This window comes from Microbacterium sp. TPD7012, assembly GCF_003075395.1.
Lineage (GTDB): Bacteria > Actinomycetota > Actinomycetes > Actinomycetales > Microbacteriaceae > Microbacterium.
In genome coordinates this window covers 1-47,324 of sequence record NZ_QDFV01000012.1, presented here as the reverse complement: position 1 = coordinate 47,324, position 47,324 = coordinate 1, and the positions used below count along the sequence as shown (strand labels likewise).

The following is a 47,324-nucleotide window of genomic DNA, read 5'->3' as shown; positions in this document are numbered from 1 at the left end:
GTCGAGATCGATCACCGYGCTCGGCGGCCGTCTGGGCCAGTCGGGCCGCCAGGCGGTGATCGATCTCGACCGCGGTCACGGATGCCCCGGTCTCGAGGATCGCGAGGGTGAGGGAGCCGAGTCCCGGCCCGACCTCGACCACCCGCTCCCCCGGCTGGACGCGAGCGGCCTGCACGATCTTGCGCACCGTGTTGGCATCGACGACGAAGTTCTGTCCGAGCTTCTTCGTCGGGGTCACGTCGAGCTCGGCGGCGAGGCGGCGGATCTCGGTGGCGCCGAGCAGCGTGATGGTCATCCGTCCATTGTCCCCTACCCTCAGTAGTCTTTCGGGATGCCCTCCCTCGGCGAACTCATCGCGCCCCGCCGCATGGGCCGTGATTTCCGCTGGCTGCTCGCCTCCTCCTGGACGAGCAACGTCGGAGACGGCGTCGCACTCGCGGCCGCGCCCCTGCTGATCGCGTCGATGACCTCGTCGCCGATCCTCGTGGCCGCCGGCGCCATTCTGCAGTTCCTGCCCTGGCTGCTCTTCGGTCTGCACGCGGGCGCCGTCGCCGACCGGTTCGATCGCCGTCGCCTGGTGATGTTCGCCAACGGCGCCCGCGCCGTCGTGCTCGCCGGCCTCTGCGTGTTCCTCGTCACCGGCACCGCGAACATCTGGATCGTGCTCGCGGTCGCGTTCCTCTACGGCACGGCCGAGGTCTTCGTCGACACGGCGGGCAGCACCCTGCTGCCGATGCTCGTGGAGCCGGGCGATCTCGGGCTCGGGAACGCACGACTGCAGGCCGGATACCTGGTCGCGAACCAGTTCGCCGGGCCGCCGCTCGGCGCGTTCCTCTTCGCCGCGGGGACGGCCTCGCCGTTCCTCGTCGAAGTGGTGTGCGTGAGTCTCGCGGTCGTGCTGATCTCGCGCATGGCCAGGACGCCGGTGCCGCCGCGCGACCCTTCGACAGGCTCAGGGACCCAGTCGACAGGCTCAGGGACCCAGGAGCGAACGCACCCTCCCGTACACACCGACATCGCCGAGGGCCTGCGCTGGCTGTGGCACAACCCTCCCGTGCGCATGCTGGTGCTGATCATCCTCGTGTTCAACGTCACGTGGGCGGCGCCCTGGGGCGTGCTGGTGCTCTACGCGACCGAGCACCTGCACATGGGTGCCGTCGGGTTCGGCGCGCTCACGACGGCGTCCGCGGTCGGTGGACTGCTCGCCACCGCATGCTTCGGGTGGCTGGAGCGGCACGTGTCGTTCGCGACGCTGATGCGCGTGGTGCTCTCGCTCGAGGTGCTCATGCATCTCTCCTTCGCGCTCACGACCACCGGATGGGTCGCCCTGGTCATCATGTTCTTCTTCGGCGCCTACGCCTTCGTCTGGGGCACGATCTCGACCACCGTGCGCCAGCGGCTCGTCCCGGCGGAGCTCCAGGGCCGAGTGGCTTCCGTGAACATGGTCGGCGTCTTCGGCGGCATGGTGATCGGGCAGGCCCTCGGCGGCACGATCGCTCAGATCTGGGGCCTCACGGCACCGTGGTGGTTCGCGTTCGCGGGCGCGGCGCTCACCCTGCTGTTCGTCTGGAAGCCGATCTCGCAGATCGTCTCGGCGACTCAGTCGAACGAGCCGTAGACGCGGAGCGTGTTCTCGGCGAGCTGTCGGGAGAGCTCGTCGACGTCGATCCCGAGCTCTGCGGCCATGAAGCGCACGGTGATCGGCACGAGGTACGGGGCGTTCGGGCGACCGCGCAGCGGCACCGGCGTGAGGAAAGGTGCGTCCGTCTCGACGAGGATCCGGTCGAGCGGGGTCACCTTCAGCGCGTCGCGCAGGTTCTGGGCGTTCTTGAACGTGACGTTGCCGGCGAACGACAGGTGGTACCCGGCATCCGCGCAGATCCGCGCCATCGCGTCATCGCCGGAGAAGCAGTGGAAGACCGTCCGCTCGGGGGCGCCGACGCGGCCCAGCGTCTCGAGCACCGCGTCGTGCGCATCGCGGTCGTGGATCTGCATCGCGATGCCGTGCTTCTTCGCCAGCGCGATGTGCGCCTCGAACGACGCGTGCTGCGGCGCGCGGCGCTCCGGCTCCGTGCGGAAGAAGTCGAGACCGGTCTCGCCGATCGCGCGCGTACGCGGGTGCGCGGCGAGCTCGTCGATCACCGCGATCGCCTCATCGAGACGACCTTCCTCGGCGTAGGTCGGCGCGTCGTTCGGATGGATGGCCACGGCTGCCAGCACGCGAAGATCGGATGCCGCCGCCTCGACGGCCCACCGCGACGACTCGATGTCGCCAGAAGCCTGCACGACGCCCGCGATGCCGACGGCCTGGGCGCGGTCGAGCTGCTCGGTGAGCGACAGCCCGTGGTTCTCTGAGCCTGTCGAAGGGTCGCCGTCGAGGATCTCGAGGTGCGCGTGGTTGTCGTACACCGGCACGGCGAGCGGCTCGGGAGCGGCCGGATACTTCAGATCCTTGCGGCCGTCTCCCGAGCGCTCGCGGACGTACGTGTCAGCCATGCGTCAGGCCGTGGACTCCACCCGCGGGAACAGCGGTGCGAGCCCGTTGACGCTCGTGCCGGGGCGCAGGGCGCCCCAGGTGCCGGCCTCGCGGATCGGCTGATCCTGCAGGCGTCCGAGCGTCGCGCCGGCGCCGAGCGCATGCCAGAGCTTCTCGGTGGATTGCGGCATCACCGGCGACAGCAGCACGGCGAGCGCACGCAGCCCCTCGGCGCAGGTGTAGAGCACCGTGCCGAGACGCGCGCGCTGATTCTCATCGCGCGCCAGAGCCCACGGCTCGTTCTCGGTGATGTACCCGTTCAGAGCGTCGACGATGGTCCAGATCGACGAGATCGCCTCGTCGATGCGGAACTGCGTGACGGCGGCATCCGCCTTCGACGCGGCATCCGCGACGATCTTCTGGATCGCGAGGTCCTGCTCGGTGTACTCGGCCGCGGGCGGCACGATCCCCTCGAAGTACTTCTCGATCATCGCCGTGGTGCGCGAGGCGAGGTTGCCGAAACCGTTCGCGAGCTCGGACTGGTAGCGCGCCGACAGGTCCTCCCACGAGAACGACCCGTCCTGCCCGAAGGCGATCGCCGACAGGAAGTAGTAGCGGTACGCGTCGGAGCCGAAGACATCCGTGATCTCGGTCGGCGCGATGCCGGTGAGCTTCGACTTCGACATCTTCTCGCCGCCGACGAGCAGCCAGCCGTGCGCGAAGACACCCTTCGGCACCTCGAGGCCTGCGGCCATCAGCAGCGCCGGCCAGATCACGGCGTGGAAGCGCAGGATGTCCTTGCCGACCACGTGGTACGCGGGCCAGCGACGCTCGAACGTCTCCTCGTCCGAGCCGTAGCCGACCGCGGTGGCGTAGTTCAGGAGCGCGTCGACCCACACGTAGATGACGTGCGACTCGTCCCACGGCAGCGGGATGCCCCAGTCGAAGGTCGAGCGCGAGATCGACAGGTCCTTCAGTCCCTGACTGACGAAGGAGACGACCTCGTTGCGCGCCGAATCGGGGCGCACGAAGTCGGGCTGCGTCCGGTACAGCTCGAGGAGCCTGTCCTGGAACTCGCTGAGCTTGAAGAAGTAGTTCTTCTCCTGCAGCAGCTCGAGCGGCTTCGAGTGGATCGCGCAGACCTTCAGCCCCTCGAAGGGACCGGTGCCGTCGACGATCTCGGATTCGGGCTTGAACTCCTCACAGCCCACGCAGTACAGCGCCTCGTACTCGCCCGCGTAGATGTAGCCGCGGTCGTAGAGACGCTGGAAGAACGTCTGCACGTTCGTCTCGTGGCGCTCCTGCGTGGTGCGGATGAAGTCGTCGTTGGCGACGTCGAGAGTCGTCAGCAGCGGGAACCAGCTCTCGCTGACGAGCTTGTCGACCCACTCCTGCGGCGTGACGTTGTTGGCGGCAGCGGCCCGCAGCATCTTCTGGCCGTGCTCGTCGGTGCCCGTCAGCATCCAGGTGTCATCGCCCGCCTGGCGGTGCCACCGCGCGAGGGTGTCGACGGCCACCGTCGTGTACCCGTGACCGATGTGCGGCACGTCGGAGGGGTAGTAGATGGGCGTGGTGATGTAGAACGATTCGCCTGCGGGCATGGGGTCAATTCTAGGTGGGATCAGGGGTCGAGTTACGCGCTCAGGCCACCGTCACGTCGACCCGGTGCCAACCCTGTGCGCCGTCGGGCGCCGGAGCCGCCGGCTGGTCGGTCTGGGTCTCCCCGTCGTCGCTGATCGCACGGCACTCGATCGCGTGCCGACCGCTCTCAGCGGTCCACGGCAGACGCCACTGCACCCAGGTGTCGGCCGAGATCGCTTCGGCGAGTTCGGCACGCTGCCACTCGCCGTCATCGATGCGGACCTCGACGCCCGCGACGCCGACGTGCTGCTGCCAGGCCATGCCCGCGATGACGGTCTCGCCCGACTCGACGCTGCCTCCGCGGGGCACGTCGATGCGCGACTGCAGCTTGATGGGCCCGCGCTCCGACCAGCCGCGCGTGGTCCAGTACGCGGTGGCCCGATCGAAGCGCGTGACCTCGAGCTGCGTGACCCACTTCGTCGCCGACACGTAGCCGTAGAGGCCGGGGACGACCATGCGGACGGGGAAGCCGTGCTCGATCGGCAGCGGCTCGCCATTCATCCCGATCGCGAGCAGGGCGTCGCGGTCATCCGTGAGCGCCTCCAGCGGCGTCGACGCGGTGAACCCGTCCGACGACGTGGAGAGCACCATGTCGGCATCCGACGAGACTCCCGCGCGGGCGAGCAGTTCACGGACCGGATGGCCGAGCCAGCGCGCATTGCCGATCAGCGATCCGCCGACCTCGTTCGAGACGCACGCGAGCGTGACGTCCGCCTCCTGCATCGGCAGGCTCAGCAGCTCGCCCCAGGAGATCACCACCTCACGGTCGACCATGCCGTGGATGCGCAACGACCAGTCGGCAGGGTCGATCCGCGGCACGATCAGGGCGGTGTCGATGCGGTAGAACTCCGCGTTCGGAGTCACGAGAGGCGCGAGCCCGGGGATGTCGAGCTCGGCACCCGCGGGAACGGAGCCCAGCGGCCGCGCCGCCGAGGGCAGCCGAAGCGCCTCGCGGACCGCTTCGATCGATCGGGTGGCGCCGCGCGCGACGTTGCCGGCGATGAGCGTCACGATACCCACGGCGGCGACCCCCGCGGTCCAGACGAGGAACCGCCGGCGGTCCTCGCCGTCCGGCCCGAGCCCCGCGATCGGCCGCAGCCGGCCGATGAGCGTGCGCACCGCGATCACCGCCACGACGCCGGCGACCAGTCCGGGAGCCCAGGCGAACGGTCCGGCGCCGGGACGGGTCATCGCGACCACGAGCGCAAGCGCGCCGAGTCCGCCCAGGATCACCGCGCCGAGGCCCGATCGTCGCAGCTCCAGCATCCCGGCACCGGCGGCGACGACGGCGAGCACCAGGGCGATGCCCGTGATGAGCGCGATCTTGTCTCCGGTGCCGAACAGCGCGATGGCCGTGTCCTTCGCCCAGGCCGGGGCGAGGTCGATCAACCCGCCTCCGATCACGGCGAACGGGCTGGCGGCGGGTTCGACGATCGCCGCGACCAGTTCCGCGACGCCGACGCCGATGACCGCGGCACTCAGCCCGGCCGCCGCCGACCGCAGGCGGTCGCCGGCGCGCGTCTCGCGCATCGCATGCGTCATGACCCGAGCGTAACCCCGGGCGCGAGCGTCAGAGGCCGTTCCGGCGCGCGACCTCTCCGAGCCAGGCCAGCGACGGCTTCGGCGAGCGCGCGAACGTCTCGTGATCGAAGCCGATCAGCCCGAACGTCGGCGCGAACCCGCTCGCCCACTCGTAGTTGTCGAGGGCGCTCCAGTGCTGGTACGCCCGCACGTCGATGCCGTCGGAGATCGCGCGGTGCAGGCCCTCCAGCGCCCCCTGCGTGTAGGCGATGCGCCGGGAGTCGTCGGCCGTGGCGATGCCGTTCTCCGTGACGAGCACGGGAACTCCGCCGCTGCGCTCCCACGCGCTGCGCACACCCAGCTCGAGCGCCTCGGGGAAGAACTCCCAGCCGGTGAGCGTGGTCTCGACGTCGTCGGCGACCGGTCGCGGGCCCTCCGGACCGATGAAGGTGCGCGTGTAGGCCTGCACCCCGACGAAGTCGTCGCCGGCCGACTGGTCGAGGTACCAGTGGTCGCGCGGGTCTCCGTAGGTGGCGACCATCTCGTCGGCACCCGGCTCACCCGTGGAGTGGAAGGCCTGCGTCGCGATGGTCCATCCTGCCTGTACGCCCGAGACGGAGTGCAGGATCTCGGATGCCCGGTGGTGCGCATCGAGCAGGGTGTCGGCGACCGCGAGGTCGGGGTTCGGGAGCCCGAACGCCACGAGGTTCGCGGCATCCTCTCCCCCGGCGAGCATCGCGGCGATGTTGGGCTCGTTGATCGTGCAGACGTAGGTCACGCCGTCGAGGATCGGCAGCACGGTCTCGACGTAGCGCGAGAACAGGTCGACCGCGTCATCCGCTCGCCAGAAGCCATCCTTCTGGAACCACTGCGGCACCGTGAAGTGCATCAGCGTGACCGTGGGGTCGAGCCCGTTCTCCCGCGCCGTGTCGATCATGCGGCGGTAGTGGTCGAGCATCGCTCGCGACACGAAGCCGCGCTCCGGCTCGATGCGCGCCCACTCCACCGAGAACCGGTAGGAGTTCAGTCCGGCATCCGCCAGCAGGCGCATGTCCTCCGGGTACCGGTGGAAGTGGTCGGCCGCGTCGCCCGAGGGCTCCACCATGGGAGACCCGGGCGCATGCTCCATGGCCCACCAGTTGCTGGTCGTGTTGTTCCCCTCCACCTGATGGGCTGCGGTCGCGGCTCCCCAGAGAAAGCCGTCAGGGAATGTGAGCACGAGTGCTCCTTTCGGTCGTACGTTCGCGATCGCGCGGGGATCAGCGCGCCGCGCGGGCAGGATTGGGCACGGCGTCCAGCAGCTGGACCGTGTACGGATCCTCCGGGTGCTGCAGCACCTCGCTCGTCTCGCCGCGTTCGACGACACGACCGCTGTTCAGCACCAGGATGTTCTCGGTCACGAGGCGGGCGCTGAGCAGATCGTGCGTGATGTAGAGCATGCTGATGCCCCACCGCTCTCGCAGATCCTCGAGGAGCGCCAGCACGCCGGCACGGAGGGAGACGTCGAGCATCGACACGGGCTCGTCGGCGATCAGCACCTGGGGGTCGCTCGCGAGCGCCCGGGCGATCACGACACGCTGACGCTGCCCTCCGGAGAGCTGGTGCGGCAGCTTCGCCGCGAACTGCTCCACCGGCGTGAGGCCCACGGTCTCCAGCAGCTCCAGGACGCGCGCCCTGGCCTCCTGTCCCCGGAGCTTCGTGTAGTTCATGACCGGCCGCGTCAGGGCGTACTCGACCGTGTGCAGCGGGTTGAGCGCGGCGTACGGGTCCTGGAACACCATCTGCACGTCCTTGCGGAGGTCGCGGAGCCCTCGCCGCTTGAGCGAGGCGACATCCGTGTCGCCGAAGCGCACCGAGCCGGAGGTCGGCTTCTCGACGCCGGTGATCAGCTTCGCGATGGTCGACTTGCCCGATCCGGATGCTCCGACGAGCGCCAGCGCCTCGCCGGGTTCGAGCCGGAACGAGACGTCGTCCACGGCGGTGACGGCCTCCTGACCGCGGCGCGGTGCCGGGTAGCGCTTCGACACGCCCTCCACGACGATCGCCGCATCGGCGCGCCGGGAGTCGCGCTCCGACACGGTCGGCACGGTCTCGGTGACATCGGTGCGGGAGCGGCCTTCACGACGCCGGGTCCCGAGGTCGACGAAGCCCGGGATGGAGATGGTCTTCGCACGCGGATCGGCGTAGTGGCTCAGCAGCATCCGGGTGTACTCGTCGCTCGGGTCCTCGAGGATCTTCCGGCTCGGCGCATCCTCGACGATCCTCCCCTCGTGCATGACCATCACGCGATCGGTGGCCTCGAGCACGATGCCGAGATCGTGGCTGATGAGGATCGCGGTGAAGTGCTCGGCGTGCTGCAGCTCCTTGATCGTGTCCATCACGGCGTGCTGCACGAGCACGTCGAGCGCGGTGGTCGGCTCGTCGAACACCATGAGCTGGGGTTCGAGCGACAGCGCAAGCGCGATCGACGCGCGCTGCCGCATGCCGCCGGAGAGCTCGCCCGGGTAGCGCTTCAGCACCTCGGCGTCGAGTCCGACCTTGCCGATCAGCTCCCTGGCACGCGCATCGCGGTCCTCGCGCGGCACGTGTCCGTGGGCGGCGAAGATGTCCTGGAAGTGCGCGCCGACGGAGCGCACCGGGTTGAGCGCGTTCATGCCGGACTGCAGCACCATGGCGAAGCCGCCCTGACGCTGCTGCCGCAGCTCCTCGGTGTCGAGCTCGCGGATGTCGCGGCCTCCGAACAGGATGCGTCCGCCGCTGATGCGGGCGGGCGGCTTCTGCAGGCGGGTCAGTGCGAAGCCGAGCGTCGACTTGCCCGACCCCGACTCGCCGACCAGGCCGACGAACTCGCCGCGCCGCAGCGAGAAGGACACGTCGTGCACGGCCGCGACCGGCGTGGTGCCGGGCGAGGCGTACTCGACCGACAGGTTCTGCACGTCGAGCAGGATCTCGTCCTGCTCGGCGGGCGTCTGTGCGGAGACGGTCATCGTCCCTTCCCCTCTCGCAGGCGCGGGTTGGATATGCCGTCCACGCCGAAGTTGATGAGTGTGAGGCTCAGCGCCAGCAGGGCGATGCAGAGACCGGGGGCGAACAGCAGCAGCCACTGACCGGTGAGCAGCGAGTTGGAGTTCTGCGCCCAGTAGAGCATGGTGCCCCAGCTGACGATGCTGGAGTCGCCGAGACCGAGGAACTCGAGGCCCGCCTCGGCGAGGATCGCGGCCGTCGCCGCTCCGAAGAGCGTGCCGGCGATGATCGACGTCATGTTCGGCAGGATCTCCCGGAAGATGATGCGCGCCCTGCTGTCGCCGGAGAACTGCGCCGAGGTGACGAAGTCGTTTCCGCGGAGGGACTGCGTCTGGCTGCGGAGCACACGCGCGCCCCACGCCCATCCGGTGACCACGATCACGGCGATGATCATCAGGATGCCGCCGTTCTGCAGATACGCGGCGATCACGATCATCAGCGGCAGGCCGGGGATGACGAGGAAGAGGTTGACGATGAAGCCGACCACGTCACCGCCGAAGCCGCGCATGTACCCCCAGGTCAGTCCGATGAGGATGGCGACGATCGTCGAGAGGACGCCGGCGGCGAAGCCGACCAGGATGCTGACCTGCGAGCCGTAGATGAGCTGGCTGAGCACGTCCTCCCCCGCCGCGGTCGTGCCGAGCCAGTGCGCCGCCGAGGCGTCGGCGTTGCGGTCGAAGTCGTTGTCCTTCGGCCCGTAGGGCGCCAGCACCGGGGCGAAGATCGCCACCAGCACGAAGACGGCGAGGATGCAGAGCCCCAGGCGCGCCTTGCCGTTGGACCAGAGGGTGCCGACCATCCGTCCGAAGGCCCGCCAGGGGCTCGGAGCGGCGATGCGGTCGGCCGGGATCTTGACGTTCATCGTGGAGGTCATCGGCGGGTCCTCGGGTCGAGTACCCCGTAGAGGATGTCTACGAGGAAGTTGGCGATGAGCACGCTCACGGTGATCATCAGGAAGAGCGCCTGCATGAGCGGGTAGTCCTGCCCGATCACGGCGTTGAAGAGCAGGTATCCGATGCCGGGGTACCCGAAGACCTGCTCCACGAGGATCGACCCGCCGACCACCCCGCCGAGCGTGAGCCCGAATCCGGTGAGGTTGGGGAGGATCGCGTTGCGGGCCGCATAGCGCAGAGCGATCGTGCGACCGCGCAGACCGTTCGCCTCGGCGAAGGTGATGTAGTCCTCGCCGAGCGTGTTGATCATGGCGTTGCGCATGCCGATGATCCAGCCGCCGAGCGATGTGAGCAGGATCGTGAGAGCCGGCAGGATCGCGTGCAGCAGCAGATCGCCGATGAACTCGGGGGTGAAGCCGGGAGTCGTCGTCGCGGAGTATGCGCCCGTCGTCGGGAACCAGTGCAGCACGTAGCCGAAGAAGAACAGCAGCAGCAGCGCCGTCCAGAAGTAGGGGAACGTGCTGAGGAACGATCCGGTGAGCGTCGGCAGGCTGTCGAGCCAGGTGCCCCGGCGCCAGGCCGCGGCGACACCGATGAGTGTGCCGATCACGAACGCCAGGATCGTGACGATCCCGACCAGCCCGATCGTGTACGGCAGGGCGGTCGACACCATGCTCGACACGGACTGCGGATAGAACGTGTACGAGACGCCGAAGTCGAGACGCGCCACCTGGCCGAGATAGGCCACGTACTGATCCCACATCGAGCCGGTCGGCACGCCGAGCTGCGCCTCGATCGCCGCACGCGTGGCGTCGGAGACCGGCCCGTTCTGCGACAGCTTCGCGATCGCCGCGTCCGCGGGCGACCCGGGCATGAGACGCGGGAGGAAGAAGTTCAGGGTGATCGCGGCCCACAGGGTGAGCACGAACAGGCCGAGCTTCTGGAAGACGTACTTCACTGGCCCTCCTCCTTGACTCGCTCGAGCCGCGTGAAGATCATCAGCGGCGCGTTGTCGTAGTTCTGCGGGATCATGTACGGGTCCTCCGCGGTGGGCCAGCCGGTGAACTTGGCGTCGCTGAACAGCCCCCAGATGCCGCCGTAGTAGAGGCCGATGACCGGCATCTGGTCGTAGACGATGCCCTGCAGCTCGTGCACGATCTCCGCCTGTCGGGCCGTGTCGACGGTGCCGCGGTACTCCGCGAGCAGCGCGTCGGCCTCCTCCGAGCGGAATCGCTCGAAGTTGTTCGCAGTGGCCTCGCCGGACGGCACGTAGAACTCGCTGGAGAGCAGGTTGTTGTAGGCCTGGTAGACGTCTCCGCCGCCCATGCCGCCGATCGCCATCTCGAAGTCGCCGTTGCTGATCGCGCTCTGGTATCCGGCCGGCTGCGGGAGCTTGAGACTGACCTTCACGCCGACCTCGGCGAGCTGGCGCTGCACGGTCTGCGCGGCCCTGGTCCAGTCGGAGTAGCCGTTCGCGGTGGTGATCGCGAACTCGAGCTGCTCGCCGTCCTCGCCGACCAGGCGATCGCCCTCGAGCGTGTACCCCGCCTCGGCGAAGGCTGCGAGCGCGGCATCCGCGTCCTGCGTGAGCATCCCCTGGTCGGGGATCTCGGGATCGAGGTACTCCTCCTGGTTCGGCAGGATGAGTCCGGTCTGCCCCGCGGGTTCCATGTAGCCCTCGGATGCCGTCTCGGCGATCTCCTCACGATCGAGGGAGAGGGCGATGCCGCGACGCACGTTCACGTCGTCGAACGGGGCGACCTCGAGGTTCGGCAGGAGCGCGATCACGCCGCCCGGCGGGAACCACCAGGTGTTGTCCGGACTCGCCGCGCCCCACGTGCCCTCGACGTCGGAGATGAACGAGTACGACCAGTCGTAGCCGCGGCTGACGGTGTCGAGCTGCGAGTTCGTCGCGGGCAGGATGATGTGCTCGATGTCGATCTTGTCGGCCTGCCAGTAGTCGGGGTTCTTGTCCACCGAGTACTGCTGGTCGTTGTAGTTGCCGAGCACGAACGGCCCGGTGCCCACCGGGTCCTCGTTGCGGTACGTGCCGGGATCCTTGACGTCCTCCCAGAGATGCTCCGGGACGATCATGGTCTGGCCGAGGATCGTCAGCGCCGGGGCGTCGTCGCCCTGCAGGTGGAGGGTGACGGTGTCGCCGTCGGTCTCGACGGTGTCGAGGTGCTGCCAGGCCCCCTTGATGTCGAGCGAGGGATTGTCCTTGAGCATCTGGAAGGTGAAGGCGACGTCGTCGGCGGTGAACTTCTCGCCGTCGCTCCAGGTCACGTCATCGCGGAGCGTCATCACGATGGTGCGGGCATCTGGTTGCTCCCACTCGGTCGCGAGCCAGGGGTTCAGCGAGCCGTCGAGGTTGTTCATCAGGATCAGCGGCTCGTAGATCCACCGCGAGGCGGTGCGCGTGTTGGTGAGGTAGGGATTGAAGTTCTGGGTGAAGAACGGATTGCCCTTGTCGGCGTTGATCAGCATCGTGTCCGCACCGATCGAGGGATCGGGCTGCGACGTGATCTGGATGCTGCATCCGCTCAGCACGACCGCTGCGCCGGCGAGCGCGACGACAGCCGCTCTCCGCCAGCGTCGGAACATGTGCGTGCCCGACACTCTGTCCGTCTTCGACAACTTTGTCACCATGGGTCGATTGTAAGCGCATACATTTTGCGACGGCAACCCCTTGACATCGATCGCGGACCGTGTGTCCGACCCTGCGATGCGTGGTCAGGACGCGCGCAGCGAGCTCTCCCGCACGACGATCTCGAGGGGCAGGCGCACCGCGACCGGGTCCGCATCGGGGCGCACCAGTCGTCGGGCGAGCACCTGCACCGCCGCTCGCCCGAGCTCGATCATCGGCTGGCGGACCGTCGTCAGGCGCGGGCGCGACAGCGCTGCCGCCTCGATGCCGTCGAAACCCGTCACGATCAGGTCTTCCGGCACCTCGATGCCGGCCGAGCCGAAGGCGTCCAGCGCGCCGAGCGCCATCTGATCGTTGGCCGCCATCAACGCGGTCGGCAGGCCGTGCGCGATCAGCCGCTCCGCCGCACGACGGCCCGATGCGCGCGTGAAGTCGCCGCGCAGCACGACCACATCGTCGATGCGGAGTCCGGCCTCGGCGATGGCGCGGGAGAACCCCTCCCAGCGCTCGGCGCCGTCCGGGGAATCCTCGGGTCCGGCCAGGAACACCGGCGGCGTGTCGCCGGTCTGCGCGAGCACCTGGCGGGTCAGTTCCGCCATCGCCTCGGCGTTGCTCACGGTCACGTGATCGTAGCTGTCGCCGCGGGACGGTCCCGAGAGCACCACGACCGGGATGCGACGGGCCAGCCGCGCGAGCACGTCATCCGGGACACTGCGCGCCAGCACCACGAGGCCGTCGACGCGGCCGGCCATGTCCCGCACGGTCGACCGGTCGGGGTCGTCGCGTCCGACGCCGACCATCAGCACGAACCCCTGTTTCCACGCCTCCAGCTCGGCGCCGCGGAGCACCTCGTCGAGGAAGAGCATCGAGGGATGCTCGCCCTCGGCCTCCGTCTCGTCCTGGACGATCGTGAACGGCGGCGTCGCCCCCTCGATGCTCGAGAGCACGTCGAGCGCGGGCGCTTCTTCGGCGGCGTCGAACCCCGGGAAGTAGAGGCCGAGCACCCCCGTGCGCCGCTCGGCGAGGCCGCGCGCGCTGCCGCTGGGCACGTATCCCAGCGCAGACACGGCATCGAGCACCCGCTCGCGTGTGACCGGCCGCACCGCATCCGGTGAGCGCAGCACCCGCGAGACCGTGGCGATCGAGACGCCCGCACGGTCCGCGACGTCGTACACCGTCGCCGCCTTGGTCACGATCGCCCCTCCGTCGCCGTCATCCTGCCCAGGGTACCCGGCGGGCGATCAGGGCTCCGTGGGGGCGCACGCTCATCTCTCCGGGTTCGCGCTCACGCTGCTCGGCGAAGGCCACCTCGAACCCGGCATCCGCCAGCACGGCGTCGAGAGCATCCGCCGACCAGAAGTACGCCGTGGTGACGGCATGCGCGAAGGGCCGGCGCGGCTCTCCGGCGAAGAAACCGAGGAGCAGACTGCCGCCCGGCGCGAGCACGCGGGCGAACTCTCCGAGCACGTCCGGCACGTCGGCGGGCGGGAGATGGATCAGCGAGTACCAGGCGAGGATGCCGCCGACGGAGCCGTCGGAGAACGGGAGCGCACGGAACGACGCCCGATCGAAGCAGAGGTCGGGAAAGCGCGAGCGAGCGGACGCGATGAACTCGGCGGAGATGTCGAGGCCCGAGACCTCGCGACGGTCGCTGCCGCCGTCGCCCAGGAAGGCGGTCCAGTGCCCCGGCCCGCAACCGGCGTCGAGCAGACGGCCCGGAGTCGCGTCCCGCCACCGCGCGATCGCGTCACGATCGCGCGGATCCATCTGATCGACGGCGCCACCCAGCCTCAGATACTCCTCGGCTCGCACGTCATAGGCGGCTGCGATCGCCGCATCCGCGGGCGAACTCATCGCGTGCGGGCCGCCAGAGCGGCCTGGTACAGATCGCGGGACGAGAGTCCGGTGAGCGCGGCGACCTCGGAGGCGGCGTCCTTGAGACGGATGCCGTCGGCCACGAGCTTCTGCACCTGGGCGAGGGCGTCCTCCGGCGAGGCGTCTCGGCGCGACGCGCCCTCGACGACCACGACGATCTCGCCCTTCACACCCTCCTGCGCCCACGCGACGAGCTCGGATGCCGTGCCCCGGCGCACCTCCTCGTAGAACTTCGTGAGCTCGCGGCACACGGCGATGCGCCGCTCATCGCCGAATGCTGCGCCCATGTCGGCGAGCGCACTCGCGAGGCGGGCCGGCGACTCGAAGAACACCATGGTGCGCGCCTCTGCGGCGAGCGCGCGCAGCACGGAGCGCCGCTCCCCCGGCTTGCGCGGGAGGAATCCCTCGAAGGTGAAGCGGTCGGTGGGAAGACCAGAGATAGCGAGGGCCATCAGCACGGCGCTCGGCCCGGGGATCGCGGTCACCGTGACCCCCTGCGCGACGGCCTCGGCCACCAGCCCGTAGCCGGGATCGCTGACCGTCGGCATGCCGGCGTCGCTCATCACGACGACATCGGACTCCGCGGCGAGCGCGGCGATCTCCGCCGCCTTCTGCTTCTCGTTGTGGTCGTGCAGCGCGATCAGCCGCGGCCGGTTGTCGATCTGCAGCGCCTTGAGCAGCTTCTGCGTGGTGCGCGTGTCCTCGGCCACGATCGTCTCCGCGTTCTCGAGCACCTCCACCAGGCGACGGGACACGTCGCCGAGGTTTCCGATCGGCGTGGCAGCGAGGATGATCACCCGCTCAGCATAGGCGCGTTGTCTAGGCTGGACCGGTGACCGCGCCCGTGCCTCTGCTGCCTGCTCCCGAGGACCGGCTGACGCGTTACGGACAGCTGCGCGATCGCGTGCTGCAGAGCCCGGACTGGGGACGGGCCGTCCGCTGGCTCGCCCCGCTGCTCGTCACTGCGGTGGCGGCCGTGCTGCGCCTGGTGAACCTCGGCCACCCGCATCAGCTCGCATTCGACGAGACCTACTACGTCAAGGACGCCTGGTCCCTGTGGACCCTCGGCTACGAGGGCGTCTGGGGCGAGAACGCGAACGAGGCCTTCATCACGCTGCAGGAGCTGCCGCTCTCCGACAAGGGCGCCTTCGTCGTGCATCCGCCGCTGGGCAAGTGGCTGATCGCCCTCGGGATGGCGCTGGGCGGACCGGACAACAGCGCGGGCTGGCGACTCGCGACCGCACTGCTCGGCACCGCCTCGGTCCTCCTCGTCTACCTCATCGCCCGTCGGCTCTCGGGCTCCGTGGTGGTCGCCACGGTCGCGGGGACCCTGCTCGCGATCGACGGGCTGAGCATCGTCCTCAGCCGCATCGCGCTCCTCGACGGCATCCTCACGTTCTTCCTCCTGCTCGGGGCGCTGTTCGTGCTCATCGATCGACAGCGGACGATCCCGCTGCTCGAACGACGGGACCCCGACGCGCCGGCCCCGTTCTGGGGACCGGTGCTGTGGCGTCGCCCCTGGCTCGTCGCCGCCGGAGCCGCGCTGGGCGCGGCATCCGCGGTGAAATGGTCGGGACTCTACGCACTGGCGGCCTTCGGTCTGTACGTCGTCGTGACGGATGCGCTGGCGCGCCGACGTTCCGGCGTGGTGCTCTGGCCGACGTCCGCCGCCTTCCGCCAGGGCCCCGTGTCGTTCGTCCTGGTGGTGCTCCCCGCATTCGCGGTGTACCTCGTCAGCTGGACCGGATGGCTCGTGACGGCCGGCGGCTACGACAGGGAGAGCGACGCGAATCCCCTGCTCGCGCTCTGGAACTACCACCAGACGATCCTCGGCTTCCACGTCGGGCTGACCAAGGGGCACCCGTACGCGAGCCCCGCCTGGGAGTGGCCCTTCCTGCTGCGGCCGACGGCGGTGTGGGTCGGGTCGGATCCGGGGCCGTGCGGGGTGGACCACTGCATCGCCGTGATCTCGTCGATCCCCAACCCGCTCATCTGGTACGGCGGGGTCGCGGCGTCCGTCTACCTCGTCTATCGACTGGTGCGCGGCTGGATCACGCGCCGACCGGTCGGCGCCGAGGTCGGGCTGCCTCTCGTCGGCCTCGCGGCGACCTACCTGCCGTGGCTGATGTTCCCCGAGCGCACGATCTTCCAGTTCTACACGGTCGTGATGATGCCGTTCCTCGTGATCGCGCTGGCGCTCACGCTGCGGACCATCGCCGGACGACGGCAGGATCCGCTGCACCGGCGCCAGTCCGGCGAGCGGACGGTCCTGATCTGCCTCGCATTCATCGTGCTGGTCTCGGCGTTCTTCTACCCGGTCTGGACCGGCATGAGCGTGCCGTACGACTTCTGGCTGCTGCACAACTGGCTGCCCGGCTGGGTCTGACCCCGGCGGTTCGGCTATGCCGGGTCATCGGTCGCGACGTGCTCCACCAACGGCAGCACGCGCCCGGACAGGTGCGTGCGCATCGCGATCGACGATGCCGTCCGCGCGACGCCGGGCACCAGGGCGACCCGGTCGAGCACCTCCTGCAGCTGCGTCGCATCCCGCGCGACCAGACGCAGCTGCATGTCGCTCGCCCCGGTGACCGTGTGCATGTCGACGATCTCCGGCACCGCGTCGGCCAGTGCCGCCGCGACGTCGTCGTGCCCGACCTTCTGATCGATCTCGACGAGGCAGAAGGCCACCACCCCGTAGCCGAAGCCGCTCGGGTCGATGCGCGGCACGATCGCCTCGATCACGCCGCCCTCATGCAGCCGCGCGAGGCGACTGGTCGCCGTGCCCCGGGCGATCCCGAGTCGCCGTGCGCACTCGAGGATCGGCAGCTGCGGCGACTCGGTGAGCATCCGGATGAGCGCGGCATCGAGGCGATCGATGCGCATCGGCTAGTCCTTCCTGACGCCGGGGCGCGCGACGCTCCGGGTCGCGCGAGCCACCAGCAGGAGCACGCCGGTGAGCCCGAGGGTGAGCAGCAGCTGCACGCGGGCCCCCGGGTCGAACATCGCGAGCACGATGACAGCGGCCAGCAGCAGCAGGCAGAGCACGGAGAGCCACGGGAAGCCCCACATGCGCATCGGCATCGTCTCCCCCGCGGCGTCGGCACGCCGCCGCAGGATGATCTGCGCGACGGCGGTCGCCGTCCAGATGACGAGGAGGGTCGAGCCGACCACGTTGAGCAGCGCGGGGAGCACCACGTCGGGGAACGCCCAGTTGAGCCCGACCGTCACGAAGCCGAAGGCGACGGATGCCAGGACCGCCACGAAGGGAACGCCCTTGAGGCTGGTGCGGGTCGCGGCCAGCGGTGCGAGCCCGCGCTCTCCCAGCGAATACGCCATGCGGGACGCCCCGTAGATGTTCGCGTTCATGGCGGAGAGGAGCGCGATCACGACGATGAGGTCCATCACGAGGCCGACGCCCGGCACGTTCAGCGTCGCGAGAACGGCCGAGAAGGGCCCCTCGGTCACCGCCGGGTCGTTCCAGGGCAGGACCGCGACGATCACGAAGATCGAGCCGACGTAGAAGACGAGGATGCGCACGAGCACCTCCCGCACGATCCGCCGGATGTTGCGCGAAGGATCGTCCGACTCGGCCGCGGCGATCGCGACGACCTCGGTGCCGCCGAAGGCGAAGACGACGATGAGCAGCGCGGCGGCGATCCCGGTCAGCCCGTTCGGGGCGAAGCCGCCGTTGTCCACGAGGTTGGCGATGCCGGTCGCGGGGACGCCCGGGATGAGGCCGACGATCGCGCACGCCCCGACGACGAGGAAGGCGATGATGGCCACGACCTTGATCGCCGCGAACCAGAACTCGAAGCGTCCGTAGTTGCGGACGCCGAACAGATTGACGGCGGTGAGCGCCACGACGAACACGAGGACCCAGACCCAGGCCGGGATGCCGGGGATCCAGTTCGCGACGATCCCCGCGGCACCGGTCGCCTCGGCCGCGATCACGACCACCAGCTGGATCCAGTACAGCCAGCCCACCGCGCTCCCGGCGCTGCGGCCCATCGCCTTCTGCGCGTAGGAGCTGAAGGCTCCCGAGCTCGGACGCGCGGCCACCATCTCGGCGAGCATGGCCATCACGAGCACGACGATGCCGCCGGCGACGAGGTACGAGATCAGCACCGCGGGCCCCGCGAGACCGATCGCCTGACCCGATCCGACGAACAGGCCGGCGCCGATCGCTCCGCCGAGTCCCATCATCGAGATCTGGCGTCGCGTGAGCCCCGGATGCAGGCCCTTGGTGGTCGTCGTCGTGACCGGCGGCTCGGTCAGGGGGTCACGGGTCTCACGGTCAACGGTCATACGGTCGCCTCCTTGCGATCGGTCAGGTCTGATCCCGCGTCGGCCGCGGAGAGCGCGGCCTCCACGCGGTCGATGTCCACGGCGCTGCCGGACGAGATGCGGATGCCCTCCCCGGGGAACGCCCGGGCGATCACCCCGCCGTCGTGGAGCTGCGCCTCGAGCTGCGCGGTGCGCTCCCCCGCGGGCACCCACACGAAGTTGGCCTGCGAGGCGACGGCCGGCCAGCCGGCCTCGGTGAGGATCGCGAGCATCCGATCGCGCTGCGCGACGACCTCGTCGATGCGTCCCGCGAGCTCGTCCTCGGCCGCCAGCGAGGCGCGTGCGGCGGTCTGGGCGAGGTCGGTGACCCCGAACGGCACGGCGACCTTGCGCTGGCTCTCGGCGATCTCGGCCGGGGCGATGGCGTAGCCGATGCGGAGCCCCGCGAGGCCGTACGCCTTCGAGAACGTGTGCAGCACCGCCACGTGCGGGTGGCGGCGGAACAGCCGGATGCCGGCGCCGTAGCTCGCTGTTCTGTCGAAGTGGACGTACGCCTCGTCGATGACGACGAGCACGTCGTGCGGCACGGCTGCGACGAAGCGCTCCAGGGCGTCGACGCCGACGACGGTGCCGGTCGGGTTGTTGGGGTTGCAGACGAAGATGAGACGGGTGCGCGGGGTGATCGCCGCGAGCATCGCGTCGAGGTCATGCGCGTGCTCGGCGTTCAGCGGCACGGCGATCGGAGTGGCGCCCGCGATCCGCACCAGCGAGGGGTACGCCTCGAACGACCGCCATGCGAACATGACCTCGTCTCCTTCGCCGGCGACCGCATGGATGAGCTGCGCGGCGATCTCGACGGAGCCGGCTCCGACGGTGACCAGGGCCGGATCCACCTCGTACCGGGCGGCCAGGTCGTCGCGCAGGACGGCGGCGCTCATGTCGGGGTAGCGATTGATCGCATCGAGGCGCTCGCGCACGGCATCGACGACCGATGGCAGCGGCGAGTGCGGCGACTCGTTCGACGAGAGCTTCGACGCCCCGGCCGGAGCCGAGCGCCCCTGACGGTACGCGGGCACGACATCGAGGGCGGCGCGGGTGGGGAGGGGCATCGTCAGAGCGTCCTTGCTGATCGGGGATGCGGCGTTCCGGCGGCGGACCGAGTGGTCCTGCCCGCCGTCGCGCAACCCTAGACCGGATCCGATCGGCTGAGCAATCGGTGCACCGGATGCTGGGCATCACGCGCAATCATTCCCCGAACTCCCGCGGGAGCCTATGCAGATTGCGCAACCACTGCAGAGCACCCGCTACGCTCGCGGCATGGGCAGCCCTTCCGGTTTCGAGTTCGCCGTGCGCGGCGACGAGGTCGTCATCCGCCACAACGGGACGACGGCCGCGGTCCTGCGCGGCGCCCGCGCCGAGGAGTTCCTCGTGGACGTCGAGCACGGTGATGCCCAGCTGCTGATGGCTCGCCTGACCGGGAACTACCGCCGGGGCAACGAGCGCACCGCGAGACAGCACCCGCGCAACGCCCGCTGACGCTCAGCGACCCGACGAGATCGCGGCCGGATCCGACACCGGCAACCGGCACACGAACGCGCGGCAGTCGTAGGCGCGCTCCACCGTCGCCGCCTTGCCCTCGAAGAGCTCGAACCCGGCATCCGCGAACGCCGCCGCCTGGGCGGGGGCGACCACGGCGATCACGTCGGCATCGGCCCGCTGCGCGGCCCGGGCCAGCGCGCCGCCGGGCTCGTTCGTCACGACCACGATCTGACGAGGGGGTGCGGCGAGCCCCGCCGCCACCCGCAGGAGGCTGCCGTGCGCGAACGGCTGCTCGAGCGCCCGGACCGCGAGGTCCCGCACGGTCCGAGCGGCCGCGTCGCGGTACCGATCCCCCGCGCCCAGTCGCCAGGCGGTCAGTGCCGCGGCCGCGACCGCCGCAGCGTCGGAGGGGAGATCGCCGTCCGTGTGATCCGGCGCCGTCGCGATGCCGTTGCCCGTCAGCAGCGGATCTCGCCCCACGCCCTCCAGCGCGTCGTCGAGGATGCCGCGCGCCGTGACCGCCCAGGACGCCTCCCCGGTCGCCGCGGCGAGGGCGAACAGCCCCTCGGCGAGGAGCCCGAGATCGGCAGCCGTCGCGACCGCGCCCGAGGCTCCCCCGTCGAGCGAGGCGCGCACGAGAGCGCCTCCGGCGCCGCGGTTGACCCGGAGGACGTGAGCGGCGGCGGCCTCGGACGCGCCGATCCACGACGGCTCGCCGAGACGCGCGCCGGCGCGGGCGAGTGCTCCGATCGCGAGACCGTTCCAGCCCGTGATGACCTTGCCGTCGACGGCGGGAGGCGACAGCTCCGCGCGCTCGGGAACCGGACGCAGGTAGTACCCGCCCTCGCTGCGCACGCCGTCGATCCAGGACTCCGAGTCCTGCGCCGCGCCGAAGCCGCCGCCCTCGCGGCGGAGCACTCCGAGCAGGAAGGCCGCGATGCCCCGGACCGCCTCGTCATCGCCCGCGGCGAGCGCGACATCGAGCAGCTGCGCGTTGTCGGTCAGCATCCGCTCGTAATGCGGCACCGACCAGTCGCGCCGGGTGGCATAGCGGAAGAAGCCGCCGTCGGCGTCGCGCAGCGGGGAGCCGGCCATCGCGGCGAGGGCCCTTCCCACGGCGGCGGCGGCCTCGGGCGCCTGCCGACGCACGAGCGGATCCTGCAGGAACCGGAGCGTCGTGGCGACCGGGAACTTCGGCTCCCCGCCGAACCCGCCGTGCCGGCGATCCTCGCGGGCGGCGACGGATTCGGCCGCGCGGGCGATCGCGGCGTCGTCGGGCAGATCGGCGGGCGAGGATTCGGCGGCGCGCGCCAGCGCCTCGGTCACCGCATCCGCAGACTCCTCAGCCTGCGCACGCCGCAGGGTCCACGCCTCCCGAACGGCCGCGAGCACGTCGCGGAACGCCGGCATCGGCGGGCGGGCATCCGGCGGCCAGTAGGTGCCGGCGTAGAACGCCCGCCCACCCGGGGTGGCGAACACGGTGAGCGGCCATCCCAGGTTCTGGGTGAAGGCGGATGCCGCGGCCATGTAGGCGCTGTCGACCTCCGGGTGCTCCTCGCGGTCGATCTTCACCGACACGAAGCCGTCGTTCATGAGGGCGGCGATCGCGGGATCGGAGAAGGACTCCCTGGCCATCACGTGGCACCAATGGCAGGTCGAGTAGCCGATCGAGATCAGCAGCGGCACATCGCGGCGCCGGGCCTCGGCGAAGGCCTCCGCGCCCCAGGGGTACCAGTCGACGGGATTGTCGGCGTGCGCGCGCAGGTACGGGCTGAGGGTGTCGGCGAGCCGGTTGGTCATGGACTCACGCTACGCCGCCCCGGCCGCGAGATCAGGAGACGAGAAGCTCCACGGGTCGGGAGGCCGCGTAGCCCACGAGGGGCAGCGCGCGCTCGGCCGCGAGTGAGATGCGCGACTGCAGGATCTCGGACGTGATCTCGTAGCCGTCGAAGTCGGTGTCGCTCGCGTAGACGCCGAGCGGGAGCGTGAGGGCCTGGAAGAAGCCGAACAGCGGTCGCAGCTGGTGCTCGATGATCAGGGCGTGCCGCTCACCGCCGCCGGTGGCAGCCAGCAGCACCGGCTTGCCGACCAGGTCGTACTGCCCCACGAAGTCGAAGAGGTGCTTGAAGAGCCCGGTGAACGACGCCCGGTAGACGGGGCTCCCGACGATCAGCAGGTCGGCGGTCTCGATCGCGCGCAGCTGCTCCTCGACCTCGGCAGGGAGCTGGTCGCGGCGGAGAGCCCCGGCGAGGCCCGGCCCGATCTGCGTCAGCTCGATGAGCTGCGACTCGATGGGGGCGCGCTCTGCGATGGCGGCCGTGATCGCGCGGACGAGGGCGGTCGTCTTGCTCGGCTCGTGCAGGGAACCCGACACGGCGACGACGCGGAACGGAGCTGTCATGACCTCGACGGTACCCACGACGACGCCCCGTGTCGCGGAGAGCGACACGGGGCGTCATGTGAGCCGTGCGGGTCAGTTCACCTCGTCGGGATGCGAACCGACGCGACCCGAGCCGTCGAGGGGGTCGAGTGCGTCGATGGCTGCGATCTCCGCGTCGGTCAGCGTGAAGCCGAAGACGTCGAGGTTCTCCCGCAGGCGCTCGGCGCGCACCGACTTCGGGAACACGATGATGCCCTTCTGCAGGTGCCAGCGGAGCACCGCCTGCGCGGGCGTGACGCCATGCGCCGCGGCGGCGTCGGCCACGGCGGGCGTGCCGAACAGGTCGTACTTGCCCTGGCCGAGCGGACCCCACGCCTCGGTGCGGATGCCGTGCTCGTCGGACCACGCGACGACGTCGCGCTGCTGGTAGGCCGGGTGCAGCTCGATCTGGTTGACGGCCGGCACGACGCCGGTCTCGTTCACCACGCGCTCGAGGTGCGGCACCAGGAAGTTCGAGACGCCGATGCTGCGGGTGAGGCCCGCCTCGCGCAGCTCGACGAGCTTCGCGAACGCGTGCACGTAGTCGTCCTTCGCGGGGGTCGGCCAGTGCACGAGGTACAGGTCGACGCTCTCGAGCCGGAGCTTGTCCAGGCTCTCGGCGATCGCCGCGCGCGGCTCCTCGTCGTGGTGGCGGTCGTTCCACAGCTTCGTCGTGACGAACAGCTCGTCACGGGCGATGCCGGATGACGCGATCGCCGCGCCGACGCCTTCTTCGTTGCCGTAGATCGCCGCGGTGTCGATGTGGCGGTAGCCGATCTCCAGCGCCTCGCTCACCGCGCGCTCTGTCTCTGCCGGCGGCACCTTGAAGACGCCGTAGCCGAGCTGCGGGATGGAGTTGCCGTCGTTCAGTTCGAGTGCAGGAATGGTCATGATTCCAGCCTATGACCTGTGATGACAGGCGAGGTCGGAATCGCGGCCATCGCCGCCGCTCCGCGCCCCAGGAGTCGCTCGAGGGGGCCGCGTCCCAGGAACATCGACCAGAGCGTCGTCACGAGCAGAAGGCCGATCGCCGTCAGACCCCAGAACGAGTTGCTCGTGGAGAAGCCGCCGGGACCCGCGACCATCATGATCGAGACCACGTGCAGGCTGTATGCCGACAGCGGCATGGAGCCGAGCGCTCCGAGCGGCAGCAGGGGCCAGCGCAGCGGCCGGCTGAGCAGGAGACACAGAGCGATGACGGCGAGCGCGAAGCCACCGGAGCCGATCACCTCGGCCGTCCCGCCGCTGTGCGGGTCGACCGCGAGCAGCGCGCCGATGACGGCCCGGAGCGGATCGTCCTGCGCGAGCGCCTGCGCGTAGCCCTCCCAGCCGCTCTTCATGACGCCCGAGCCGCGCTCGAGGGCGACCGAGGCGCCGAGTGCCTGACCGACGGCCCCCAGACCGTAGCCCGCGACGGCGAGCCCGATGCCGACGCCGAGCGCGATCACGGCGGTGCGGATGCGCTCGGGGTGCAGGCGACCGAGCGCCATGCCGCCCAGCACCAGCGCCATCCAGACCGTGAGGGGATACGACCCGTAGAGCACGAAGCCGATGCCGGCGCCGTACGGATGCAGCGTGACGGCGGCCAGGAACGCCAGCAGGGGCGGCCCCGCGAGCGCGAGCACCCCGGCGCCGAGCAGCAACTGCCACGGCCGCCAGCGCAGGAACGGGATGACCGCGACGTAGATCAGTCCGTAGAGCGTCAGGATCACCGCGATGGGGGTGTTCAGCATCTCGAGGGCGAGGCCGATCGCGAAGATCACCGCACCGCGTCCGACCAGCCGCAGACGGATGTCGGGGAGGCGCTCTCGTTCCGGCACCGTCGAGCGGCCCGTCATCAGCGCGATCGAGACTCCCGCGAGGACGGCGAAGAGGATCGAGGAGCGCCCGTGCACGAGGTCCGTCCAGGTGGTCGGGTCCGTCCAGTCGAACGCCTCGGTCTCGCCGATGTGCGCCCCGGCCATGCCGAGGATCGCGAGCCCTCGTGCGACGTCGAGTCCGAGGATGCGGGGCGGGCGCCCGAACCCGCGGAGCCAGCGCAGCGGGCGCAGGGCGATCGGGGTTCGCGCGCGCTCCGGGGCGGGCGGCAGCTCTGTCGTCGTCACCCGATGATCGTAGGGCCCTGCACTGTGGATGGGGTGCGGAGGTCACCCGCCCAGCACGGCGCGCAGCGCCTCGGTGTAGGCCTCGAATGCCCGCCTCCCCCGCGGAGTGAGCGCGAGGTAGGTGACCGGCGTCCGTCCCCGATGCGTCTTCTCGACCGTGACGTAGCCGGCATCCTCCAGCTTGCGCAGATGCGTGGAGAGGTTGCCCGCCGTCATGTCGAGCAGCTCCTGCAGGCGGGGGAACGCGATGCTGTCGGCGGGTTCCAGCGTCGCGAGCGCCGCGGTGATCCGCAGCCGCGCGGCGGCATGGATCACCGGGTCGAGGTCAACCACGGCGTGCTCCTGCCAGGGGACGGCGCAGTCGGGCGAGGTGGCGGAACGACAGCACCGCCAGAACGAGGAAGCCGAATCCGCCGCCGACGGCCAGCACCAGGAGGACGGCGGGGTACCCGAAGAACGGCGCCGCCGCGGCGACCACGACGATCCACCCGCCGAGGATCAGCATCGGCACCGCTCGCCAGACGGCGGCCCCCACGACGAACATGAGCCCGGCGAAAAGCACGAGCGCCGTGGGGAAGAAGATGCGCGCGAGCGCGGCGTCCATGCCGTTCGCGAGCAGGCCGAGCCCGAGGAGGACGATCGCGACGGTGCCGACGCTCCAGGTGCAGCCGTAGACGATCGCCGGGAACGCCGTCGCCGCGTCACGGCGCATGCCTCGCCCCGAACGAGCGCCCAGCACCGCCGAGAGAACGATCGCGCCGACGATCAGCGCCACAGCGATCGTGAGGGCCACGACCGGCGGCACGGTGAGACCAGGACGCATCCCGTCGATCGACCACAGCGATCCGAGACCGACGAGCCACGCGACGCCCCACGCGGTGAGCAGTACGGGCACGAAGGCCGCGATCCGACCCTCCATACTGCGCTGTTGGGCCTGCATCAGCGCGAGCATCTCCGCCGGCGCGAGCGCCTCTTCCTCAGGGTTCGACGACTCGACCATCAGACGGCTCCGTTCACGGGCAGGCCCATCATGACGAAGACGAGCACGGGAAGGGTGAAGAACAGGTTGACCAGCCCGTGCGCGAGGACCAGGGGCATCAGCCGGTGCTGACGCCGATAGATGAGCCCGGATCCCGCGCCCCACACGAAGAAGGCGCAGACGAACGCGAGCACTGCTGCGGGTGTGGGCGCGTACCAGATGTGCTGCGTGGCGAAGAGCGCCGCGGGCACGAGGATCGCGAGGGTCGTCGGCCAGCGCCTGTCGAGCTCGCCCTGGGCGTAGCCGCGATACACGAGTTCCTCGACCGGGGCGTTCAGCGGCGCGAAGGTGAGCACCCCGACGACCGCGATGACGCTCCAGGTGACGGGATCGAGAGCCGGGATGCTCGCCGGGTCGAAGAAGATCGTCTCCATCCGGGCGAAGATCTCGCTGCCGTACTGCAGCCAGACGACGAGCATAATCGTCGCGACGAAGGGCAGATACATCACCACGACCCACAGCAGTCCCCAGAGGAGGTCGCGTCCGAGGCGCCGCGGCTCATAGCCGAGGAGCTCCCGGACGGTACGCCCCTCGCGACGCAGCAGCCGCGCGACGAGCAGGAGGCAGACCACGTTGACGGGGAGCATCGCGACGACCGCGAGCATCGGCGGCGGCGGGAAGGCGAGGTCGACCTCATCGATCCGGGCGACGAGCCAGACCGAGACGGATGCCGCCGCGACGAGAGCGACGCGCAGCACCGGCAGTCCGATCGCCCATCTCCGTGTCGTCATACTTACTTTGTATCTCAAAGTGCTTTGCAAGGCAATGGCATCCATGATCCGTCATACGATGGAGGGCTATGTCTGCGTCCCTCCCCCTCATCTCCTATCCCCCGGAGCTGCCCGTCAGCGCGGCCAGGGAGGAGATCGCCGACGCCATCCGCGACAACCAGGTCGTCATCGTCGCCGGCGCGACCGGATCGGGCAAGACGACGCAGCTGCCGAAGATCGCGCTCGAGCTCGGCCGCAGCCGTATCGCGCACACCCAGCCGCGACGTCTGGCCGCCCGCACGATCGCCGAGCGCGTGGCGGAGGAGCTCCAGGTCGAGCTGGGCACGCTCGTCGGCTACAAGGTGCGCTTCACCGACAAGGTGTCCGACGAGACCCGCGTCGCGCTGATGACCGACGGCATCCTCCTCAACGAGATCCATCGCGATCGGCTGCTCACCCGCTACGACACGATCATCATCGACGAGGCGCACGAGCGCTCGCTCAACGTCGACTTCCTGATCGGATACCTGGTGCGCATCCTGCCCGAGCGTCCCGATCTCAAGGTGATCATCACCTCCGCGACGATCGATCCGGAGAGCTTCGCGAAGCACTTCGCCCCGGAGGGCGGCGCCCCCGCCCCGATCATCGAGGTCTCCGGCCGCACGTATCCCGTCGAGATCCGCTACCGCGCGCAGACCGACGAGACCGAGGAGGAGGACGAGGTATCGGCGATCGTCGCGGCCCTCCGCGAACTCGACCGCGAGGAGCCCGGCGACGTGCTCGTCTTCCTCCCCGGAGAGGCGGAGATCCGGGACGCCGCGGATGCCGTGCGCGGCGCCTACGCGAAGGATCGCTCTCCCACCGAGGTCCTCCCCCTCTACGGACGCCTGTCGGCGGCCGAACAGCACCGGGTCTTCGAGCGCAGCCGCGTGGCGGGCGTGCGCCGCCGGGTGATCCTCGCCACGAACGTCGCCGAGACGAGCCTCACGGTTCCCGGCATCCGGTACGTGATCGACACCGGCACGGCCCGGATCTCGCGCTACAGCAACCGCTCCAAGGTGCAGCAGCTCCCGATCGAGGCGATCTCGCAGGCCTCGGCGAATCAGCGCTCGGGTCGCGCCGGACGGACGAGCGACGGCATCGCCATCCGCCTGTACGCGGAGGAGGACTTCGAGAAGCGTCCGGAGTTCACCGAACCCGAGATCCTGCGCACCTCGCTGGCCTCGGTCATCCTGCAGATGCTGTCGCTCGGATTCGGCGACATCACCGCCTTCCCGTTCCTCACCCCGCCGGACTCGCGGGGCGTGAAGGCCGCCTTCGACCTGCTCACCGAGCTCGGCGCGGTGGCGCCGTCGCGGCGCGACGATTCCCCTCACCTCACGCGCGTCGGCCGCGAGATCTCCCGCATGCCGATCGACCCGCGATTCGCGCGGATGCTGATCGAGGCGGGGCGCCCTTCGACAGGCTCAGGGACCCAGGTCGTGCACGACGTCCTGCCGATCGTGTCGGGTCTGACGATCCAGGACGTCAGGGAGCGCCCGGAGGAGCGACGCGAGGAGGCCGACCGCCTGCACGCGCGCTTCGTCGACCCGACGAGCGACTTCCTCACGCTCCTCAACCTCTGGAACCACCTGCGGGAGCAGCAGCGCGAGCTCGGATCGAGCGCTTTCCGCCGCCTCTGCCGCTCCGAGCACCTCAACTACGTGCGCGTGCGCGAGTGGTTCGACGTGCACCGCCAGTTGAGCACCCTGGTCAAGGACGCGAGGAAGGGCTCAGGGACCTCGCAGGGCGCTTCCGATCCGGACGCGATCCACCGCGCACTGCTGTCGGGACTGCTCTCGCAGATCGGCATCCTCGACGAGCGCACCGCACCGGCGGGCAAGTCCCATTCCCCCGCCAAAGAGCCGAAGGGGCGGCGCATCGCCGAGTACCGCGGCGCCCGCGGCATCCGCTTCTCGATCTTCCCCGGCTCCGGGCTGCGCAAGAAGAGCCCGCAGGCGGTGATGGCGGCGGAGATCGTCGAGACATCGCGCACGTTCGCGCGCACGGTGGCCGCGATCGATCCGGCGTGGGCCGAGCCCCTCGCCGGCGACCTCGCCAAGCGGCAGGTCACCGAGCCGCACTGGTCGAAGGATGCCGGTGCCGCCGTCGCCTTCGAGAAGGTCACGCTGTTCGGCGTCGAGATCATCCCCCGACGTCGCGTGCAGTTCGCGCGCATCGACCGGGCGGCGTCGCGCGAGCTCTTCGTGCGACACGCGCTCGTCGAGGGCGAATGGGATCCGACGCGCATCGACAAGCGGGTCAGTGCGTTCTGGCGCAGCAACGCCGAACTCCGCAAGCGTCTGGAGAAGCTCGAGGAGCGGGAGCGGCGCCGCGACATCCTCGCCGGCGATGAGGCCGTCTTCCGCTTCTACGACGAGCGGATCCCGCCTGAGGTGTTCGACGTGCGCTCCTTCGAGGCCTGGTGGCGCGAGGCGCTGCAGGCCACACCGAAGCTTCTGGTCATGCGCGAGGCCGATCTGCTCGACGACGAGGCCCGAGCCGATCAGAGCGAGTTCCCGACGCGCTGGAACCAGGGCGATCAGGTGCTCGGTCTCGCGTACCGGTTCGAGCCCGGAGCCGCCGACGACGGCGTGAGCGTGGTCGTGCCCCTTCCCCTGCTCGCGCAGATCGAGGACCGCGGCTTCGACTGGCAGGTGCCGGGCCTCCGCGCCGAGCTGGTCACCGGCCTTCTGCGCGCCCTGCCCAAGGCCATCCGCCGTCACGTCGTCCCCGCCGCGGACTGGGCGGAGAAGTTCGGGGCCGAGCTCGCGGACCAGGGCCCGGAGAACCACGGCGGCCTGCCGCCGCGCACGCTCAAGGAGGCGCTCGCGCGACTGATCCAGCCGCTGGCCAACCAGCTCGTCACGGCGAAGGACTTCGAGGACGAACGCGTCCCCGCACACCTGCGGATGAACTTCCGTGCCGTCGACGAACGGGGCCGGGTCGCCGGATCAGACCGCGACCTGCGCGCCCTGCAGACGCAGCTCTCCGATCGGGCCCGCAGCAGTGTCGCCCGATCGATCGCCGCCCCTCCGCGCACTTCCGGACCGCTGAGGGTATCGAGCGATCCAGCCCCGAAGATCGAGCAGACCGGCCTCACGGCCTGGACCGTCGGAGATCTCCCCGAGGTGCTCGACACGCGCGTGGCGGGCGGCGTGGTGCGCGGCTATCCGGCGATCGTCGACCAGGGCAAGACCGTGTCGGTGCGCGTCGAGTCGACGGCGGATGCCGCGGCGGCGGCGACCCGCGCCGGGGTGCTGCGACTGGTCCTGCTCGGCGTTCCCTCTCCCTCGTCCTACGTGCAGGAGCACCTCACCAGCCAGGAGAAGCTCGCACTGGCGGCGTCGCCGTACCAGACCGCGGCCGCCCTGATCGAGGACTGCCGGGCGTCGGTCGCGCGACGGGTGATCGATGCGGCGACCGACGGCACCGGGATCGTGCGCAGCGAGTCGGAGTTCACCCGCGTGCGCGACGCCGTCTCCGCCTCTCTCGTCGACGACCTGTTCGCCTGCGTCTCGCTGGTCGCCCGCGTCCTGACGAAGGCCAGGGAGGTCGAGCGCGGGATCAAGGCGCAGAACTCCCTCGCGCTCCTCGGGCCGCTGAACGACATCCGCACGCAGTTGTCGGGCCTGCTGCACCCGGGGTTCGTCTCGGCGGCCGGCGTCGAGCGGCTCGCGCACTTCCCGCGCTATCTCGAGGGCATGCTCGACCGCCTGAAGACCCTGACGAACGAGCCGGGCAAGGACCGCGCTCGCATGACGGAGTTCGAGCGGATGGCGAAGGCCTTCGAGGACGCGGGCGGCACGACCCCCCTCGCCGCGGATGCCGCGCCCGCTCTGATCGAGGTGCGCTGGCTCCTGGAGGAGTACCGGATCAGCGTGTTCGCGCAGCGCCTCGGCACCGCGCAGGCGGTCTCGCCGCAGCGCATCATGAAGGCACTCGCCGGCAACGGTCGTTGAGCGAGCGCCAGCGAGACGAAACGCGGCGAGTACCCTGAAGCCATGGCACGCGCGATCGTCTACACCGAGTTCGGATCCCCCGCAGTCCTTCACCAGATCGAGGTCCCCGACCCCGTCGCAGCACGCGGCGAGGTGGTCGTGCGGATCGAGGCCGCCGGTGTGAACCCGATCGACGCGAAGCTGCGCAGCCGCAAGCGCCCGTCGCCGGACATCACCGAGCCGCGGCCGGTCGGCTTCGATGGCGCGGGCGTCGTCGAGGTCCTCGGCGAAGGGGTCGACGACTTCGGGGTCGGCGACCGAGTCGCGATCCGTGATGCGCTCGGCACCTACGCCTCGGCGCTGGCGATCCCGACCGGGAAGCTCGTCGCCCTTCCGGATGCCGTGACCGCGGCCGAGGGAGCGGCGATCGGCATCCCTGCGGGCACCGCCTACCAGGCGCTGCGATCACTCGGCGTGACCGATGGCGACGTGCTGCTCGTCCACGCCGGCTCCGGCGCCGTGGGGCAGGCCGCCGTGCAGTTCGCCGTGGCCTGGGGCGCGACGGTGATCGCCACCGCGAGCCCCGCGCGCCACGATCAGCTGCGCGAGCTCGGAGCCATCCCGATCTCCTACGACGCGGGCCTCCTGGAGCGCGTGCGAGAGGCCGCACCTGCTCCGGTCACGGTCGTCCTGGACTGCGCGGGCACCGACGAGGCGATCGAGACCTCTCTCGCCCTCGTCGCGGACCGGGACCGGATCGCGACGATCGTGCGGGGCCCGGATGCCGCGTCGTTCGGCATCCGCGCGTTCTCCGGGGGCTCCCCCGTGCCCCTGACCGACGAGGAGCTCGCCTGGCGTGCCGAGGCGCTCCCGAAGACCGTCGAGCTGCTCGCGGCCGGCGACTTCACGATCGAGCTCGGCCCGGAGCTTCCGCTCGCCGAAGCGGCGCAGGCCCATGAGCTCATGGAATCCGGCGCCGCCCCGGGCAAGATCATCCTCGTCCCCTAGTCACGGCCACGGGTGCCGTCGGATGCCGGACAGCAACACGTCTGCGCCGTTCCCGTCGACCTCGAGAACGACCTCGTGGTGCGCGGACGGCGGGCCGTCGCGGTAGACCGTTCGGCCGCGATCCGCGCCGTCGAGCAGAGCACCGATACCCGCGCACTCCGATGAGGTGACGCGCAGGGCTCCTGCCGCGATCATCGCCGCGAGAGGGTCATGCAGCGCCCCCTGCCGTGCCCCGTACACGCCATGGTAGAAGTCCAGATAGACGTCGAGCATCCGAACGAGCGCCTGCGGCACCGCGCCCCGTACGCGGGCCAGTTCAACCCGATGCGCGTCGGTCAGCGCATGCCGCATCGTGACGTCCAGCGGCACGATGGTGAGCGGCCAGGACGCCGCGAACACGGTGCCCGCAGCTTCCGGGTCATTGTAGATGTTCGCCTCAGCGGCAGCGCTCACGTTTCCGGCGTGCGAGAACGCTCCCCCCATGACCACGACCCGATCGATCGCGTCCACCAGGTGGGGGCGCGACTCGACGGCCTCGGCGACATTGGTCAGGGGGCCGAGAGCAAGCAGAGTCAGACCAGGATGCTGCAGCGCCAGATCGTCGAGGAGTTCGATCGCCGACCTGCCCTCCGGCGCTCGACGAGCCTTCCCGAGGGCGATGCCGCCGACACCGTTTCGACCATGGACATGCGGAGCACCGCCGCTGAACTCGCCGCGGAGAGGATGTCCACGGCCGACAGCGACAGGGATGTCCGCACGGTCCGCTGCTTCCAGAAGCGCCAGCGTGTTGGCGGCCGCCCGCGATGCCGACACGTTGCCCGATACCGTTCCCACCCCGACGATCTCCACATCCGGGTCGGAGAGAAGATACGCGAGCGCGAGCGCGTCGTCGATGCCCGTGTCGCAGTCGACGAAGATGGGGCGGGTCGGGCGCCCGGATGTCTTACCTCGCATAGGAGTCGAGCAGGTTCAGCGACGGCTGCGATCGTTCATCCGCCACGGCAGCGGCACCGACGGCACACGCGAGCTGCAGTGCCTGGGGATAGGCGTCTCCCCGCGCGATGCTGATCATCAGTGCCGCAGCGAACGCGTCACCGGCTCCGACGGAGTTGCGCACGTCAGTCGTGAGACCGACTGCACGTGCGACCTCCACACCGCGTTCGAGCAGAATCGCGCCTGCGGCACCGAGGGTGACCGCCAGAAGCGGTACGTCGTGGACTTCCGGCAGCTGGCCGTACTCGGTCTCGTTCACGATGATGAGATCCGCCCGGTGGAGGACCTCATGCGGGATCTTGCGAGCAGGGGACGCGTTCACGGCGAACATTCCCGTCGCCTGTCGCGCGGCGGCGACGACCACCTCATCCCGCACCTCGAGCTGCACGAGGAGGGCTTCCCCCGGCTCGACGCGCAACGCACCGGAGTCGATGCTCGCGTTCGCTCCTGGGCAGACCACGATCGAGTTCTCGCCCTCGGAATCCACGACGATCAACGCCGTGCCGGTGGCGTCGGGCACCGTCTGCACGGACGAGACGTCCACTCCGGCCCGTGCGAGCTCCCGCCGCATCTCCCGTCCTTCCGCGTCGTCTCCGACCGCGCCGAGGAGCCGGACGTCCGCGCCCAGACGGGCTGCAGCGGCCGCCTGATTCGCTCCTTTGCCGCCTGCTTGTCGGGTGAGGGAGCCGTCGCCCACCGTCTCGCCTCGGGCCGGAGCCCGGGAGACCCGCGCCGTGAGGTCCACGTTGATCGCACCGACGACAGTCAGTCTCACGTCGCCGGTCATCGCGCCTCGCCGGCGGGAGCTCGGAACGACGCACGGCTGATTCCTTCGACGATCGCCTCGGCGACGGCGTGTGCGTCGAGTCCGGTGACGACTCTCGTGTGTCCTTCGCCGACGTGGAATCTGCTGATGCCCTCGTCGTCACCGTCGCTGACGATCTCCACATGCCCCTCGGGTGAGAAGGTGAACAGCCCCGGTTGCGTCAGGGTCAGGACCGTCACGGGATCGTGGGGCACGTTCCACTCCGTGCCCCAGAACTCCCACCACTGCACGATCTCCGCCTCGATCACGCGCCCTAGCGGGCCGGAGGAACTCATGCGTCCGAGGGCCTCGCGTCCCATCTCGATGAGCCGCGTGACGTCCAGTCCGGCCACTGTGGTGGGAATCCCGGAAGCGAAGACGACCGACGCTGCGTCGGTATCGCTCTGGAAGTTGTGCTCCGCCTTGTCATCGGAAAAGGACCCTCCCATGATCCACAGGTGCCGAACCGCGGGGGCGAATCGCGGGTCGCGTTCGATCGCCGCCGCGATGTTGGTGAGCGGACCGATGGCAAGTACGTCGACGGTCCCGGGGCTGGCGCAGACCGCGTCGATGAGGTATCCGACCGCATCAGCTCCATCGAGCTCGTGCGCTTCGAGCCCGTCGTACAGCCTCGCCTCGTGACCTGCCCACCAGACCTCACGCCCCGAGAGCGTGGCGCTCTCTCCCGCATGAACGGGGATGGTCACGCCCGCGATCTCGGCGATGCGCTTGGTCATCCGTCCGCGCAGGGCGGTGTCGCCGTAGACCGTGGTGACGCCGATGAGTTCGATGCTCGGCGACCCGAGGATCAGCGCCAATGCCATCAGGTCATCGACATCCGTTCCGATGTCGGTGTCGAGGATGACGCGGTGAGGTGCGGACATCTGAGGTGCCTTTCGAGAGTTCGCGGTCATTTCAGACCGGTCGTGCTGACCGACTGGATGAAGTACCGCTGGAAGCTGAGGATGATCGCCAACGGGATGAGGACGAGGATCATCGACGCGGCGAAGAGGACGCCGTAGTCGACCTGGAACTGGCCCTGCATGTTCGACAGCGCGACCGGACCGAGGATGTGCTCCTCGTCGGTTCCCATCAGCAGGGGCCAGACGTACGCCTGCCACTGGAAGAGGAACAGCATGAGACCTGCACCGATGAGAGCAGGGCGGGAGAGCGGCAGGTAGATGCGGGTGAAGATACCCCACCATCCGAGTCCGTCCAGTCGCCCCGCCTCGACCAGCTCCTCCGGGATGGCGAGGAAGAAGGTGCGCAGCAGGAAGATCGCCATGCCGTTGCCGATCCCCGGGAGGATGAGGCCGAGGAAGGTGTTCTGCAGCTGCCAGTCGCGGAACATGGCCGCGAGGGGGATGGCGATCGCATCGAACGGGATGAGGAACGACAGGATGACGACCGAGAAGAGCGCTGCCTGCCCACGGAACCGGAACGCCGAGAGCGCGAACGCGGCCGTCGCGCAGACGACGAGCCCAGCGACCACCGTCACGACGCTCACGAACAGCGAGTTGAGGATGGCGCGGCCGAGGTCGCTCTCGAGCAGTGCGGCGTAGTTGTCGAGGGTCGGCGTAACGGTGAAGAAGGTCTGCCACTGCAGCGGATTGAGGTAGCTGAAGGTCTCCGCTCCGGGTCGGAGCGAGTTGATGAAGGTCCACCACAGCGGGATGAGGAAGGCGATGCCCACCGTGACCGACAGCAGAGTCGACCAGACCAGCAGGACGGTCTTGCGCGAGAACGGTCGTCGCGTCGAGATGATCGTGGTCACGGCTGGTCCTCGGTCTTGAGCAGGCGGAACTGCAGGGCGACGATCACCACGGTGACGAGCACGAGGATGACGACCTCGGCCTGGGCCTTGTTGATGTCGCCGAAGGTGTACGCACGCGTGTAGAGGTCGTGCATCAGGAGGTTCGTGGAGCCGCTCGGCCCACCCTTGGTGAGGATCTGCACGGGCGCGAAGACCAGGAAGTTCGAGACGGTGTCGGCGACGAGGACGAAAGCCAGCGGACGGCGCAGCAGCGGAAGCGTGATCGACCAGGTCTGCCGCCACCACGAGGCTCCGTCGAGCGAGGCCGCTTCGTAGTACGACGTCGGGATGTCGTTGAGCCCCGCGATGAGGAACATCATCCAGTAGCCGACCCCGATCCAGGACAACAGGATCATGATCGACAGCAGCGCCTGGTAGGGCGAGGTGAGGAAGGGCTGCGGCGGGATGCCGATGATCGCGAGGAAGCCGTTGGCGAGTCCGTCCGGGCGGTAGATGACGCTCCAGACGACCGCCGAGACCGCCGGCGGCACGGCGATCGGAAGGATCACCATCGAGCGCCAGAACTTCGACCCGAGAGCCCGTCGGGTGAAGAGCACCGCGAGGAGGAATGCCGCCGCGATCTGCAGCGGGTTGATGACGACCGCGAAGAGCAGGGTGACGGCGAGGGAGTTCTGGAAGTCCGGATTCGAGAAGAGGTCCAGGTAGTTGCCCAGACCGACGAAGGACGTGCCTCCGAGCAGGGTCGTTCGGGACAGGCTGTCGACGAGCGCCACCGCGGCCGGAGCGAGCCGGAGCAGTACCAGGGCGACGAGCGCGGGTAGGAGGAAGAGGAGGGCGATCCCCGCGACGCTTCCGGATCGGCGCTCGCCGTATCTCCCCCGGGCGCGGGAGCGGCCTGCGGCCTCTCCCGCGCCCTTGGTCATGACGGTCATTGCAGCTGACTCCATGCGTCTTCGATCTGCGACTGGGCCTGCTCGAGACGTTCCGCGGGGTCGGCCCCGTTGCGGATGTCACCGAACGCCTTGTTGATGAGCGACTCGAACTGGACGTAGCCCACCGACACCGGTCGCGCGACAGCCGTGTCGTCGATCTCGGACGTGATGAGCTCCGCGACTCCGGCACCGTGTTCGCCGGCGAGCCCTTCGAGAGTGGGGAGATACTCGGCTGCGGCCTCGGTGTTCGCCGGGATGATCGTCGTCGCCTCGGTGGTGGCGAGGTTTCCCGTCGGATCGAGCGCCGCGAACTCGAGGAACTCCTGCGCGGCGGCCTTGTTCGTCGAGGCGGTGTTGATGCCCCACGACCATGACCCCGTCGGCGTCACCTCTGCTCCGCCCTCGAAGTACGGCTGAGGAGCGATGCCCCAGTCGAACGCCGCGTTGGCGGCGAATCCTCCGACGTCCCATGGTCCGCCCACGAAGAACGCGACCTTCTGATCGGTGAAGACGGCGCTCGTCTGGAAGCCACCGACACCGCGCGGCGACAACCCGGATTCGAAGGACTCCGCGTACCAGGACAACGCCTTCTGCCACCCGTCATCGGTGACATCGAGGTCGAGCATCTCCGGGCCGGAGATCCCCGATCCGCCACCGGCGGACTCGATGAGGGGCTGCAGCTGATAGTAGGCCTCGACCTGCTCGAGGAGCAGACCCGATTCGGCACCGGCGGCCTGGGCCGCGCGTCCGGCGTCGGCCGTCTGCTCCCAGGTCCACCGCTCCGCCGGCTCGACGGAGGGAGCGTCGATGCCGGCCGCTGCGAGGAGATCCTTGTTGTAGAACAGCATCTGCGTCGAGTTCCAGATCGACAGTGCGTACATCTTGTCGTCATAGATGTTGATCTCGAACTGCGCTGCCGAAGTCGCGTCCTTCGCCTCCGCCTTCAGAGCGCTCAGGTCCTCGAGGAAGCCCTGCGCCGCGATCTGCGCGAGGTTCGGCTGATCGACCGCGAACACGTCGATCGTGTCGTCCTTCGCCGAGAGCCGCTGCTGGAGCGTGGTGGCGTACTGATCGAAAGGGACCTGCGTGTATTCGACGGTGATGTCGGGGTGGCTCTCCTCGAAGGCGGCGATCACCGGGGCGAACGTCTTCGGGTCTTCCGGCCCCAGGAATCGCACGGTGCCTGCGGCATCCTCGGAGTCCGTCGTGCCGGCATCCGAGCCGGAGCAGCTCGACAGAGCGAGAGCGGCAACGGCCAGCCCCGCGATCAGGGCGACTTGTCGCTTCATCTTCTTCTCCCTTGAATGAGCATCATATCTATGCGGTTAGACGATGCGGTTAGATGGACTATAGCCGTTGATCTGCGCTGAATCAAGGCCCGGTTGGGCGAACTCGGTGCTACGCTGACGTTCGATATCTAACCGCTTAGTGGGGAGAGCCCAATGGCCACCGCCAGAGACGTCGCCGACAGGGCCGGCACCTCGACGGCCGTCGTCAGCTACGTGTTCAACAACGGTCCGCGCAATGTGGCACCGTCCACGCGCGAGAAGGTGCTGCAGGCGGCCACCGAACTCAACTATCGGCCGAATGCGCTGGCGCGGGCGCTGAGTTTCGGCAGGACGCTCTCGATCGGGCTGATCGTGCCCGACATCGCGAACAGGTTCTTCGGAGAACTCGCACGGGCACTGGAAGAGGCTGCGGCAGCACAGGGGAACCTGCTGCTGATCGGCGACTCAGGACTCAACGTCGAGCGCGAGCAGTCGCACGTGGCGGCGTTCGTCGAACGGCGTGTCGATTCCGTCGTGATGGTCTCCTTGTCCGACGCCCCCGATCTCCGCCCGTTCACCGAAGCGGGCATCCCCATCGCCGTGCTGCATCCGGTCGATCCCGGACAGCAGGCGTCTTCGATCTCGATCGACTACCGGGCCGCAGCGCACGCCGCGACAGCTCACCTGCTCGCACACGGATACGGATCCATCGCTCTGCTCAACGGGCCGCATGACTCCGCCGGGTCACGCCAGCACCGCGAGGGTTTCTTCCGTGCGATCGAGGCCCACCACGAAGCAGTCGAGACCGTCGAGATGCAGACCGAGATCTCTCGCGCGCACGCCGCACAGGTCGCCCTCGACGTGCTCGCCCGGCCCTCCCGACCGCGCGCCTTCTACTGCTCGACGGACGAGCAGGCTCACGGGGTGATGTTCGCCTGCCACCGTCTCGGCCTGGCCATCCCCGCCGATGTCGCGGTCACCGGGTTCGACGGCACCGAGCACTCCGCGTACACCTATCCCCCGCTCACGACCGTCCGACAGCCGGTGATGCAGATGGCGGAGCGCGTGATCGCCCTCCTCACCGGGCAGACCGAACTCCCGGTGCACGAGACCGCACAGTTCGAGCTCGTGCTCCGGGAGTCCTGCGGTTCGCACGACGGCGTCGGGCCCTGATCGCCCGCATCCGCGTCACGCCGGGGCGACCGGCCGTCCGATCGACAGCATCAGCCGGTTCGCCCAGTTGAAGAAGGCCGCACCGTGGATGACGTCGGCGATCTCCAGGTCGTCGAGGCCGGCCGCACGGAGCCGCGCGATCTCGGCTTCCCCGAAGGCGCCGGGTGTGTCGGTGAGGGCGACGGATGCCGCGACGACGGCGTTCCACCGCTCGCCGAGGTCCGCCTCCACGCCCTCGTCGAGCAGGCGGTCGACATCGTCGACGCGCTTGCCGTGGTGGGCCGCGAAGCGCGCGTGCACCGACGCGCAGAACACGCACCCGTTGCGGCGCGAGGCCGCCGTCGCCGCGAGCTCGCGCTCGGCCCGAGGAAGACCCTCGGCGACGTTGTAGAAGATGTCCTTGTCGACGAGCGTCCGCGCCTTCAGGATCTCGGGGTCACGGGCGAGCAGACGGAAGTAGTCGTTCTTGGCCCGGGCCGCATCGACGAGTCCGTCGTAGTGGCGCTCGGTGAGCTCGTCCTCGGCCAGCGGCGAGAGGTGCGGCAGCCAGCCGACCTCGCCACGGGTGAAGGCGTGCGGGTGCGGGGCGTCGTGCGTGAGCACGCTCTCGTCGACGGTCATGCTGCCTCCTCATCGGAATCGGTCTGCGCGCTCGACCGGAGACCGGCGGCGGCGAGCACCCGGAGCCCCGTGATGACCCGCTGCTGGAAGGCCAGGAAGGAGACCAGCTGCGACAGCGTGACGATGCCGTCGGCCGACCACCCGGCGGCGAGCAGTCGACCGATGTCGGCCGACGACGCCTCCCGCGGACGGAACACCAGCAGATGCGTGTGCGCCAGAGCCGCGGCGACCCGGCTGCCGAGCGCCTCGGCCGCGGCATCCGACGGCGTGTAGCGCTCGCCCTCTGTGCTCTCGCTCTGCAGGCCGCGTTCGGTGTACGCGCCGAACGGTCCGTCGACCGCGGCGTCCGACGCCTCGGCCAGCACGACGGCCGCGCGATGCGGGTCGGCGGCGAGCGCGCGGTCGGCGTAGAACGTCCCTGTCGCGTCGGAGCTTCCGGCGAGCCGCGTGGCGAACGCGGCGACGAGCTCGCGCTCCGCCTGCGAGACGTGCTCGTCCGAGACGGGGCGGAACAGCGCGTCGAAGCTCGCCTGCAGCTGCTCCCTGGTGACGGGGCGACGACGACGCAGTGCATCGAGCGCCGGCGTCACCCCCGCGATCTGATCGACGATGTCGTGCGTCATGCCTTCTCCTTGATGGTGTCGGTGAGTGCGTAGCCGAGCGCGGGCGCGACCTGCTCGGCGAAGAGCTCGATCGAACGCAGCACGTGGTCGTGCGGGGCGTCGACCGAGTGGACCTGGAACGCGATCTCCGTCGCGCGAGCGAGGGTGGTGTCGGCGGCGAGCGACTCCGCCACCTCCTCCGGCGTGCCGAGGTGCGTGTCGAGCGCGACGATCAGCTCGTCGATGCTGTCGCCGGGGATCGTCTGACCCTGTCGGCGGAACCCCTCGGCCGCCCGCCGCAGCCCGACCTCGGCGAAGCGCACCGCCTCGGCCCGGTCATCGGCGACGAACACGGTGCGAGAGGCGGTGATGCGCGGCGTCGCCCCCTCGGCAAGAGCCTCGAGGTACGCGTCGATGATCGGATCCTGCAGCGCCGACAACGGCGCAGGCAGGGCGTCGTCGCGGCGGGGCTGCGTGCGCGAGAGCAGCAGTCCGTGCCCGTGGATGCCGGCGCGGTGGCCGCCCGGAGCCGAGAACGTCGCCTGCCAGACACGGTCGGAGAGGTCAGCGGCATCCGGGTAGAGCGTGTTGCCGGCGCCGATGTCGCGGCCGTTCAGCGCGTCGAGCAGCACCGCGAGCTTGCGATCATAGGTCGGCGCCTTGTCGCGCACGTCCTCCCCGAAGGGCACGAACGACGATGGCGTGCCGCCGCTGCCGAGCCCCAGGTCGATCCGTCCGTCGGACAGCAGGTCGGCGACCACGGCGTCTTCGGCCACGCGCACCGGATCCTCCAGCGGCAGGGTGATCACTCCCGTCCCCAGCCGGATCCGCGAGGTGCGGGCCGCGATGTTCGCGAGGAACACCAGGGGCGAGGGAAGACCGCCCTCCGCCGCGCGGAAGTGGTGCTGCGCGACCCATGCCCGTCCGATGCCGACGCTCTCGGCCTGCTGGATCTGCGCGGCCGCGAGGGCGTAGCGCTCTGCGGGCGAGGCGTCGTCGAGCAGACGGGTGAAGAACGCGACGGTGGGGGCGGTCATGCGGGGATCTCCGTTCGACCGGGCACCGCAGCCAGCAGCTCCCGGGTGTAGTCGTGCTGCGGGTCGTGGAACAGCTCTTCGGTCGGGCCTTCCTCCACGATCCGGCCGCGGCGCATGACCGAGACCGTGTGGCTGATCCGGCGCACGACGGCGAGGTCGTGCGAGATGAACAGGTAGGTGAGGCCGAGCTCGGCCTGCAGCGAGGTGAGCAGCTCGAGGATGCGCGCCTGCACGGTCACGTCGAGCGCCGACACCGCCTCGTCGAGGACGACGATCTCCGGGTCGATCGCGAGGGCGCGAGCGATCGCCACGCGCTGGCGCTGCCCGCCGGACAGCTCCTGCGGCGTGCGCCGCGCGACGTCGGCGGGCAGCGAGACCCGGTCGATCAGCGCGAGCGCACGCGCACGCTGGTCGGCTCGCGAACCCTGGCGGAAGTTCCGCAGCGGCTCGGCGACGATGTCCGCGATCTGCTGGCGCGGATCGAGCGACGCGAAGGGGTTCTGGTACACGAGCTGGATGCGGCGGCGCAACGCCCGCAGCTGCTCGCGCGACGCCCGCGTCACATCGTCGCCCGCGATCTCGATCGTGCCGGCATCCGGCTGCTGGAAGCGCGTGACGAGCCGGGCGGTCGTGGTCTTCCCCGAGCCGGACTCCCCCACGAGCGCATGCGTCGTTCCCCTGCGCACACGGAACGACACGTCGTCCACGGCACGGAACCGCTCGCGTCCGCCGACCCGGAACTCCTTCACGAGCCTCTCGGCCACGATCGCGTAGGGGTTCTCCGCCGCGACCGCGGCCGCATCGCGGAGGAACGGCGGTGCGTCCGGACGGCGGAAGCCCGTCGTGAACGCGGGAGCATCGGCGAGGAGCTGCTTCGTGTAGGCGTCGGACGGAGCGGCGAGCACGTCCTCGCTCGCGCCCTGTTCGACGATCCGGCCGTCCTTCAGCACGACCAGCCGTCCTGCGCGGTCGGCGGCGACGCCGAGGTCGTGCGTCACGAGCAGGATGCTGGTGCCCTCCTCGCGGCGCAGCTCGTCGAGCAGGTCGAGGACCTTGCGCTGCACCGTGGCGTCGAGGGCGCTCGTCGGCTCGTCGGCGATCAGCAGCCGGGGTCCCAGCGCGATCGCGGTGGCGATCAGCACGCGCTGCCGCATTCCGCCGGAGAGCTCATGCGGATGCTGACGGGCGCGGAGGTCGGGATCGTCGATGCCGACGCGGTCGAGCAGCTCGATGACCCTGGCGCGGCGGGCCCTGCCATCCCGATGCCCGTGCAGGCGCAGGATCTCCTCGACCTGCGCGCCGATGGGACGCACCGGGTTGAGCGAGGTCGTCGGATCCTGCGGCACGAGACCGATCTCCGGCCCTCGGATGCCGCGCAGAGCACGGTCCGACCAGCCGGAGATGTCGAGATCGCCGAGCCGCACGCTGCCGCCGTCCACGCGCCCGCCTTGCGGCAGGAGCCCCAGGAGAGCGTGCGCGGTGGTGGACTTGCCGGATCCGGATTCGCCGACGAGCGCGAGCGTCTCGCCCTCCTGGATCTCGAACGAGACGCCGTGCACGACCTCGCGTCCGGCGTACGAGATCCGCAGATCGGTCGCTGCGAGGACGCTCATCGGGTGCTCCTTCCGAGTCGGTGGCTGATGCGGTTGGCGCTGAGCACCACGGCGACCACGACGAGACCCGGGAGGGCTGTGAGCCACCACGCCGTCCCGATGTAGTTGCGCCCCTCGGCGATCAGGAGTCCCCATTCGGGAGTGGGCGGCGGCGCGCCGTAGCCGAGGAACCCGAGCGTCGAGATCGCGAGGATCGCCGTGCCGAACTGCAGGGCGGCGAGCGCCACGATGGGCGTGAGCGAGTTCGGGAGCACATGCCGGCGGAGCACCGCGAAGAAGGTGGCCCCGCTGCCGTACGCCGCCTCGACGTACTCGGTGCGACGCACCCTGGCGACCTCGGCGCGCATGAGGCGCGCGAAGGCCGCGACGCTGCCCAGACCGACCGCGAGCGCGGCGTTCACCGTTCCGAAGCCGAGCAGGATGATCACCGAGAGCGACAGCAGCAGGCCGGGGATCGCGAGCAGCACGTCGACGACCCGCATCAGCACGTCGTCGAGGATGCCGCCGACGGCGCCGGCGACCGCGCCGATCAGGGTGCCGAGGCCGAGGCCGACCGTCACGGCGATGAGCGCGCCGGAGAGCGAGTGCACCGCGCCGTGGACGACGCGGCCGAACAGATCGCGACCGAGGGTGTCCGTGCCGAACCAGTGGGCGGCGCTCGGAGGCAGCAGCTTGTCGGCGGGGGCTCCGGTGAGCGGGTCGCCCGCCGCGAAGACCCCGGGGATCACGGCCCAGAGCACGGCCAGCACGACGACCGAGATCGCCAGGTACAGACCCCACGGCAGCGCCCGCAGCGGCCTCGCGGGGCGGACGGATGCCGGGGCGACGGCATCCGCCTCGGGTTCCGGGGCGACCGGGACGGGAAGAGTCGTGAGAACGGGGACGGTCATGCCGGGACCTCCTGCAGGGCGCGCGGTGCCGTCGCCCTCGCGACGCTCCGCTGGCGCGGGTCGATGAGCGGCGTCACGAGGTCGACCGCGAAGCTGATGAGCACGAAGCCCAGCGCCGACAGCAGGACCACGCCCTGCAGCACCGGGATGTCCTGGTTCGCCACGGCCTGCTCGGTGAGCCGGCCGACCCCGGTGCGACCGAACACGGTCTCCGTCACCACCGCGCCGCCGACGAGCTCGCCGAACAGGACGCCCGCGATCGTGAGCGTCGGCACGGCCGCGTTCCGGGCGACCGAGCGGGTGAGGACCCAGATCGGGGGCGCGCCCTTGGCCCGCACCACCGTGATGAACGGCTGGGCCTGCACCTGATCGATGCTGCGCACGAGCACCTGCGCCAGCGGTGCCGAGATCGGCACCGCGAGCGTGAGGACCGGGAGGACGAGCCCCGAGACCGGATCGGCGCCGACGATCGGCACCCACCCGAGGCCGAAGGAGAACACCTGGATGAGCAGGATGCCGAGCCAGAAGACCGGCACCGCGACGAACAGCCCGGGGATCTGCCGCAGACCGTCACGCAGCCAGGCGAAGCGCGCGAGCGATGAGAGCCCGGCGACGAGCACCGCGATCACGAGCGCCACGACCAGGCCGAGGAAGGCGAGGAGCAGCGTGGACGGCAGCGCCTCGCCGAGCATCGTGAGCACGGGGGTGCCGAACTGCGTGGAGTACCCGAAATCCCCGGCCAGGAAGCCCAGGCCCGCGTGCAGATACTGCTGCCACCACGGCAGGTCCGCGCCGTAGGTCGCACGGATGCTGTCGAGCTGATCGGGTGAGAGCCCGAGGCTCGGGTCCGAGAACTTGATCAGGATCGCATCGCCCGGAAGCAGCTGCAGCAGGAAGAAGGTGGCCGTGAAGGCCGCGATCAGAACGATCGCGGCCTGCCCGGCTCGTCGCAGGACGAAGCTCATCGGTGCACCGTGCTCATCAGTCCGTGCTCATCAGTGCTCGGCGAGCCACACGCCGGAGAAGGTCGGACGACCCACCGACTCGAAGGCCACGCCCTGCACGTAGGTCGCCGCGCCGTACACCTGCGGCTCCTCGAACAGCGGGATCACATACGCCTGTTCGGCGATGTAGTCCTGCACGGCCTGAGAGGCGGCGATGCGCTTCTCGGGATCGGGCTCGGATGCCACGGCGAGCAGCAGAGCGTCGAGCTCGGCGTCGTTGGAGATGAGAGTGTCGCGGTTCTTCGTGAAGTACTGGCTCTTGATCACGTCGAGGTCCGCACGGCCGACCATCGAGTGGTAGAAGCCGGTCTTGAGCGGGTCGCGGTTGTCCTCGGCCGCGCTTCCGGCATCGCCGGGCTTGACCGTCAGCTCGACGCCGACCTTCGCCAGCTGCTGGGCGACGAGCTCGAGCGTCTGCTTCGAGAGGGGCTGCGGCTTGGCCTCGTACACCGTGAAGGCGAGGCGCTCGCCGTCCTTCTCGCGGATCCCGTCGGCTCCCGGCTTCCATCCCGCCTCGTCGAGCAGCTCTTCGGCCTTGTCGGGGTCGAAGGCGTAGTGCTCGGACTCGTCCTTGAAGCCGAGGGCCTCGGACGACAGGACCGACTTCGCGACCGGGTAGTTCTCGGTGAAGAGGGTGTCGACGACCTCCTGCGCGTCGACCGCGGCCACCAGCGCCTGGCGGACGCGGATGTCGGTGAGCAGCGGGTTGCTGGGACGCAGGCTGATCGCGTTGTTCACGCCGCGGGTCTGCGGCGCGTAGAGGGTGAAGCCCGCGCTCTCGACCCGGTCCTCGTCGAAGGCCTGCACGTAGCGGACGTAGTCGGCCTGGCCGGCGAGCAGCGAGCCGATGCGCACGGAGTCCTCCGGCGTGACGAGCACGTGCACGGCGTCCACGTAGGGGCGCCCCTGGTTCTCCGCGCTCTCCGGCGCCCAGGCGTAGTCGTCGCGTGCCGTGAGCGTGTACTCGGTGCCGAGCTTCTCGTCGGTCACCGTGAAGGGGCCGGAGCCGATGATCTCCTCCGCGTTGCCCGCGCCGAAGTCCTCGATCGTGCCGTCGAGCGTCGCGGGCGAGAGGAGGCCCGAGTTGATGGTCGAGGTGGCCTGCAGGAAGCCGGGCGCCGGAGCCGAGAACCGGAACGTGACGGTGTCCTCGTCGACGACCTCGCTGCTGGCGTAGTTGTTGATCGCCTCGGAGATCGTGAGCCCGCGATCGGCGACGCCGAGCCCGTAGGTGTCGAAGTTCTTCGCGACGGCCGCGGCGTCGAGCGGGGTGCCGTCCGAGAAGGTGACGTCGGGCTTCAGGTTGAACGTGTACTCGGTCGCGTCGTCGTTCACGGTCCAGTCGGTGGCGATCCACGGCTCGATCTCGAGCGACTCCGGGTTCTGCCAGGTGAGCCGGGCGGCGATGTTGTTGACGACGCCGCCGTTCGGGTAGAAGCCGGCCTGCGGCGGGTACAGGTTCGTGTACGTCTGGTGCTCGAGATAGGTGAGCGTGCCGCCGGTGACGGGGTCGCTTCCCGCGGCGGGCGCGTTGGCCGGGGCCGGCGAGGAGGCGCAGGCGGCGAGGCTCGTCGCGAGGACGAGCGGGAGCGCCACGGCGGCTGCGCGGATGAGACGGCGGTTCATGGGAGATGCCTCCTGGGCTTCGGGTGCACGAGTGCGGCGGGTGATTCAGGGGTGCGAGGTGAGGATCACGCTAGGGAAGACGGATGCCGCGCGGCGAAGCGCCGGACACCGACCGTCGCGAGACGAAACGTCCGGTCACGCGTCGACACGGGAGGTCACACGCAGGCGATCGCGAAGCGTCGCGCCGGCGCGGTCGTCGTCGTCGGAGAGCAGTCCGCGACGGCGCAGTTCGGGGGCGGCGAGGCGCGTGAACGCCTCGAACTGCGCCGGCTGGAATGCCGACAGCACGTTGAAGCCGTCGGCCGCGCCCTCGTCGCGCCAGGTCTCGAAGTGATCGGCGATCGCGTGCGCGTCGCCCACCACGAAGGCGGCGGGCACGGCGTGCGCGGCGACGAGGTGCCGCCAGGTGAGCGGGTCTCCGGTCGAGACGCCGACGCCGGCGATGCGCGACACCCTCTCGACGAGAGCGGCGCCGCGCTCCCCCAGCCGAGCGGCGTCATCGACGCTCACCGGCTGGTCGAAGTCGGCGGCGCGGAGCGGATCGTCCGCGGCGACGCCGAGCGCATCGGCGAGCGCATCGACGGTCCGGTTCGTCGGGAAAGCCGTGCGAGCGGCCTGATGCCCCTCTGCCAGCGGCACGAGCGCCAGCAGGCGCTCCACGATGCGGTGCGCCGCGGCATCCGTGTCGGCGACGACCGGGAGCACGGGGGCGATCACCTTCAGCGTCTGGGGTGAGCGTCCCGCCTCCGCGGCGATGGCTCGCAATCCCTCCCTGGTGGCGATCGCGTCGGCCAGGCTCGGCGCGGCGATGAGCGCGAGGTCGGCCTCCGTGGCCGCGAGAGCGCGCGATCGCGGCGAGGTGCCGGCGTGCACGATGGGGATCTGTCCCTGCGGCGGGCGGGCGACGTTCAACGGACCGGTGACCCGCACCCGCTCGCCCTCCAGATCGGCGGCCCGAAGACCCTCGGGGTCGATGAGCACGCCGCGCGCGGCATCCGCGATCCAGGCGTCGTCGCTCCACGAGTCCCACAGCCGCCGCAGCGCCGTGACGAACTCCTCGGCGCGGTCGTAGCGCGTCTCGTTGTCGGCGTGCGCGTCGCGGCCGTGGTTGCCCGCGGCGCGCGGCTCGGCGCCGGTCACGAGATTGATCCCGGCACGGCCCCCGGAGAGCACGTCGAGCGATGCGAGCGACCGGGCGGTCGTGTACGGGTCGGCGTAGGTCGTGTTGACCGTGGCGATGAGCCCGATCCGCGAGGTGATGCCGGCGAGGAACAGCACCGCGCTGACCGGATCGATGCGGGCGAGCAGGTACGCTCTCGTCGGCCTCGGCGATCACGGTTCCTGCGAGTACAGCCTTCATGGTCCTGCCTCCTCAGATGTGGGTTCGAGCGTATAAGACGTGTGCGACATCCGGGTCGGGGTTGCGCGCAGAGCCGTCAATGTGAGAAACAATCCTGGATCTGTTCGGTGCCGAGACGACAGCGGATTGCGCGATCGCGCCGCATCCCGCCTGTCAGGCGGACTGGCGCCCGTAGCCCTCCAGCAGGCGGAGCCAGATCTCGCTGATCGTCGGGTACGCCGGCACCGCGTGCCAGAGCCTCTTGATCGGTCGATCCCGATCGAGCTCGAGGAGAGCGCGCGGATCGACGGCGCCACGACCTGGCAGACGTTCTGGCGGCTGATCTTCCCGCTGCTGGCTCCGATGAGCGCGACGGTCGGCATCTTCGCGTTCCTCTACGCCTGGAACGACTTCATGATGCCGTCGCTGATCATCTCGGATCCCGCGATGCAGACGCTCCCGGTGCGGCAGAACCTGTTCCAGAAC

42 protein-coding genes and 1 pseudogene are annotated in these 47,324 nt (G+C 69.9%); 7 read left to right on the top strand and 36 right to left on the bottom strand.

Annotated elements, in window-relative coordinates:
- A partial coding sequence (locus DC434_RS19785) for an rRNA adenine N-6-methyltransferase family protein (protein ID WP_279303220.1) occupies positions 1–295 on the bottom strand: 295 nt, incomplete at its 3' end.
- Positions 296–331: 36 nt separating this feature from the next.
- Here DC434_RS19785 and DC434_RS19780 point away from each other — a divergent pair.
- A complete protein-coding gene (locus DC434_RS19780) occupies positions 332–1,618 on the top strand; it encodes an MFS transporter (protein ID WP_116637034.1) in 1,287 nt (428 codons plus the stop codon).
- Here the strand turns inward: DC434_RS19780 and DC434_RS19775 are convergent.
- The 11 genes from DC434_RS19775 to rsmI all read right to left on the bottom strand — a co-directional run bounded on the left by DC434_RS19775 (position 1,600) and on the right by rsmI (position 14,874).
- Positions 1,600–2,496 (bottom strand): TatD family hydrolase, encoded by an 897-nt coding sequence (locus DC434_RS19775; RefSeq protein ID WP_116637033.1) that lies wholly within the window; start codon positions 2,494–2,496, stop codon positions 1,600–1,602. The genes DC434_RS19780 and DC434_RS19775 overlap by 19 nt on opposite strands.
- Before the next feature lie 3 nt (positions 2,497–2,499).
- Positions 2,500–4,077, bottom strand: coding sequence for a methionine--tRNA ligase (gene metG, locus DC434_RS19770; RefSeq protein WP_116637032.1), 1,578 nt, complete (start codon positions 4,075–4,077; stop codon positions 2,500–2,502).
- A gap of 40 nt (positions 4,078–4,117) precedes the next feature.
- Positions 4,118–5,659, bottom strand: coding sequence for a molybdopterin-dependent oxidoreductase (locus DC434_RS19765; RefSeq protein WP_243409031.1), 1,542 nt, complete (start codon positions 5,657–5,659; stop codon positions 4,118–4,120).
- Between the two features lie 28 nt (positions 5,660–5,687).
- Complete coding sequence (locus DC434_RS19760) at positions 5,688–6,857, bottom strand: family 1 glycosylhydrolase (RefSeq protein WP_116637031.1); 1,170 nt, start codon at positions 6,855–6,857, stop codon at positions 5,688–5,690.
- Between the two features lie 40 nt (positions 6,858–6,897).
- Positions 6,898–8,625 (bottom strand): ABC transporter ATP-binding protein, encoded by a 1,728-nt coding sequence (locus DC434_RS19755; RefSeq protein ID WP_116637030.1) that lies wholly within the window; start codon positions 8,623–8,625, stop codon positions 6,898–6,900.
- Positions 8,622–9,536, bottom strand: a complete 915-nt coding sequence (locus tag DC434_RS19750) for an ABC transporter permease (RefSeq protein ID WP_116637029.1) — start codon at positions 9,534–9,536, stop codon at positions 8,622–8,624. Before DC434_RS19750 ends, DC434_RS19755 begins: the two co-directional genes overlap by 4 nt.
- Positions 9,533–10,513 carry an ABC transporter permease gene (locus tag DC434_RS19745; protein ID WP_116637028.1) on the bottom strand — a complete coding sequence of 327 codons (981 nt, stop codon included), beginning with the start codon at positions 10,511–10,513 and terminating at the stop codon, positions 9,533–9,535. Before DC434_RS19745 ends, DC434_RS19750 begins: the two co-directional genes overlap by 4 nt.
- A complete protein-coding gene (locus DC434_RS19740) occupies positions 10,510–12,204 on the bottom strand; it encodes an ABC transporter substrate-binding protein (protein WP_243409030.1) in 1,695 nt (564 codons plus the stop codon). Before DC434_RS19740 ends, DC434_RS19745 begins: the two co-directional genes overlap by 4 nt.
- A gap of 84 nt (positions 12,205–12,288) precedes the next feature.
- The gene (locus DC434_RS19735) at positions 12,289–13,395 is read right to left on the bottom strand and encodes a LacI family DNA-binding transcriptional regulator (RefSeq protein WP_116637026.1); all 1,107 of its coding nucleotides are present in this window, start codon (positions 13,393–13,395) and stop codon (positions 12,289–12,291) included.
- Positions 13,396–13,414: 19 nt separating this feature from the next.
- On the bottom strand, positions 13,415–14,056 hold the full coding sequence (locus tag DC434_RS19730; RefSeq protein WP_116637025.1) for a class I SAM-dependent methyltransferase: 642 nt from the start codon (positions 14,054–14,056) through the stop codon (positions 13,415–13,417).
- On the bottom strand, positions 14,053–14,874 hold the full coding sequence (rsmI, locus tag DC434_RS19725) for a 16S rRNA (cytidine(1402)-2'-O)-methyltransferase (RefSeq protein ID WP_116637024.1): 822 nt from the start codon (positions 14,872–14,874) through the stop codon (positions 14,053–14,055). Before rsmI ends, DC434_RS19730 begins: the two co-directional genes overlap by 4 nt.
- A 35-nt stretch (positions 14,875–14,909) precedes the next feature.
- Here rsmI and DC434_RS19720 point away from each other — a divergent pair, with 35 nt between their 5' ends.
- Positions 14,910–16,463, top strand: coding sequence for a phospholipid carrier-dependent glycosyltransferase (locus DC434_RS19720; protein WP_116637023.1), 1,554 nt, complete (start codon positions 14,910–14,912; stop codon positions 16,461–16,463).
- Positions 16,464–16,477: 14 nt separating this feature from the next.
- On the opposite strand, the gene DC434_RS19715 is transcribed toward DC434_RS19720, so the two are convergent.
- Genes DC434_RS19715 through DC434_RS19705 form a run of 3 tightly spaced genes read right to left on the bottom strand, consistent with a single transcriptional unit; the run spans position 16,478 to position 19,470 of the window.
- Positions 16,478–16,960 (bottom strand): Lrp/AsnC family transcriptional regulator, encoded by a 483-nt coding sequence (locus DC434_RS19715; protein ID WP_116637022.1) that lies wholly within the window; start codon positions 16,958–16,960, stop codon positions 16,478–16,480.
- Positions 16,961–16,963: 3 nt separating this feature from the next.
- Positions 16,964–18,382: an amino acid permease gene (locus DC434_RS19710; protein ID WP_116637021.1), complete on the bottom strand. Its 1,419-nt coding sequence runs from the start codon at positions 18,380–18,382 to the stop codon at positions 16,964–16,966.
- Positions 18,379–19,470: a histidinol-phosphate transaminase gene (locus DC434_RS19705; RefSeq protein ID WP_116637037.1), complete on the bottom strand. Its 1,092-nt coding sequence runs from the start codon at positions 19,468–19,470 to the stop codon at positions 18,379–18,381. The genes DC434_RS19710 and DC434_RS19705 overlap by 4 nt, the downstream gene beginning before the upstream one ends.
- A gap of 208 nt (positions 19,471–19,678) precedes the next feature.
- On the opposite strand from DC434_RS19705, the gene DC434_RS19700 reads away from it, so the two are divergent.
- On the top strand, positions 19,679–19,897 hold the full coding sequence (locus tag DC434_RS19700) for a hypothetical protein (protein ID WP_116637020.1): 219 nt from the start codon (positions 19,679–19,681) through the stop codon (positions 19,895–19,897).
- A 3-nt stretch (positions 19,898–19,900) separates the two neighbouring features.
- Here DC434_RS19700 and DC434_RS19695 read toward each other — a convergent pair whose 3' ends face one another.
- The 7 genes from DC434_RS19695 to DC434_RS19665 all read right to left on the bottom strand — a co-directional run bounded on the left by DC434_RS19695 (position 19,901) and on the right by DC434_RS19665 (position 26,194).
- Entirely contained in the window at positions 19,901–21,700 is a 1,800-nt protein-coding gene (locus tag DC434_RS19695; RefSeq protein WP_116637019.1) for a DUF255 domain-containing protein, read from the bottom strand.
- Between the two features lie 31 nt (positions 21,701–21,731).
- Complete coding sequence (msuE, locus tag DC434_RS19690) at positions 21,732–22,301, bottom strand: FMN reductase (RefSeq protein ID WP_116637036.1); 570 nt, start codon at positions 22,299–22,301, stop codon at positions 21,732–21,734.
- 72 nt (positions 22,302–22,373) lie between these two features.
- A complete protein-coding gene (locus tag DC434_RS19685) occupies positions 22,374–23,210 on the bottom strand; it encodes an aldo/keto reductase (protein WP_116637018.1) in 837 nt (278 codons plus the stop codon).
- Complete coding sequence (locus DC434_RS19680; RefSeq protein ID WP_243409029.1) at positions 23,207–24,424, bottom strand: heparan-alpha-glucosaminide N-acetyltransferase domain-containing protein; 1,218 nt, start codon at positions 24,422–24,424, stop codon at positions 23,207–23,209. Before DC434_RS19680 ends, DC434_RS19685 begins: the two co-directional genes overlap by 4 nt.
- A gap of 42 nt (positions 24,425–24,466) precedes the next feature.
- Positions 24,467–24,757, bottom strand: a complete 291-nt coding sequence (locus DC434_RS19675) for a transcriptional regulator (RefSeq protein WP_116637017.1) — start codon at positions 24,755–24,757, stop codon at positions 24,467–24,469.
- Entirely contained in the window at positions 24,750–25,424 is a 675-nt protein-coding gene (locus tag DC434_RS19670; RefSeq protein ID WP_116637016.1) for a hypothetical protein, read from the bottom strand. The genes DC434_RS19675 and DC434_RS19670 overlap by 8 nt, the downstream gene beginning before the upstream one ends.
- The gene (locus DC434_RS19665; protein WP_165808138.1) at positions 25,424–26,194 is read right to left on the bottom strand and encodes a CPBP family intramembrane glutamic endopeptidase; all 771 of its coding nucleotides are present in this window, start codon (positions 26,192–26,194) and stop codon (positions 25,424–25,426) included. Before DC434_RS19665 ends, DC434_RS19670 begins: the two co-directional genes overlap by 1 nt.
- A 68-nt stretch (positions 26,195–26,262) precedes the next feature.
- Between DC434_RS19665 and hrpA the strand changes: the two genes are divergently transcribed.
- Both hrpA and DC434_RS19655 read left to right on the top strand, forming a co-directional pair.
- Positions 26,263–30,174: an ATP-dependent RNA helicase HrpA gene (hrpA, locus tag DC434_RS19660; RefSeq protein ID WP_116637014.1), complete on the top strand. Its 3,912-nt coding sequence runs from the start codon at positions 26,263–26,265 to the stop codon at positions 30,172–30,174.
- A 42-nt stretch (positions 30,175–30,216) separates the two neighbouring features.
- The gene (locus tag DC434_RS19655; protein ID WP_116637013.1) at positions 30,217–31,161 is read left to right on the top strand and encodes an NADP-dependent oxidoreductase; all 945 of its coding nucleotides are present in this window, start codon (positions 30,217–30,219) and stop codon (positions 31,159–31,161) included.
- Here the strand turns inward: DC434_RS19655 and DC434_RS19650 are convergent, their stop codons facing one another.
- The 6 genes from DC434_RS19650 to DC434_RS19625 are packed head-to-tail and all read right to left on the bottom strand — an operon-like array spanning position 31,162 to position 36,954.
- Positions 31,162–32,115 (bottom strand): nucleoside hydrolase, encoded by a 954-nt coding sequence (locus tag DC434_RS19650; protein ID WP_116637012.1) that lies wholly within the window; start codon positions 32,113–32,115, stop codon positions 31,162–31,164. It lies immediately after the preceding gene.
- Positions 32,105–32,929, bottom strand: coding sequence for a PfkB family carbohydrate kinase (locus DC434_RS19645; RefSeq protein WP_347707153.1), 825 nt, complete (start codon positions 32,927–32,929; stop codon positions 32,105–32,107). Before DC434_RS19645 ends, DC434_RS19650 begins: the two co-directional genes overlap by 11 nt.
- A gap of 8 nt (positions 32,930–32,937) precedes the next feature.
- Positions 32,938–33,843, bottom strand: coding sequence for a nucleoside hydrolase (locus DC434_RS19640; RefSeq protein ID WP_165808137.1), 906 nt, complete (start codon positions 33,841–33,843; stop codon positions 32,938–32,940).
- A gap of 26 nt (positions 33,844–33,869) precedes the next feature.
- Complete coding sequence (locus DC434_RS19635) at positions 33,870–34,733, bottom strand: carbohydrate ABC transporter permease (protein WP_116637009.1); 864 nt, start codon at positions 34,731–34,733, stop codon at positions 33,870–33,872.
- Complete coding sequence (locus tag DC434_RS19630) at positions 34,730–35,665, bottom strand: sugar ABC transporter permease (RefSeq protein ID WP_116637008.1); 936 nt, start codon at positions 35,663–35,665, stop codon at positions 34,730–34,732. The genes DC434_RS19635 and DC434_RS19630 overlap by 4 nt, the downstream gene beginning before the upstream one ends.
- A complete protein-coding gene (locus tag DC434_RS19625; protein WP_116637007.1) occupies positions 35,662–36,954 on the bottom strand; it encodes a sugar ABC transporter substrate-binding protein in 1,293 nt (430 codons plus the stop codon). Before DC434_RS19625 ends, DC434_RS19630 begins: the two co-directional genes overlap by 4 nt.
- 153 nt (positions 36,955–37,107) lie before the next feature.
- Here DC434_RS19625 and DC434_RS19620 point away from each other — a divergent pair, with 153 nt between their 5' ends.
- On the top strand, positions 37,108–38,106 hold the full coding sequence (locus DC434_RS19620) for a LacI family DNA-binding transcriptional regulator (protein WP_116637006.1): 999 nt from the start codon (positions 37,108–37,110) through the stop codon (positions 38,104–38,106).
- 15 nt (positions 38,107–38,121) lie between these two features.
- Here DC434_RS19620 and DC434_RS19615 read toward each other — a convergent pair whose 3' ends face one another.
- The 8 genes from DC434_RS19615 to DC434_RS19580 all read right to left on the bottom strand — a co-directional run bounded on the left by DC434_RS19615 (position 38,122) and on the right by DC434_RS19580 (position 46,795).
- Entirely contained in the window at positions 38,122–38,727 is a 606-nt protein-coding gene (locus tag DC434_RS19615) for an alkylhydroperoxidase domain protein (RefSeq protein WP_116637005.1), read from the bottom strand.
- A complete protein-coding gene (locus DC434_RS19610; protein ID WP_116637004.1) occupies positions 38,724–39,350 on the bottom strand; it encodes a CMD domain protein in 627 nt (208 codons plus the stop codon). Before DC434_RS19610 ends, DC434_RS19615 begins: the two co-directional genes overlap by 4 nt.
- Complete coding sequence (locus DC434_RS19605) at positions 39,347–40,366, bottom strand: putative FMN-dependent luciferase-like monooxygenase (RefSeq protein ID WP_116637003.1); 1,020 nt, start codon at positions 40,364–40,366, stop codon at positions 39,347–39,349. The genes DC434_RS19610 and DC434_RS19605 overlap by 4 nt, the downstream gene beginning before the upstream one ends.
- Entirely contained in the window at positions 40,363–41,979 is a 1,617-nt protein-coding gene (locus tag DC434_RS19600; RefSeq protein WP_116637002.1) for an ABC transporter ATP-binding protein, read from the bottom strand. The genes DC434_RS19605 and DC434_RS19600 overlap by 4 nt, the downstream gene beginning before the upstream one ends.
- On the bottom strand, positions 41,976–42,869 hold the full coding sequence (locus tag DC434_RS19595; RefSeq protein ID WP_116637001.1) for an ABC transporter permease: 894 nt from the start codon (positions 42,867–42,869) through the stop codon (positions 41,976–41,978). The genes DC434_RS19600 and DC434_RS19595 overlap by 4 nt, the downstream gene beginning before the upstream one ends.
- On the bottom strand, positions 42,866–43,834 hold the full coding sequence (locus DC434_RS19590; RefSeq protein ID WP_116637000.1) for an ABC transporter permease: 969 nt from the start codon (positions 43,832–43,834) through the stop codon (positions 42,866–42,868). The genes DC434_RS19595 and DC434_RS19590 overlap by 4 nt, the downstream gene beginning before the upstream one ends.
- Before the next feature lie 30 nt (positions 43,835–43,864).
- Positions 43,865–45,499, bottom strand: coding sequence for a TIGR04028 family ABC transporter substrate-binding protein (locus tag DC434_RS19585; protein WP_116636999.1), 1,635 nt, complete (start codon positions 45,497–45,499; stop codon positions 43,865–43,867).
- Positions 45,500–45,634: 135 nt separating this feature from the next.
- Positions 45,635–46,795, bottom strand: a complete 1,161-nt coding sequence (locus tag DC434_RS19580) for an NtaA/DmoA family FMN-dependent monooxygenase (RefSeq protein ID WP_279303221.1) — start codon at positions 46,793–46,795, stop codon at positions 45,635–45,637.
- 310 nt (positions 46,796–47,105) lie between these two features.
- Between DC434_RS19580 and DC434_RS19575 the strand changes: the two are divergent.
- Positions 47,106–47,324: pseudogene (locus tag DC434_RS19575) on the top strand (ABC transporter permease subunit); the annotation flags it as partial.

What these genes read in the sequence shown, in the direction of transcription:
- DC434_RS19780 (WP_116637034.1), top strand. Translation starts at nt 332, where the DNA reads ATGCCCTCCCTCGGCGAACTCATCGCGCCCCGCCGCATGGGCCGTGAT.
- DC434_RS19775 (WP_116637033.1), bottom strand. Translation starts at nt 2,496, where the DNA reads ATGGCTGACACGTACGTCCGCGAGCGCTCGGGAGACGGCCGCAAGGAT.
- metG (WP_116637032.1), bottom strand. Translation starts at nt 4,077, where the DNA reads ATGCCCGCAGGCGAATCGTTCTACATCACCACGCCCATCTACTACCCC.
- DC434_RS19765 (WP_243409031.1), bottom strand. Translation starts at nt 5,659, where the DNA reads ATGACGCATGCGATGCGCGAGACGCGCGCCGGCGACCGCCTGCGGTCG.
- DC434_RS19755 (WP_116637030.1), bottom strand. Translation starts at nt 8,625, where the DNA reads ATGACCGTCTCCGCACAGACGCCCGCCGAGCAGGACGAGATCCTGCTC.
- DC434_RS19750 (WP_116637029.1), bottom strand. Translation starts at nt 9,536, where the DNA reads ATGACCTCCACGATGAACGTCAAGATCCCGGCCGACCGCATCGCCGCT.
- DC434_RS19740 (WP_243409030.1), bottom strand. Translation starts at nt 12,204, where the DNA reads ATGGTGACAAAGTTGTCGAAGACGGACAGAGTGTCGGGCACGCACATG.
- DC434_RS19730 (WP_116637025.1), bottom strand. Translation starts at nt 14,056, where the DNA reads ATGAGTTCGCCCGCGGATGCGGCGATCGCAGCCGCCTATGACGTGCGA.
- DC434_RS19715 (WP_116637022.1), bottom strand. Translation starts at nt 16,960, where the DNA reads ATGCGCATCGATCGCCTCGATGCCGCGCTCATCCGGATGCTCACCGAG.
- DC434_RS19710 (WP_116637021.1), bottom strand. Translation starts at nt 18,382, where the DNA reads ATGACCGTTGACCGTGAGACCCGTGACCCCCTGACCGAGCCGCCGGTC.
- DC434_RS19705 (WP_116637037.1), bottom strand. Translation starts at nt 19,470, where the DNA reads ATGCCCCTCCCCACCCGCGCCGCCCTCGATGTCGTGCCCGCGTACCGT.
- DC434_RS19700 (WP_116637020.1), top strand. Translation starts at nt 19,679, where the DNA reads ATGGGCAGCCCTTCCGGTTTCGAGTTCGCCGTGCGCGGCGACGAGGTC.
- DC434_RS19695 (WP_116637019.1), bottom strand. Translation starts at nt 21,700, where the DNA reads ATGACCAACCGGCTCGCCGACACCCTCAGCCCGTACCTGCGCGCGCAC.
- msuE (WP_116637036.1), bottom strand. Translation starts at nt 22,301, where the DNA reads ATGACAGCTCCGTTCCGCGTCGTCGCCGTGTCGGGTTCCCTGCACGAG.
- DC434_RS19685 (WP_116637018.1), bottom strand. Translation starts at nt 23,210, where the DNA reads ATGACCATTCCTGCACTCGAACTGAACGACGGCAACTCCATCCCGCAG.
- DC434_RS19670 (WP_116637016.1), bottom strand. Translation starts at nt 25,424, where the DNA reads ATGGTCGAGTCGTCGAACCCTGAGGAAGAGGCGCTCGCGCCGGCGGAG.
- DC434_RS19665 (WP_165808138.1), bottom strand. Translation starts at nt 26,194, where the DNA reads ATGACGACACGGAGATGGGCGATCGGACTGCCGGTGCTGCGCGTCGCT.
- hrpA (WP_116637014.1), top strand. Translation starts at nt 26,263, where the DNA reads ATGTCTGCGTCCCTCCCCCTCATCTCCTATCCCCCGGAGCTGCCCGTC.
- DC434_RS19655 (WP_116637013.1), top strand. Translation starts at nt 30,217, where the DNA reads ATGGCACGCGCGATCGTCTACACCGAGTTCGGATCCCCCGCAGTCCTT.
- DC434_RS19650 (WP_116637012.1), bottom strand. Translation starts at nt 32,115, where the DNA reads ATGCGAGGTAAGACATCCGGGCGCCCGACCCGCCCCATCTTCGTCGAC.
- DC434_RS19640 (WP_165808137.1), bottom strand. Translation starts at nt 33,843, where the DNA reads ATGTCCGCACCTCACCGCGTCATCCTCGACACCGACATCGGAACGGAT.
- DC434_RS19630 (WP_116637008.1), bottom strand. Translation starts at nt 35,665, where the DNA reads ATGACCGTCATGACCAAGGGCGCGGGAGAGGCCGCAGGCCGCTCCCGC.
- DC434_RS19625 (WP_116637007.1), bottom strand. Translation starts at nt 36,954, where the DNA reads ATGAAGCGACAAGTCGCCCTGATCGCGGGGCTGGCCGTTGCCGCTCTC.
- DC434_RS19620 (WP_116637006.1), top strand. Translation starts at nt 37,108, where the DNA reads ATGGCCACCGCCAGAGACGTCGCCGACAGGGCCGGCACCTCGACGGCC.
- DC434_RS19615 (WP_116637005.1), bottom strand. Translation starts at nt 38,727, where the DNA reads ATGACCGTCGACGAGAGCGTGCTCACGCACGACGCCCCGCACCCGCAC.
- DC434_RS19610 (WP_116637004.1), bottom strand. Translation starts at nt 39,350, where the DNA reads ATGACGCACGACATCGTCGATCAGATCGCGGGGGTGACGCCGGCGCTC.
- DC434_RS19605 (WP_116637003.1), bottom strand. Translation starts at nt 40,366, where the DNA reads ATGACCGCCCCCACCGTCGCGTTCTTCACCCGTCTGCTCGACGACGCC.
- DC434_RS19600 (WP_116637002.1), bottom strand. Translation starts at nt 41,979, where the DNA reads ATGAGCGTCCTCGCAGCGACCGATCTGCGGATCTCGTACGCCGGACGC.
- DC434_RS19595 (WP_116637001.1), bottom strand. Translation starts at nt 42,869, where the DNA reads ATGACCGTCCCCGTTCTCACGACTCTTCCCGTCCCGGTCGCCCCGGAA.
- DC434_RS19590 (WP_116637000.1), bottom strand. Translation starts at nt 43,834, where the DNA reads ATGAGCTTCGTCCTGCGACGAGCCGGGCAGGCCGCGATCGTTCTGATC.
- DC434_RS19585 (WP_116636999.1), bottom strand. Translation starts at nt 45,499, where the DNA reads ATGAACCGCCGTCTCATCCGCGCAGCCGCCGTGGCGCTCCCGCTCGTC.